Annotated in this window: 46 protein-coding genes (2 of these 46 running past the window's edge); 19 read left to right on the plus strand and 27 right to left on the minus strand. The window is 44.8% G+C overall.

What is annotated here, in order from left to right; genetic code table 11:
• Positions 1-464 carry the 5' portion of a hypothetical protein gene (locus AC1DFM_RS12000; RefSeq protein ID WP_477076969.1) on the minus strand. The gene continues 40 nt to the left of window position 1, outside the view, so only the first 464 of its 504 coding nucleotides appear in the window; the start codon lies at positions 462-464; its stop codon lies off the left edge, out of view.
• Complete coding sequence (locus AC1DFM_RS12005; RefSeq protein ID WP_477076970.1) at positions 461-1048, minus strand: class I SAM-dependent methyltransferase; 588 nt, start codon at positions 1046-1048, stop codon at positions 461-463. Before AC1DFM_RS12005 ends, AC1DFM_RS12000 begins: the two co-directional genes overlap by 4 nt.
• Before the next feature lie 172 nt (positions 1049-1220).
• On the opposite strand from AC1DFM_RS12005, the gene AC1DFM_RS12010 reads away from it, so the two are divergent.
• Entirely contained in the window at positions 1221-2084 is an 864-nt protein-coding gene (locus AC1DFM_RS12010) for an AadS family aminoglycoside 6-adenylyltransferase (protein ID WP_477076971.1), read from the plus strand.
• 12 nt (positions 2085-2096) lie between these two features.
• Here the strand turns inward: AC1DFM_RS12010 and AC1DFM_RS12015 are convergent, their stop codons facing one another.
• The 10 genes from AC1DFM_RS12015 to AC1DFM_RS12060 form a co-directional block, all read right to left on the minus strand.
• Positions 2097-3095: a DUF3667 domain-containing protein gene (locus AC1DFM_RS12015; RefSeq protein ID WP_477076972.1), complete on the minus strand. Its 999-nt coding sequence runs from the start codon at positions 3093-3095 to the stop codon at positions 2097-2099.
• 290 nt (positions 3096-3385) lie between these two features.
• Entirely contained in the window at positions 3386-6511 is a 3126-nt protein-coding gene (locus AC1DFM_RS12020; protein ID WP_477076973.1) for a glycosyl hydrolase, read from the minus strand.
• A gap of 5 nt (positions 6512-6516) precedes the next feature.
• Positions 6517-8430 carry a family 20 glycosylhydrolase gene (locus AC1DFM_RS12025; protein WP_477076974.1) on the minus strand — a complete coding sequence of 638 codons (1914 nt, stop codon included), beginning with the start codon at positions 8428-8430 and terminating at the stop codon, positions 6517-6519.
• A complete protein-coding gene (locus AC1DFM_RS12030; RefSeq protein WP_477076975.1) occupies positions 8430-9476 on the minus strand; it encodes a DUF6528 family protein in 1047 nt (348 codons plus the stop codon). Before AC1DFM_RS12030 ends, AC1DFM_RS12025 begins: the two co-directional genes overlap by 1 nt.
• Positions 9477-9480: 4 nt before the next feature.
• Positions 9481-10602 carry a hypothetical protein gene (locus tag AC1DFM_RS12035; RefSeq protein WP_477076976.1) on the minus strand — a complete coding sequence of 374 codons (1122 nt, stop codon included), beginning with the start codon at positions 10600-10602 and terminating at the stop codon, positions 9481-9483.
• A gap of 15 nt (positions 10603-10617) precedes the next feature.
• Complete coding sequence (locus AC1DFM_RS12040; protein ID WP_477076977.1) at positions 10618-12174, minus strand: RagB/SusD family nutrient uptake outer membrane protein; 1557 nt, start codon at positions 12172-12174, stop codon at positions 10618-10620.
• Between the two features lie 11 nt (positions 12175-12185).
• Complete coding sequence (locus AC1DFM_RS12045; RefSeq protein ID WP_477076978.1) at positions 12186-15545, minus strand: TonB-dependent receptor; 3360 nt, start codon at positions 15543-15545, stop codon at positions 12186-12188.
• A gap of 216 nt (positions 15546-15761) precedes the next feature.
• The gene (locus AC1DFM_RS12050; protein WP_477076979.1) at positions 15762-16919 is read right to left on the minus strand and encodes a FecR family protein; all 1158 of its coding nucleotides are present in this window, start codon (positions 16917-16919) and stop codon (positions 15762-15764) included.
• Between the two features lie 88 nt (positions 16920-17007).
• Entirely contained in the window at positions 17008-17541 is a 534-nt protein-coding gene (locus AC1DFM_RS12055) for an RNA polymerase sigma-70 factor (protein ID WP_477076980.1), read from the minus strand.
• 133 nt (positions 17542-17674) lie between these two features.
• The gene (locus AC1DFM_RS12060; protein ID WP_477076981.1) at positions 17675-18217 is read right to left on the minus strand and encodes an RNA polymerase sigma-70 factor; all 543 of its coding nucleotides are present in this window, start codon (positions 18215-18217) and stop codon (positions 17675-17677) included.
• A 664-nt stretch (positions 18218-18881) separates the two neighbouring features.
• Between AC1DFM_RS12060 and AC1DFM_RS12065 the strand changes: the two genes are divergently transcribed.
• Positions 18882-19130, plus strand: a complete 249-nt coding sequence (locus AC1DFM_RS12065) for a hypothetical protein (RefSeq protein ID WP_477076982.1) — start codon at positions 18882-18884, stop codon at positions 19128-19130.
• Positions 19100-21259 (plus strand): TonB-dependent siderophore receptor, encoded by a 2160-nt coding sequence (locus tag AC1DFM_RS12070; protein WP_477076983.1) that lies wholly within the window; start codon positions 19100-19102, stop codon positions 21257-21259. The genes AC1DFM_RS12065 and AC1DFM_RS12070 overlap by 31 nt, the downstream gene beginning before the upstream one ends.
• A gap of 285 nt (positions 21260-21544) precedes the next feature.
• Here AC1DFM_RS12070 and AC1DFM_RS12075 read toward each other — a convergent pair whose 3' ends face one another.
• The 10 genes from AC1DFM_RS12075 to AC1DFM_RS12120 all read right to left on the minus strand — a co-directional run bounded on the left by AC1DFM_RS12075 (position 21545) and on the right by AC1DFM_RS12120 (position 31327).
• On the minus strand, positions 21545-21814 hold the full coding sequence (locus tag AC1DFM_RS12075; protein ID WP_477076984.1) for a hypothetical protein: 270 nt from the start codon (positions 21812-21814) through the stop codon (positions 21545-21547).
• A gap of 106 nt (positions 21815-21920) precedes the next feature.
• Positions 21921-23225 carry an HlyD family secretion protein gene (locus AC1DFM_RS12080; protein WP_477076985.1) on the minus strand — a complete coding sequence of 435 codons (1305 nt, stop codon included), beginning with the start codon at positions 23223-23225 and terminating at the stop codon, positions 21921-21923.
• On the minus strand, positions 23215-25410 hold the full coding sequence (locus AC1DFM_RS12085; RefSeq protein ID WP_477076986.1) for a peptidase domain-containing ABC transporter: 2196 nt from the start codon (positions 25408-25410) through the stop codon (positions 23215-23217). The genes AC1DFM_RS12080 and AC1DFM_RS12085 overlap by 11 nt, the downstream gene beginning before the upstream one ends.
• 1 nt (position 25411) lies before the next feature.
• Entirely contained in the window at positions 25412-26482 is a 1071-nt protein-coding gene (gene gwsS, locus AC1DFM_RS12090; RefSeq protein WP_477076987.1) for a grasp-with-spasm system SPASM domain peptide maturase, read from the minus strand.
• Positions 26483-26484: 2 nt separating this feature from the next.
• A complete protein-coding gene (locus tag AC1DFM_RS12095; RefSeq protein WP_477076988.1) occupies positions 26485-26664 on the minus strand; it encodes a hypothetical protein in 180 nt (59 codons plus the stop codon).
• A complete protein-coding gene (gene gwsG, locus AC1DFM_RS12100; protein ID WP_477076989.1) occupies positions 26642-27616 on the minus strand; it encodes a grasp-with-spasm system ATP-grasp peptide maturase in 975 nt (324 codons plus the stop codon). The genes AC1DFM_RS12095 and gwsG overlap by 23 nt, the downstream gene beginning before the upstream one ends.
• Positions 27617-28047: 431 nt before the next feature.
• The gene (locus tag AC1DFM_RS12105) at positions 28048-28221 is read right to left on the minus strand and encodes a hypothetical protein (protein WP_477076990.1); all 174 of its coding nucleotides are present in this window, start codon (positions 28219-28221) and stop codon (positions 28048-28050) included.
• Positions 28222-28262: 41 nt separating this feature from the next.
• Positions 28263-28445 (minus strand): hypothetical protein, encoded by a 183-nt coding sequence (locus AC1DFM_RS12110; RefSeq protein WP_477076991.1) that lies wholly within the window; start codon positions 28443-28445, stop codon positions 28263-28265.
• A 218-nt stretch (positions 28446-28663) separates the two neighbouring features.
• A complete protein-coding gene (locus tag AC1DFM_RS12115) occupies positions 28664-29401 on the minus strand; it encodes a LytR/AlgR family response regulator transcription factor (protein WP_477076992.1) in 738 nt (245 codons plus the stop codon).
• A 12-nt stretch (positions 29402-29413) separates the two neighbouring features.
• Positions 29414-31327, minus strand: a complete 1914-nt coding sequence (locus tag AC1DFM_RS12120) for a histidine kinase (RefSeq protein WP_477076993.1) — start codon at positions 31325-31327, stop codon at positions 29414-29416.
• Between the two features lie 323 nt (positions 31328-31650).
• Between AC1DFM_RS12120 and AC1DFM_RS12125 the strand changes: the two genes are divergently transcribed.
• From AC1DFM_RS12125 to AC1DFM_RS12165, 9 genes are all read left to right on the plus strand, one after another.
• Positions 31651-34170, plus strand: coding sequence for a DUF5686 and carboxypeptidase-like regulatory domain-containing protein (locus AC1DFM_RS12125; RefSeq protein ID WP_477076994.1), 2520 nt, complete (start codon positions 31651-31653; stop codon positions 34168-34170).
• 546 nt (positions 34171-34716) lie between these two features.
• A complete protein-coding gene (locus tag AC1DFM_RS12130; protein WP_477076995.1) occupies positions 34717-37092 on the plus strand; it encodes a TonB-dependent receptor in 2376 nt (791 codons plus the stop codon).
• 3 nt (positions 37093-37095) lie between these two features.
• Positions 37096-38004, plus strand: a complete 909-nt coding sequence (locus AC1DFM_RS12135; RefSeq protein WP_477076996.1) for a DUF4249 domain-containing protein — start codon at positions 37096-37098, stop codon at positions 38002-38004.
• A 588-nt stretch (positions 38005-38592) separates the two neighbouring features.
• Positions 38593-41862 (plus strand): SusC/RagA family TonB-linked outer membrane protein, encoded by a 3270-nt coding sequence (locus tag AC1DFM_RS12140; RefSeq protein WP_477076997.1) that lies wholly within the window; start codon positions 38593-38595, stop codon positions 41860-41862.
• An 11-nt stretch (positions 41863-41873) separates the two neighbouring features.
• Positions 41874-43811 carry a RagB/SusD family nutrient uptake outer membrane protein gene (locus tag AC1DFM_RS12145; protein ID WP_477076998.1) on the plus strand — a complete coding sequence of 646 codons (1938 nt, stop codon included), beginning with the start codon at positions 41874-41876 and terminating at the stop codon, positions 43809-43811.
• 29 nt (positions 43812-43840) lie between these two features.
• Positions 43841-45070 carry a DUF5000 domain-containing lipoprotein gene (locus tag AC1DFM_RS12150; RefSeq protein ID WP_477076999.1) on the plus strand — a complete coding sequence of 410 codons (1230 nt, stop codon included), beginning with the start codon at positions 43841-43843 and terminating at the stop codon, positions 45068-45070.
• A 12-nt stretch (positions 45071-45082) separates the two neighbouring features.
• Entirely contained in the window at positions 45083-45775 is a 693-nt protein-coding gene (locus AC1DFM_RS12155; RefSeq protein WP_477077000.1) for a DUF4998 domain-containing protein, read from the plus strand.
• Between the two features lie 167 nt (positions 45776-45942).
• Entirely contained in the window at positions 45943-46332 is a 390-nt protein-coding gene (locus AC1DFM_RS12160) for a hypothetical protein (RefSeq protein ID WP_477077001.1), read from the plus strand.
• Positions 46333-46379: 47 nt separating this feature from the next.
• On the plus strand, positions 46380-46778 hold the full coding sequence (locus AC1DFM_RS12165; RefSeq protein ID WP_477077002.1) for a DUF6896 domain-containing protein: 399 nt from the start codon (positions 46380-46382) through the stop codon (positions 46776-46778).
• A gap of 60 nt (positions 46779-46838) precedes the next feature.
• Here the strand turns inward: AC1DFM_RS12165 and AC1DFM_RS12170 are convergent, their stop codons facing one another.
• Complete coding sequence (locus tag AC1DFM_RS12170) at positions 46839-47270, minus strand: VOC family protein (RefSeq protein ID WP_477077003.1); 432 nt, start codon at positions 47268-47270, stop codon at positions 46839-46841.
• Between the two features lie 118 nt (positions 47271-47388).
• Here AC1DFM_RS12170 and AC1DFM_RS12175 point away from each other — a divergent pair, with 118 nt between their 5' ends.
• On the plus strand, positions 47389-48366 hold the full coding sequence (locus AC1DFM_RS12175) for a GlxA family transcriptional regulator (protein ID WP_477077004.1): 978 nt from the start codon (positions 47389-47391) through the stop codon (positions 48364-48366).
• Positions 48367-48440: 74 nt separating this feature from the next.
• On the opposite strand, the gene AC1DFM_RS12180 is transcribed toward AC1DFM_RS12175, so the two are convergent.
• Positions 48441-48653 carry a heavy-metal-associated domain-containing protein gene (locus tag AC1DFM_RS12180; protein ID WP_477077005.1) on the minus strand — a complete coding sequence of 71 codons (213 nt, stop codon included), beginning with the start codon at positions 48651-48653 and terminating at the stop codon, positions 48441-48443.
• 210 nt (positions 48654-48863) lie between these two features.
• On the opposite strand from AC1DFM_RS12180, the gene AC1DFM_RS12185 reads away from it, so the two are divergent.
• Together AC1DFM_RS12185 and AC1DFM_RS12190 are read left to right on the plus strand one after the other, a co-directional pair.
• Complete coding sequence (locus AC1DFM_RS12185; protein WP_477077006.1) at positions 48864-50159, plus strand: DUF3108 domain-containing protein; 1296 nt, start codon at positions 48864-48866, stop codon at positions 50157-50159.
• Between the two features lie 33 nt (positions 50160-50192).
• Entirely contained in the window at positions 50193-50858 is a 666-nt protein-coding gene (locus AC1DFM_RS12190; protein ID WP_477077007.1) for a hypothetical protein, read from the plus strand.
• A 59-nt stretch (positions 50859-50917) separates the two neighbouring features.
• On the opposite strand, the gene AC1DFM_RS12195 is transcribed toward AC1DFM_RS12190, so the two are convergent.
• From AC1DFM_RS12195 to AC1DFM_RS12205, 3 genes are all read right to left on the minus strand, one after another.
• Positions 50918-51967 (minus strand): 2Fe-2S iron-sulfur cluster-binding protein, encoded by a 1050-nt coding sequence (locus tag AC1DFM_RS12195; protein WP_477077008.1) that lies wholly within the window; start codon positions 51965-51967, stop codon positions 50918-50920.
• A 15-nt stretch (positions 51968-51982) separates the two neighbouring features.
• Positions 51983-52573, minus strand: coding sequence for a helix-turn-helix domain-containing protein (locus AC1DFM_RS12200; RefSeq protein ID WP_477077009.1), 591 nt, complete (start codon positions 52571-52573; stop codon positions 51983-51985).
• A gap of 200 nt (positions 52574-52773) precedes the next feature.
• Complete coding sequence (locus AC1DFM_RS12205) at positions 52774-53238, minus strand: hypothetical protein (RefSeq protein ID WP_477077010.1); 465 nt, start codon at positions 53236-53238, stop codon at positions 52774-52776.
• A gap of 183 nt (positions 53239-53421) precedes the next feature.
• Here AC1DFM_RS12205 and AC1DFM_RS12210 point away from each other — a divergent pair, with 183 nt between their 5' ends.
• The 4 genes from AC1DFM_RS12210 to AC1DFM_RS12225 all read left to right on the plus strand — a co-directional run.
• Entirely contained in the window at positions 53422-54144 is a 723-nt protein-coding gene (locus AC1DFM_RS12210) for an AAA family ATPase (protein ID WP_477077011.1), read from the plus strand.
• Positions 54141-54881, plus strand: a complete 741-nt coding sequence (locus AC1DFM_RS12215; RefSeq protein WP_477077012.1) for a YggS family pyridoxal phosphate-dependent enzyme — start codon at positions 54141-54143, stop codon at positions 54879-54881. The genes AC1DFM_RS12210 and AC1DFM_RS12215 overlap by 4 nt, the downstream gene beginning before the upstream one ends.
• Before the next feature lie 28 nt (positions 54882-54909).
• On the plus strand, positions 54910-55356 hold the full coding sequence (locus AC1DFM_RS12220) for a GNAT family N-acetyltransferase (protein WP_477077013.1): 447 nt from the start codon (positions 54910-54912) through the stop codon (positions 55354-55356).
• Positions 55357-56073: 717 nt separating this feature from the next.
• Positions 56074-57671, plus strand: partial view of a SusC/RagA family TonB-linked outer membrane protein gene (locus tag AC1DFM_RS12225; RefSeq protein WP_477077014.1) — the 5' portion only. The gene runs 1465 nt beyond the window's last position; only the first 1598 of its 3063 coding nucleotides appear in the window; the start codon lies at positions 56074-56076; its stop codon lies beyond the right edge, outside the window.

Consider the following 57671-nt stretch of genomic DNA (forward strand, 5'->3'; position numbering starts at 1 on the left):
ATCATACAGCACACATTTTTGATATTCACCGACTTGAATAATGGCTCCGGAGCAGGCCCGCTTCGTGTATAAACGATTGCGAGCAGCCAGAAAAACGCGGCGGAGGCAATGTCCATCATATCAAATCTGCCATTTGCCAGGTGCAGCAACTGGAATATTTCCATGATCACTGCTACCAGTATGGGCGCTATGACGAGGCGCCATTTGCGTCCCCATATATTCAGGTAAAAGAAGCTGGAAGTGATGGTAATACAGCATATCCAAAGGCCCTCTGGCAGGGAGTAGATAATATAGCTATTCAGTGGCAGGAGGGAAGTAACCCTTGTTTTTGCCAGCAGATACCCTTCTCTGGTAAATAATTTAATGATCAGCTGGTTGACCACTGTTTTTTCTGTCCGGTAAAAGGTATAAATGAATAGACTAATCAGTAGCAATATGGCCAGTAGGTAGCGATGTTTTTTCAAGGTTTACGGAAGATAAATAGTTTGTAATAGGCGCCTGTTCCAAGTGCTGTTGTGCTGCAAAGTGTAAACTGCCGGAAGCCGCGTATCAGCTCCGCGTGAAAGAATGATTTCACATGCAGCAGCCGGCATACCGGTTGGAGTAGCCAGTCGATCAGCTTTAGCGGGTTATCAGGGGTAAAATGATTCAGGACAAACAGCTTCCCTGCTGGCTTTAATACCCGGTGTGCCTCGGCTAACAATTGATCGGGATTGGTAGTTACGGCCAGCACATGGGAAACAACCACATAGTCAAAGAAGGCATCCGGAAAAGCTAACTGCTCTCCGTTCATGAGTAGCAGCGTAGCGGGTGTACCAGCCAGTTTCGCCTTGTTAAGCATGGTGCTTGAAATATCGATACCTGTTATCTCATGCGACTTATAAAGGGATAAATGTGATCCATTGCCTACGCCGATTTCCAATAGTTTTCCGGCAGGCGCTTTGTTTACTTCTTCGATGAGAACCCGCTTTTGCCGTTTTAAAAAATGGTTGACAACAGGGTATAGGAAGTATAGGCGATTATAAAAATCAGCTATTGTCTGGCTCATTTCTATGTATTTAAAAGTACTTTGTATTTCAAAGTAAAAATAGGGAAATATTTGAATTTGCAAGAAAGAATTTCCAAATGGGATCTCTTTTATTTCCAACCCGTGGGCCCAACCTTACCATTAATGACATCATTTTTTTTTCTACATTCAGATTGCTTAAACAATTGCTTATATGAGAAACCGGGATAGGAAATTGCATGAAATCGTTGATTGGGCAACCAATAACCCCACTATTAGAACGGTATTACTGACCAGCTCCCTGACCAATCCCAATGCCCCACAAGATGACTTTAGCGACCTGGACATAGAATTGATCATGGAAGATTTACCCGCATTTCTGGAAGATGACAGCTGGCTGTCTACGTTCGGAAAGGTGATCGCGAAAGTGGTGGAGAATGAGGAAGCCTTTGATGGCCATAATGCGATGAGAATGGTACTGTATGATGATTATGTAAAAGTAGATTTCAAACTTTGCAGCAAAGCAGTATTTATAGCAGATGTGAATAGCGAAGAATTACCTGAAGATTGGGACGTTGGCTACAAAGTGCTGGTAGACAAAGATGGGCTGACGCATCACATGAAGCCCCCTACGTATCAGGCGGTGGTCATAAAAAAGCCAACGGAACAAAGATTCAATCAGCTATTTAACGACTTTTGGTGGGATATGACCTATGTGGCCAAATGCCTGGCCCGTGATAATATTTTCTATGCAAAATTCATGAGTGAGGATGTGATGAGAACAGATTATTTAGTGCCGATGATTGAATGGCACATCGCTGCAAAACATAACTGGAATATCACTACCAACAAACATGGGCGTCTCTTTAAAGAATATCTGCCGCCTGCGCTTTGGGAACGGGTAGCCGCTACCTTTTCAGGAAGTGATATCGCAGATAATTGGCGGGCACTATTGGCGTATGCAGATGTAGGCCACGACTTAGGTGTTGAATTAGCAGCCATTTTGGGCTATCAATATCCAGCGCAATTGGAAAAAGATATCAGAGCCTACCTGGCTTATGTGAGAAAGGATTTCTAAAATTTATCCTCTCTAAGAATAAATATAATATAGGCTTACCAATAAACCTGTTGCTATCAATGTCAACCACAGGAAAGTGATATAAGCGGTATATAATACAACTCCCTTGATGGTACTTTTCACAATAGACTGTCCATAATTTTTACGCAGTGCGATAATCAGGTAACACACCATGATACAGGCGAGGGTGCCATTGAACAATCTAAGATTACCTGCATGGATGGCAATGTAATCAAATAGGGGGAATGTTACCGCCATCAAAATGAAAGCAAAGACATGGATATGCAGTGTAAAAATCGCGTGATCAGCATAGAGCCATTGTTTATTCCGGAAGTATGCGAGTTTCAGGAACAGGGCAAAGAATGGCAGACAAAGGAGCATTATTTTGGGGAAATTATGATAATATCCGGCTTCAAAATTTCTTTCTTTTTCTTCATTGGAGCTGTAGTGTTTCAACGCTTTGGCTTCTGTTCTGACAAGTAATTTTATGAACGGAGAGAGTTGCAGTGAATCGGGAAGTTGGCGGTAAGCAGCGTCGAACTCTTCTACTGTTGTTGCTGCTGCTATCATCTTTAATATTTTGAGATTCCTGATAGCTCCCGGATCGTTTTGCCGGACGCCACCCTCGAGTTTCTTTTCCAGTTTCTTTAGCCCATCAAAGGTACCTAGCCGGGCTCCCTTGATGCTGTCTTCAGTAGCATGCGTTGCAGCACCGCTGCTGTGATGCGAAATGCCCGCAAAGTAAAAGTACGAGAGGAAGAATATAAACGAAGTAAAGAAATACAGTTTAATAGGATTCACATAACGTACCCTTCTGCCTTCGCGGTATTCACGGGAAAGAAAGCCTGGTTTGGTGAAAAGATATTTTATTGTGAGCAGAAATTGGGAATCGTAATGGAAAATATCTGCTACAAAATGTTTTACCAGATGGCCAAACGTTTCGTGAGGAACTGTATTTTCTTGTCCGCATTTGTCACAGAATCTGTTGGGTACATAGTTTCCGCAGTTCAAACAATTTTTTTGGCGGCGTAAGGGTTGTGTTTTCAAGGTAACGCAGGTTAAGGGGGCTAAAGATAGCGGATTTTTTTACTGAAAAATGGAAAATTGTCGGCTATCACTAATAATTAATATATGCGGGAAAAGCAATCCGGTTGCCTCCGACTGGATCTTTGCTTTTTTCAGCTGACTTATTTTCGGAACGGTGATGGCAGAAGTGGCGGAAAGTGTGGGGCAGCAGTCATAAGATAACTTTAACGGATATACGGAAAAAGCGCCTGCAGATGCAGGCGCCGTCATCATCATCACCGTTGGACTATGATCCTGTAGTCGTTATAGAGGCCATAGTCATATAGATCGTAATCGCTACCGGGTGGTTGTACCTTTATATTATACCACTTTCCGGGATCTACCAGGCCGGGAACCGGCTTATTGTAGAATGGTCCTAACACATTTTTTAAACTCCCCGTTATCTTTACGGCAATTGTATTCTTTCCTTTCTTCACCCATTTACTAATGTCAAGCCTGTTAGGCTCACCAATGATAGTACCTGCCAATACACCATTCACTTCTACCGCCGCTACGGTACCTTTCCAGCTATCCAGTTCCACCGCATAGCTTTGCCCGGGGTTCGTAACATCAAAGGTTTTACTATATGAAATTTGCTGGCCATACAGTGGCAAACCCTGTTTGTTCCAGGCGCCCAGCTGCAGCGGCTGAGGAGCTACCACATTCCATCCCTGTTGTGCTGCTTCCAGGTTGAAGTTTCCAAGAATGTATATCGGTTCTATTTCCGCAAATACACTCATGGGAGAAACGGTTACTTCAATTTTGTTGTCGCCGGTTTTGAGGTGATCGCCTATTTTAAACACGCCATTGGAGCGGTCCAGCCACCATTCGCCGGGTTCGTTTTTGACGGTAACACCGTTGATTTTTACATCTTGCCAAAGGCCCGGTTGCTCTATGACCGCTTTGAATTGACGGGTATCCATCTCTGCTTTAATGTTGAAATGATACACGGCCGTGTAGCCGGTACCGATAGAAAACGTATCCCTGCTCACAATGGCATTCTTATATTGCGTACGGTTATTCCATGGATTGCCTACGCCATCGGTAAATCCGAAATGTTTGAAGGCCGTATTGGAAGCAATCCCTACGTGCAGATGGGTATAGTTGGAATCCGGCCGATGAAGATGCAGATCACAAAAGTCGATAGTGAGGGTATTCTCAACAGGTCTGTTCACTACCGTAGGGGAAGTATTGACTGTAACCCAATCTTTGGCTGCATTTATTTCTTTATAGCCCGTCATTTTCTTATCTGCCACAAACAGCATCAGGCTACCTGCTGGCGGTACATTAAATTCAAATGTTACTGCTGCATTTTGTGGCGTATGGGCATAGCGGGAGATCTTCCCATCTCCCAAATCAAGGACCAGTACATCCTTACCAGACATGGTAATTTTACCAACAGAGGAATTGGTCATACTGGCGTTGGTGAGTAATAGCAACTCTCCATTTGCCAGTTTACGGCGCTGGTGATATATGTTGCCACCAATGCTATCGCCCACTATGGGTGCGATGCTAAAGTCATCATGATGAAACTGCTGTATTAGCGCCTGCCGGCTTATGCTGCTGACTTTCGGCAATTGAAGGGCTGTGAGTTCCGGGTTAATCATGCCATCTACTAATTGCAGCTGTTCAAAACAAGCGACTTGTCCTCCTGCTGCAATGAACTTTTTCAACAGATGGAAAGTAGGGCCATCAATGCTTTCCATACCCGGGGGAATAACCACTATTTCATAACCCCGTTGCCCAATCACAAACTGCTTTCCTTTAATACTACCATGATCTTTAATGATATTTTCAGAGCCCAGATCGTATTCCAGGTGGGAACGCTGCATCAGCGTTACGAAGTCGTTGAAACTTTTGGTGATATCGAAGAAGCGTTTATTTTCGGCATCCCGGGCGTAGTACATCCAGGCGGAGGTAGTTGGCTCCAGCACCAGTATATGATTATATTGCTGTCCTCTCGACATCAGGTACTGCATGCGCGAAAAGTAGTGATTCATAGCACTGTAGTAGTTCCACCATGGTTCATGATAAGAAAAGCTCGGCGGGTAATCATATTTTCGTGCACCCCTCAACGTCATGAAAGAGAGATGCTGATTCATGAAATTCACCCCCAGCACATATTGCCAGTCCGCGAGACGTTTCATGTCCTTGAAGGTAAGCTCCCAGCCGCCGCCGCCATAGGTTTCAGAGAGTGTACGGGTTTTACCCAATTGATTCGCTACACTGCTCAGTTCTTTCACCGCGCGTATGTTGCCAAATTGCACGGGTTTATCTTCGTTATATTGATTAAACAGCATATCAATGCCGGGCATTTGATGCCAGGCGTACATGGCCATATTATCAGGTCCATGATAGGGACTAGGCCAACCATGTTCCCAATAGTGCCCGGTCCAGGTCAGGCGTTTGGCGTTCATGTAAGTGGATACCGGTTTGGACCAGCGATCAATAAACAACTGCAATAGCACCTGATAATAATTGTGGCGTACGTGTTTCCAGTCGCCCGTTTCCCGGAAGAGTGCCGGCAGGTGCAGGCGTAAATCGTAGCCCCAGGTTTTGTAGAAGGTATCGAACAAATCCGGCGTCCAGCGTACGCAGTCCTTTCCTTCATTGATGATAGTAGGTTCATCGGAGAAAACACCTTTGATGGTTTGGCCAAATTCGTTGCCTACTATTTTTTCGTAGCCTTTGTAAGTAACGTCAATGAATTTTTCGGTCACTCCTTTCGCCATGAGGTCTACATAAGATACCCCAATAGGACCCGCTACAGAGCCGCGGTTGGAGCGTTGGTAGTTTACTTTCTTAAAGAAGCGGTAGTTACCGGTTTTATCTTTTTCATCTGCCAGATGAGTGGTGATGTCCTGGTACTTTCCATTTTCTTCTTTCAGAAAAAGAAAGTAGAGAGAAAGATTATCCGGCAGTTTATTGGCAGCTTCCATGTAAAGCATCTGGCCCTGGTTGTAGGCTTCCGGCATTTCATCGGCGAGAAGCCCTCCCGCAAATCCGGTAGGGTAGGAGTTTTCGTCGTAGATCCAGATGTTAAGACCTGCTTTCTTTCCCTGTTCCATAGCGTATTTGAACAGATCGTACCAGTCTTTGGATAAATACTCCGTAATCAATCCGGGGCGGGGATGAATGATGACGCCACCGAAATCATTTTTACGGTAATCATTCAGCATGGAATCGATGTCCCGTTTATTTACTTTGGAGTTCCAGACCCAAAAAGGTACGGTACCGAAGTCTTTGTCAGGGGTTTTAAAGTGGGTGACAATGTCTTCAAACCGTTGCGGCTGTTGTGCCTGTAGGCGGCCGGTAGCCAGTAAAGCTGCAAATAATATAGTATGATAGATCTTTTTCTGCATGGCTGTTATTGGTTTTTAGGTTGACTGCTATTGTCCAGCAGCGTGCGTGTGATGATGCTTCTGTGGCCTGCAGGGGTAACAACAATCGTCTTCAATGGAATGCTTTTTCCTTTTGGAACAACGATGGTAATGGGTCCCGTATATTCGTGATCGTAGTCGCCGGGTGGTCTGTTGTTCAGCGTGTAAAATATTTTCGCTCCCGGTACCGGAGGTCGTGCTATTTCAAATCGGAATGCATCGGTTACTATCGTTGAATCCACGGGATGGAACACGGTTGGCACGCGGTAATTCATGCCGTTGCGATCAAACGTTGCCAAATGCGCAGGCAATGCACTATTGGCGAAGCGGGTGTAATTCTTTTGTGAGATATTTGTCCAGCCGCCCTCTGCCAGGGCCAACATGCGGGGCAGGATCATATATTGCAGCTTGGAAATATCCTTGATGTTTTCTGTCCAGATACAACCTTCTATACCCAGCACATGTTGGAGGTCGGCGGTAGACAGGGAAGGATAGGCAGGGTTGTAGTCATAGGCTTTCCATACCGGCGCATCGCCGCCATGGCTGGAAGGTTCCTGGTCGGAGGTACTTTGTGCATAGTCGAAATACAGCCCGTTGCCACCCGGCGCCAGCACAACGTCCATGCCTTTTTTAGTTTGTATAATAGCGCCTTTTTCACCGAAGCGATTCATCACCGCTACATTTTCATTCAGATCGCCTTCCATGATTTCATCCCAGCCGATGAGTTTTTTATTTTTAGAAAGAATGATTTTATTCAGCCGGGATATAAAGTAGCGCTGCAATTCATGTGCATTGTTTATCTGGTGTTCCCGCATAAATTGTTGTATGCTGGAATCCTTTTCCCAGAAGCCTTTGAAGCATTCATCGCCACCGATATGGATATAGGGATAGGGAAATAGGGCAGCTACTTCACCGAATACTTTATCGAGGAATTCGTATGTTTTTTCATTGATGGGATTAAGAGAGTTATCGATATACATCTCGTAGCTACCATCGGCAAACCATTTGGAGAAAGAGCTGCCGGGGTTTACAGCAATGCTTTTATCGCGGGTCACGCACAGCTCTGGATAAGCAGCAATGGCGGCCATGGAATGTCCGGGTACATCTATCTCCGGAAGAATTTCGATGTGGCGTTCGGCTGCATAACGGATGATGTCGCGTACCTGTTCCTGGGTGTAGAAGCCGCCGTCGGTGGCCTTTTCACCGGGTTGTGGTGGCAGGGTATTGCCGCTGAATTCTATGCGGGGTACACGCCAGGCACCAATCTGCGTGAGTTCTGGGTAGCTTTTAATTTCCAGCCGCCAACCCTGATCATCTGTCAGATGCCAGTGGAAACGGTTGAGTTTATAATATGCCATCAGATCCAGCAATTGTTTGATCTGCGGTACAGTAAAGAAGTGACGGGAAACATCCAGCATCAGGCCTCTGTAACCGAAGCGAGGTGCGTCTTCGATGGTCATACACGGAATGGCAGTATTGCTATTGGTGGTGATCAGTTGCAGCAGTGTTTGCATACCATAGAAAATACCTGCCTGCTTGCCGGTGAGTTGAATGCGCGTGGGTGTTATCTGGAGGCGGTACCCTTCGGCAGGTAAATTTTCAGCCCCGGTAGTTGTGATGACAAGTTCCTGTTGACCGTTGTTGGCTGCAGTGCCGGTAATAATCCGGGTATTGATTTTTTGCGTACGCAGTTGATCACGGAAATAAGCAATCACAGGTGGTGCGGAGCCATCGGTACGGATTACGGTATTGGTATTAAAAACAAAGTGACCGGTATCCATTTTTATCAACTGTGGCATAGGGATCAGTGCAGGCAGCGAGTTTTGCGCTACACAACGACCGGCATTGATGCCTGAAAATGCCCAGCAGAGCATGGCTATTATTTTTTTACTAAAGTACATTACTGGTAATTGTCGTAAACGATTTTCACTTTATAGAAACAGGCGCCATTCACTAGCCTGGAGCCTTGTAGTTGTCCGCTGGAAGTATAAAAATCCACTGTGCTGATAGACCAGTTGTTCAGTGAGCAATAAGCGGTAGGGCGTGGATTTTTATTTGCATCGGGTCTAACAAGTACGATTTGTCCACTGGGTTGATTGCCGATTCCTTTTACAAAAGTTAAGTTATTTGTAGGGGAAACGGAAAAGCTTTTGGTGGTTTTATTGAAAACATATTCTCCGCCATTGCTGGTCACCCAGAGCAGGTTGGTGTTGTTATGGTAGATGCTGATTTCATGGCCCCAGGGTGTTGGCAGTATAGCGCGGTATTGTTTCAGTTCCGTCAGTTCCGGTTGGGCATCAGTGCCGGTAATAGCAAGGGCAGTCAGGATGTGCGCATTGTTGGTCATATCCTGACCAGTTACCCAAAGGCAGTTAAGTCCTGGGTCCCAGAGCACGGCATGAGCGGCGCCGAGCGTAAACTCCGTATAGTTGTTAGCGTTAGCACCCTGCGAGGTGGGGTATACCCTGATCCAGTTGCCATCTGATGCGGCTACCGCCAGGTTGCCGTTGGGCAATAGTTCGGCGGAGTGCAGGTTGCCAGAAATTACCTTCGACCATACCCGCTGTCCGGAGGGGTAAGCAATGATGGCGGCAAAGCTGTTGTCGCTGATGGCGGCGAAGGTATTGTTTTGCCAGATGCTCATCTTTCTGACTTTAAAATCAGTGCCACCGCCAAATTTATTGATCTCATCGGTGGTAAAGCCGAGCGTGGTGGTGGGCGACCAGCGCCATTTTTTTGCTTCGGCAGTATTCCAGTCAATGACAGAGGGATCGTATATTTCTATTTGCTTCGTGGCGTCGTTGGTGAGTGCCAGCAAGTTACCCGGGTAGGGTTCGGGAACGGTTGCCGGTGGCGGGTTGGTACCAGGCCCTGGAGCGTTATTAGCTCCAGGGTTTTTGGTACAGGCGGTAAGCACTACTAACAAACCAATAATGATTTTCTTCATGGTATCAATAATAGTTAGGATCGAATGTTTTGCCTTTATAGATAGCGGAGCCGGGTACGGTGCGTGAGCCGGTAGCGGCGCCGGTGGTGGCATTGTAGAAATTCACGGTGGTGGTGCACCAGTTGTTCAGGGTACAACCACTGTTGGGAATGGTTTCCACCAGCGTATTCTGACCAGGTTGGCTGCTGATGCCTTTTACAAATGTTTGTTGTGCCGCACCGGGTAGATCCACGAATGTGCCTGTGGAAATTTTGAAAGTATGCGTACCTCCATTGGTGCTGAGTAGCAACTGATCCGGGTTGTTTACATCTGCGGATAAATCATGTCCCCAGGCCTTCGGTAATTTCGGATATACGGCGAGGGTATCCAGTTTAGGATTGGTAATAGTACCACCTGAGCCTGGCGCGTTGTAAGCATATTTTACCAGCTTATTGCCCAGTGCCCACAGCACCTGGTGGGTTTGATCCCACAGCAGGGCATGTGCGGCGGGTAATGAGTATTGTGTGTAAACGCCGTGATTGGGAGCCGGTTGGGAGGACGAATAGATACGTATAAACCCTACTGCCGGTGGTGTAGTTTTACCGGCGCTGGCTACCACACAGTTGCCATCCGGCAGAATTTCCATGGCATGTAGGGCCGTGGTGTCGTTAAAGCCCATCACCCATAGCTTTTGTCCGCGTGTACCCGTACCCGTATATCTTGCAATGGTAGCAAGCCGGTAAGAGGTAGCGGTGATTACCTGCGCAGTATTGGCAAATACGGTATTGTTACGCACTTTGATATCCGTAGGATCACCCCATAGCGGGATTTCGCTGGTGGCGTTGTACGACAAGGCCGTAGTAGGCTGCCAGGTCCACTTGGGGGTGGTCCAGGAGGCATCTGCCGGATCATACACTTCTATGTTTTTATTAGCCTGATTGGTAATCGCCACCCAGCAGCAGGTAGCTGCCAGTGTGGAGGATGTTTTTTCAGCTGTCTCGGTTTTCACTGCTTTCTTTTCCTTTACCTGTACCTGGGCAGCTTCCCGTGTACATGAAACTATAATGGTGGTCAATGCCAGTACTGTCCCGCAGACATAGGCTGACCGTGAGGACGCCGGGCGTCCCTTCAACATAAGCTTCTTCATGATAGAAAGTTTTAGTTAGTATCCTGGGTTTTGCGTGAGTTTATCGTTCAGCAATATTTCTGCGTTGGGAATAGGAAACAGCAACCGGTCCTGCGTTACATTATAGCTACCGGGTAGCAGATAACTATACTGGGCTTTTTGCTTCACGCCAAATGCAGTCATCACCGTAATTGCTTTTCCGGTACGCACCAGATCCAGCCAGCGCTTATTTTCGAAAGCCAGTTCCACTCTTCTTTCCTGCAGAATGGCGGTTTGTAAGGTGGCTTTGTCGGTGCTGCTGATGTTGTGGGTAGCATCGCCAAAGGCCCTTGCTCTCACTGTGTTCAGGTAAGGCAATGCCTCACCTGATTTGCCTTGTTCATTCAAACTCTCCGCCAGCAGCAACAGTACTTCTGAATAGCGGTATACCGGCCAGTCGTCGTTGGTTTGGTTGCCGATGGTGTGCGTATGCAGAAACTTCTTCGGAAACGGGCGTCCTACTTTGCCTGCAGGTGGCGTGTAGTTCAAGGCTGATTTAACAGCGGTGGCAGTGAAGTCGTCGCTGGCGTTGAAGCTACCTTCTGCAATCGCGATGGAGGCATCGAGGCGAAGGTCACCGCTTTCGTAGGCATTGATCAGGTCCTGTGTAGGCGTATTGTAGCCACCCACCGTGGTTACGTTGTTATAGTTCACACCGGTCACGATGGTGGTATTGGTCATGCGTGGGATGAAATTGTAGACAGAGGCTTCTGTCATTGCCTGCGGTACAGCAAGACTGGTGTTGGTCTGTATCTCAAAGATAGATTCTCTTCCATTTTTATTATTCAGTTCAAAAGCATCACTGTACTTTGGGAACAGAGAATAACCCATGGTGGTGACCTGTTTCAGCGTACTTTCAGCGAGGTCATATTTTTTTAGGGTAAGATAAACATCGCCGAGCAGTGTCAATGCAGCGCCCTTTGTAGCGCGGCCGGTTTGCGGAAATGTCGTTGCGGCTAATTTAGCAATAGCATCAGTAGCATCTGCAATGATCAGGTCATAAACTTCCTGCGCGGTAGCGCGGGGAACGTAAGTTTCTTCCCGGGTAAGTGGAGCGCGTTTGTAGATAGGCACACCACCGTAGAAACGCACCAGATCAAAGTAGGCGAGTGCCCGGATAAATTTTACCTGTCCCAGTATGGTGTTGCGGTTGGCTTCCGCCAGCTTGATATCATCAATATGATCAATCACGATATTGGCAGCAGAGATAGCACCAAAGGCAGCATTCCATTTGGGAGGCGTTTGGTTATTGTATTTATCATCCAGAAAGTCGGCGATGTTATTACGATTGGTAGTAGCTACCGCCTGGTCGGATGATTTATAATCATAGTGGGTATTATCTGAACGCATTTCTCCCATGGACCAGGCACTCTTATTGTTATAGAGGCCACGCAATTGGGCATAGGCGCCATTCACCGCCAGGTCGTAGTCATTCTGCGTTTTGAAATAGCTGTTCAGACTGATTCTGTTCCGATCTGTTTCATCCAGGAATTTTTTGCAGGAAATCTGGACCAGACTAAATATCACTAGTATTAAGGAGATGATTTTTTTCATGTTGCTGATTTTTAAAGACCAAGGTTCAAGCCGAACGTAAATGTTCTTTGCAGCGGATAGGCGCCCAGGTCCTGTCCTTGTTGTGTCACAAATGCAAGCCCGGCACTCACTTCCGGATTACCGGGATAGCTGGTGAAGATGTATACGTTTTGTGCAGAGCCGTATAATCTCAGACTTTTAATGACGGGTGTTCTGAATTTCCGCAGCGTATAGCCGAGGGTGATATTGTTGATGGTTAGATGTGACGCGTCGTGCACGAACAATGAATTATCGGTACGATAAGCAGCCGTAGTACCTGCCAGGGTGCGTGCTACGCGGCCGTTACCAGGATCTGATTCAGAGCGCCAGCGTTGCAATAATTCCGGAGGACCATTGAACACCCCATCCAGGTTGTAAGTACTTTCCTGCATACCGTTTTTCAATTTGTTACCATAGGTACCAGACATGGTGATGCTCATATCAAAGTTTTGGTATTGGAAGCTGTTGGTTAAGCCAAAGATGAAGGTCGGGTTAGGATCTCCGAGTACGGTCTGATCTTCCGGGAAAGTAATTTTACCATCGCCGTTGAGATCTTTGAAACGTACGGTACCAGCCTGTGAGGTAGTAGTGGTGCCTGTTCCGTAGTACTTAGGGCCGGCATCTGCTTCCGCCTGATTTTTGAAAATGCCGTCGAACACATAGCCGTAGAACTGACCAATAGGTTTGCCTACCAGTGTACGGAAGTCGGTGAATTCTGACAGCGTAATGGTAGGGTCGGCAGCAAATGGAATATTATTCAGGCCGATGCGTTTCACCAGGTTTCTGTTGAATGCGATGTTGAAATCCGTGCTCCACTTGAATTTTCCAATCAGGTTTTTACTGCTGACGGTGATCTCATGGCCCCATTGGCGGATATCACCGAGGTTGTCCTGTACTTTCGTAAAGCCGGAAGATTGTGGCACAGGAAGCTCGAACAGCAGGCCTTCCGTCATTTTATCATAGTAGTCGTAGCTCACATTCAGGCGGCCATTCAGTAATCCAATATCGATACCGGCATCAAACTGGCGGTTACGTTCCCAGGCCAGGTTGGCGTTGCCGAGGGTACTCTGTACTTTACCCGGAGCGAGGCCACCGGAGAACGTGTAGTTGGAATTGTCGATACGCGCTACGGACATATAATTGCCATTCAGTTCATTATTACCAGTCAAACCATAACTAGCTCTTAGTTTAAGAAAACTCAATGCTTTGATGTCTTTCAGAAATGGTTCATCACTGGCTATCCAGCTGCCGCCTATCGAAGGGAAAGTTCCCCATTTATTATTGGCGCCGAAGCGGGAAGATCCATCCCGTCTGATAGAAGCCTGCAACAGGTAGCGATCTTTAAAGCTATAATTAATTCTTCCCAGCAGGGATACCATTGACCATGCATTGAAGCTGGACGTATTGGTAGTAAAACGGGTAGCGGCACTCAGGTACTTAACATTATTATCCGGAAAATCGCGGCCTACCATGTCGCTGGCAAATCCGGTAGAACGCTGAAGGGTGAAGCCTGCGAGTGCTCCCAATGAATGGTTACCAAAACGTTGATTGTAGTTTAAGGTATTTTCATTCAGCCATACGTAGTCTGTGTTAGTCAACGACTCACCTAAAGCGGAGTTGTTTCCAGGCGGAGGGTTTTCCATCGGCAGCGCATTGAATCCACCCATAGAAGTAGAAGGGATAAAGCGCTGGCGATTCATGGTACCAATATCTGTGCTACCGGAAGTACGGAAAGTGAGGTTGTCCGTTAGTTTTACTTCTGCAAAAACATTGGCCAATACACGGAAGCGGTTGGCATCGTCTGTTACTTCCATCAGCTGACGTAACGGGTTCGCCCATACGAATTGGTTGGTGAAGCCTGAAATGCCCAGCGCCAGCGAACCATCCGGATTGTAAGGAGAGCCCATCGTGGGAATCATGGAAGCTGATGCAAAAATGGCCCGCTGTCCGTCTACGTTAAAGCCGGTGCCTTGTCTGTTGTTGTGTTCCAGCTGAAGGGAAGGCGCTACGCCAAAGCCGAATTTCACGCGTTTGCCGGGTGTGAAATCACCGTTGGCGCGGAGTGAGAAACGCTTGTAACCCGTGTTTACCAAAATCCCCTGCTGATCAAAGTAGCCAGCCACTATGCTGTAGGCTGCCTTCTCAGTGCCGGTGTTCACCGCAATGCTGTAGTTCTGTACCGGAGCGGTTCTGGTCAATGCGCTAAACCAGTCGGTGCCTTCCCCGTATTGATCCGGGTTTTGATATACTGCTGGAATACCGCCGGTATAGCCTTCGTACTTGATTTTATCTTCATAAAATCCCTTCATGTAAGTAGCCAGCTGTTGGGCGTTCATCACAGGCGGAATCAGTTCCCGCATGAGGGAAGCCCCGCCATAGTAGGAGTTGAAATTGACTTGTGTGAGGCCGGCTTTACCGCGTTTGGTGGTGATGAGGATCACCCCGTTGGCAGCGCGGGAGCCATACAACGCTGTAGAAGCCGCATCTTTCAGGATGGTAAACGTTTCTATTTCATCCGGGTTGATGTTGTTGATGTTGTCAGGATTGCCGGGCATAGGCTGACCATCTACCACTACCAGCGGTCGTACGCTGGAAGTAAAGGAGGCGGCGCCACGGATGCGCAGGTCCATACCCTGACCAGGGCGTCCGGTAGTTTGTGCTACTTGTGCGCCGGGGAGTTTACCTTGCAGTCGCTCCGCAAAGGTACCAGTAGGCTGATCTTTCATTTCACCCGCTTTCAGTGTTCCAACGGCGCCTACTACATCGCGGGCGCTTTGTTTACCATAGGCAATCACTACTTCGCCCAGCTGAGAGGAGGTTGGCTCCAATTGTACATTGATGATAGTTTGCCCATTGATGGCTACTTCTTTGGTAGTATAACCGATGTATCTGAATTCCAGCACGCCGCCGGCATCGGGAACATTCAGGGAGTAGGAACCATCTGCCAGCGTAGCGGTACCTATTGTTGACTTTTTGAGTTGTACGGCCACACCAGGCAAAGGATTTTTATTGGCGTCTGTTACCCGTCCTTTAATCGTTACCGCCACTACTGTTGGTGAAGGTGTGCGGGTGATGACGATGGTATTCTGACGAATAGTATAGGTAAATGGCTGGTTGGCGAAACTCTTTGTGAGTACTTCGGCGATGGTGGCATCGCTTACCTGTAAGGTAACAGGTTGTGCATCCTTCAGGATGTCTACATTCCAGAGTACGTTGTACCCGGTTTGTTTTCTGATCTGGCGAAATACATCTTTAAGTGTGATCTGTTTTGCTGATAATGTCATCTTCTGCGCATAGCCGGTGGCCTGCACTTCCAATAGCGCTGCGATCATTAACACAACGGTTAGTTTCATAACCAACAGGATTTTTTTACGCGTAGCGCCAGCATACCCCTGGCCTACGACAGGTATGTAAAATTTCATTACATTTGGATGTTTGAGTTTAAGAATCGATAACTGTGACTACAAAAGCATTAGAGATTTGTCCTTTACAGGGTAGACTCAAATTTTTGGCCGGGGGTGCTGGAACACTCCCGGTTATTTTTTTGGACCCTGTTTGTGCAGATTTTTTTATGGCATAACGGTGATCCTCCTTCCTTCTAGTTTAAAGTGTACGGCGCCGGTTAATTCCAGCATATTTAATACTTCAGATACGTTTTTAGACCGTGACAAACTACCGGCAATCGCTTTCTTTGAAATGTCGCCCTGGTAGTGTATTTCCACATCATACCAGCGACTGATCTGCCGCATGATGTTTTCTACTTTTTCATTATCGAATAAGAAGTAACCATTCTTCCAGGCAATCGCTTCTTCCGTATCGCCGTCGGTTGCATTCATTTTGCCGGTGGCCTTTTGCAGTATGGCTGCTTTGCCCGGTGTGAGTGTTACACCTGTTCCCAGATAATTCACTTTCACGGCGCCTTCCAGGAGGGTAACTACATGGCGTTGTTCCTCCGGATAGGCGTTGATGTTGAAGTGCGTGCCGAGTACCCGTACATTCATGTCGGTATTGGTACCGGAATTAATCGCTACATAAAAGGGCCGGTTAGGGTCCTGAGCCACCTCAAAATAAGCTTCACCAGAGAGCGTGACCTTTCTTTCATTGCCGGCGAAGGTGGCGGGGAAACGCAGGGATGATCCGGCGTTCAGCCATACACGGGTGCCGTCTTGCAGCGTAAGCTGGTATTGGCCGCCATAAGGGGTGGTGAGGGTGTTGTATACGATAGCCGTGCTGCTACTGGCTGTGCTGTTGTACTGTACGTGACCGCTATCTGTTTTATTGATCGCGGCATCGCCCTGATCGGTGATGATACCATCCTTCGCGTCTTCCAGTATTACTTTGTCGCCGTTGCTGAGTGTGAGCACTGCTTTGTTGCTGCCAGGACGCACGTCCTGTGCCAGTTGTGCAGGGTTATTGTGTGTTGTCTTTTTCAGGAGCGGATAGGTGAAATAGCCTGTCAGCCCCAATAGCAGCAATATGGATGCCGCCGCGGAAATATAGATCCAGCGGCGCTTGGCGGCCGGCTTTGCGGTGGGTGTGCTGATCTGTTGCTGCAAGTGCGTGAGCATGCGCAAACGCACCTGTTCTTCTTCATCAGCATTATCTGACAGCCATTCGATATCAGCTTCGTTGTGATCCTGGTACCAGGCCATCAGCCGGGCTTCTTCGTCCGGCGTAATGGTCCCTTCCAGGTATTTTTCAATGAGGTGAATGATGTTGTTTTTCAACGGATGTATTTTATCGTTACAGTGATATGTTCCCTAAGTATTTACTTACCCTTAGTGGTAACAAAAATTTTTTTTAGCGTGGCAGCGGTCACAATTTCAACCGTAGTTCTTTCAACGCTTTGGTGAGGTGTGCTTCTGCTGTTTTCTGGGAAATGCCTATTCTGCTGGCTATTTCCCGGATGGTGAGCCCATCGGTTCTGCTTAATTTAAATACCAGCCGGCATTTTTCGGGCAGTGTTTCCACGATACCATTGATTTGCTGCTGCAGGAACCGGGTATGAATTTTTTCTTCTTCCCAGTCGGCCACCTGTGGATCAGCTGCCTGCACGGCAATTTCGGTGCGGCGTTTCTGGCGTACATACTGTTTAAAAACAGCCAGGCGTACTGCTGTAGCCAGGTAGGCACTGATATTGTCGATGTACAGCTCTTTCCGTCTGTTCCATAGGCTGATGAATACCTCCTGCACAATTTCTTCTGCTACTGTCTTATTCCGGCTGTGTGCATAGGCAACAGCCAGCAGCGGCTGCCAGTAGCGTTCATAGATATCAGCAAAAGCTTCCCTGTTGTCCTCCCGGAGAGACAAGAGTAACACTGCATCAGTTATTTGCCGCTGCTGTTTCATATTACAGGTAAATATGCCGGGTATTGTTACGGAGAGCTGCAATACCCTTCATAACATGGATCTTATGTTTACAGGAATATGTACCATAAGGGGAGGGGATACCCTTAGTGCGCGGAAATATTTTTGAAAATTTTTAAGAGAACAGAAATTCGATGAAGGGAATGGCCCATAGATAAGGGCGATTGAGGTTGACCTTCAGTACCTTCAATGCTTTGGTGAGATGTGCTTCCGCCGTTTTTTCAGCGATGCCCATGCGCTGGGCTATTTCAGGAATGGAAAGCCCTTCTTCTCTGCTGAGTTTGAATACCAGCCGGCATTTTTCCGGCAATTCTTCTACAATGCCATTGATATGCTGTTGCATAAAGCGGGAGAAAATCTTTTCCTCATCCCAGGAGGCCACCAGCGGATCGGTGGTTGCTTCGATGATCTGGGTTCTGCGTTTCTGCCGGGCATATTGTTTAAAAACAGATAGCCGCACGGCCGTAGCAAGATAGGCGCCGATATTCTCTATATACAACTCCCCACGACGGTTCCATAAGCTGATGAAAACTTCCTGGACTATTTCTTCGGCGATATTTTTATCCCGGCTATGCAGATAGGCGACGGCCAGTAATTTTTTCCAGTAGCGGTGGTAGATTTCGGTAAAAGCTTCCCGGTTGTCCTCGCGTAAGGACATTAACAGTGTTGCATCGGAATATTGCTGGTACCGGTTCATACGAATGTAATCCGCTACAAGATTAGAAAAATTAATCGAGCAATTACATCAGGATATGAAAATATAATATAGATGAGTTATTGTAAGGAATTTTAATATAATAACCACCCGGTTTACCGGTGTCTTATCTGTCAACCTTTCATCCATCATTTCCCTTTTGCGCAAATATTTCTCCGCTTTACATAAACAAACACCACCATTGGTCGTAAGATTTTTGTGATGGACCATTTTATGTACTGTAGCATGTTTAGAAAACCATTGACTTATATTTTACTGATAGTTTGTTTTATGACGGAAAGTGTTTATGCGCAAATTAACCCGGCAACTTATACCTTACTGGGAATCATAGCGGATTCCACACTGTAGGGAATAAATATTACAACCAGGCGCTGAAAGTTACGCTGAACTGGGAGTTAGGATCACTATTTAAACCAGGCGCCGCAAAGAAGATCAGTAATGATGACGTAAGAGAACAATCAAAAGGGTAACGGCAGTAAGGGGGCGCCCCGGAATTTCCTGATTGAATAAACGTTTTTCCGGATTCGATTGGAAAAAGGAAACTTGTTCGCTGAATTTTGCAGAAAAGAATTATTCAATATCAAATCTGCAATCGCACAAGTTTACTATGAACAACCCATCTAATAAATACTTTGTAAGAAGTCTGTTTATTATCGCCGTCTTATTGTTATCTGTGAATATCGGCTATAGTCAGCAACATACCGGCAGTATCCACGGTACAGTACGTACAATGGATAATGTACCGGTACCTTTCGTGACCATTGCCGTTGTTGGTACCACAAAGGTACTATTTCGAATGAGCAGGGCAAATATGATCTTCCGGCATTGTCTCCCGGAACTTATACCCTGCAGGTAAAGTCTGTTGGCTTGCTGCAACAGAGCAGGAGTGTGACTATTACAGCCGGGCAGCAGCGTTCGGAAGACTTCCTCCTGGAAAAAGATATCCGGGCATTACAGGAAGTGAAGGTTACCATTGGGTACAACAAATTTGCCCGTAAAGAGGTAGAAGATGTTGCCCGGCTGCCCATTAAAAACCTGGAGAATCCGCAGGTATATAATGTAATTCCGAAAGAACTACTCCAGGACCAGGTCATCATCAGTTACAATGATGTATTAAAGAATGTAACAGGGGTAAGTCAGGCGCTTGTGAATGGCTCTAACTCGTTTAACCTGCGTGGCTTTATTACCATGAGCTATCTCCGCAATGGTTTACAGGATTATAAAATGAACAGCATAGAAGTGGCTAATATCGAGCGGATCGAAGTATTAAAAGGTCCATCTGCAACGCTCTTTGGCAGTAGCCTGGTTTCATTTGGAGGCCTGTTGAACCGGGTGTCCAAACAGCCACTGGAAACATTTAAAGGCGAAGTATCTTATATGGCCGGCGGCTTTGGATTGAACAGGGTGGCACTGGATATCAACACGCCTTTGAGCAGGGAGCGGGGACTTTATCTACGTACCAATGCCGCTTATCATAGTGAGGGAAGCTTCCAGGATGCCGGATTTACAAGAAGATTTTTCGTGGCTCCGTCTCTTTTGTATAAACCTAATCAACGATTATCCGTATTGATAGATGCAGAAGTATACACGCAGAAGGCCAACGACTTTAACCGGTTGTTCCCGGAAAACTCTTTTACAAAGACAACGCCCCGGGAGCTGGATGTTGACTGGACAAAATCGTATAGCGACAACAGCGTAATCGATCGTAAGCCTTCTGTAACCGTTTATGGAAATGTGGACTATAAGTTATCTGACATCTGGAAATCGCGTACGAGTATATCTTATACACATGCCACCCAGAAAGGACTATATAGCTGGAATGAGATCCAGGGAGATAGTGTTTCCCGTAATCCGGGCTACCAGAATAATGTGGTGAGTAATATCCAGGTGCAGCAAAATTTCAACGGAGATTTCCGGTTGGGTGGAATGCGTCATCGTATAGTGTTAGGTTTGGATTATTATCTCAGCAATATTCAGAATGATGCCGCAGCGATATACGGGTTCGATAAAGTAGCGATCAAAGGGAATGATCCCCATTACCACGATCTTACAAAAACAGCGCTGGACGCGGCACTTAAAGAAGTACCCATGAGCATGTCTTCTACCCGGCAGCAGACGTATAGTGCCTATGTTTCGGATGTGATCAATATTACCGGACATCTGTTGGCAATGCTCAGTGTGCGGGTAGACCATTTTTCCAATGATGGCACAAAAGACCTGGTGAAGGATACGATCCAGGGACAATACGCGCAAACCGTAGCTTCTCCTAAGCTGGGATTGGTTTACCAGGTGGTTGCTGAAAAAGTAGCTTTGTTCGCGAATTATATGAATGGTTTCAGTAATAATGCGCCTTACCGGCAGCCAGATGGGAGCGTTGCCAATTTCAAGGCAAGCCAGGCAAACCAGTGGGAAACCGGTGTAAAGCTGGATTTGTTGTCCGGAAAGTTGAATAGTACTATCAGCTATTATCATATTAAAGTAAGCGATATGATTCGAAATGATAATTCCCCGGGACGTAGTAATTACCAGGTGCAGGACGGTGGACAAATGAGCAAGGGCGTTGAAGTAGAAGTGATTGCCAATCCTTGTAAGGGCTTGAATTTTATTGCCGGATATGCTTACAATGATGTGTATACTATCAACACCAATCAAGATATGGATGGTTTGCGCCAATGGACCGGCCCCGGACAAACCGCTAATCTTTGGATTAATTATTATTGCTTAAAGGGGGCGCTCAAAGGCCTGGGCATGGGTATTGGTGGTAACTATAACGGTAAAGGCTATATTAGCCAATCCCGCCGGGATGGTATGTTTTACATGCCGGCATATACCGTGTTCAACACCGCCGTAAGCTACGAGCACTCATTTTATAAAGCGGCTGTAAAAATAGATAATCTTTCCAATGAGGTATATTGGGGTAGCTATGTCAGCCAGATGATGCCAAGGCGACTAAGCGCCAGTGTTACAGTGAAGTTTGGTAAGTAATTGTAAAAACAAGACGGAAAAGCAACGGGTGTTTCGTTTTGAAACACCCGTTGCTTTTTTATTTTTGTGGTATCCCAACGTCAACCTATGAAAGGCAAAATTTCATTATACGGCTTATGCGTAATGATACCGTAGAGAGAAAGCAGGAATAGAATGAATACCACCAATAAGGTAAGCGGCTTATATCTGAATTCCGTTCCTTTCTTTACCGTATACCGGTAATATAGTATGGTTGCGATCAGATATAGGCTTGTAAATGTCAGGATGATAAAATTTACTTCCATATTACATCTGTTCGCTCACCGCTTTTTTAATAATCATTTTACCGGAAATATACAGTCCGATGAGTACCACCAGAATACCAGTGCCAATTTGTGTTAAGTATTCCGCCACCCAGGCCACCAGAATAGCTACAATATGGATTTTCCCGTTGGCATCTGGTCGAAACATGTTGCCGTTAAAAATATAAACGGCGAAACATACGAAAACGAATAACCATACAGCGGCGTATACATAGTCCAGTGGCTTCTTACTAAAGGTGAATTTTTTGTTCATATAAAGGTAGGTTTATACCGCAATAGTAATAATAATTACTATGTCATTCCCGGCGAATTTAATATTCGCCGGGAATGAATCAATATTCGCCGGAAAATGTGTTCATCTAATATTGATATCCCAATAATTTCCGCATCTGATAAAATACGCGTTCAATCAATCTTAAGTCCTGTGTCACTATTTCCGCTGATCCCCTCAGTTCCCGATCGAACGGCAGTTGCTTATGGAAAGAAGTCTGTAATCCTTTTGGCAGCAGGATATACACGTAATAGTTACCATCTTTATCCGGTGCACTCGCCATATTTCTGACAGTTCCTTCCACCATACCATATTCCTGGAAAGGATAATTATCAAGCTTTACCAGCACCTTCTGGCCGGCTTTTATTTTGCCGGAGTTTACAGAAGGCACCTGCAAACGCCCCATCAGCATATCCCTTTCCTGGGGCATAATGGAAAACAGGACATCACCAGGTTTCACGAATTGGTTTTTACCAAGGAACTGCTGGAAGCTCACAGTGCCATCAATGGAAGACTGCAACAGATAGTTTTGTTCCCAGGCATTGAGGGATTTCCGCAATTGCTCAAAGAGTTGTCCTGCCTGCGCAGTGAAATTGATGTTGTCTTTTTGTGCGCTGATAGTCGCGCCACTGCGTATTTTGATGATACCACTGATACTTTCCTGCAATTGTGAAATGGTAATATTCAGGCTCTCTACATTTTGCTGCGCCTGTAATAGCTTCATCCTGGCCTGGTCCATTTCTGCGGCCGACACTACTTTTTCTTTAAATAATTCCTGGTACCGGTTAAATTCTTTTTGAGATAATTCCAGTTTAGCCAGCTCCAGCCGTTTTTGCTGTTGTAAGGTTTGTATCCTGCTTTTAGAAGTAGCCAGACTCTGCTCTGCGGCCACATAGTCAGGGGAATAGGGGCGGAGTTGTTCGTTGAGTTGTACATCTGTTAATGCTTTGGCGAAGGCGTTATAGTCGGCCTGAATTTCCCCGAGTTTAAAGCTGGCTGCTTCGTGAATGGGAAAATGTTCCAGGTGATTCCCTGTTATGGTATCAATGATGGCTCTCAGCCTGCGTACATCTTTGTAATCTGCGGTGGATTGCAGTACCATCAGTACCTGCTGTTTAGTTACAGCTTGCTGATCCCGTACAAAAATTTCTTCTACTTTGGAACTCACTCTTACCTCTGGTTTTTCCGGTGGGTTTTGGGAAGATATGATAACTGTGGATGGCACAAATACCGGGTACTTGATGAGATAACTCATTACAAGGATCAACAACAGGAGAATGAGTATAACGGTGTTGCCCCAACGTATCATCCAGTTCGGGGGCTGCGACATAATATCCTGCACTCCTTCGGAGCGAAGTTCTACTGTATCAAGGATGTCTTTTTTAGTTTCCAAGCTCCAACTGATTTTTAACTAACCGATAATATTCTTTTTTCAACGACACTAATTCTTCGTGGGTACCTTCTTCTACTACCTTTCCTTTATCCAGCACAATGATTTTATCTGCATGTTTTACGGTCGACAGGCGATGTGCAATCACAATGGCGGTTTTGCCTTTGAAAAACTGCTCCAGGTTTTGCATGATCACCTTCTCGTTATTGGCGTCCAGGGCGCTGGTGGCTTCATCAAACAGGATATATTCCGGCGATTTATACACTGCCCGGGCAATGAATAATCTTTGTTTCTGTCCACCGCTCACACCCAGTCCTTCATTACCGATCTGCGTATTATAGCTGAGTGGCAGCCCTTCTATAAACTCTTTGATATTGGCAATTTCCACGGCGCGGCGGAGTTTTTGTTTATCGATGGTATCTTCTCCCACAGCAATATTTCCGGCGATACTGTCGTTGAACACATATCCTTCCTGCATCACCACACCACAGTTTTCCCGCCAGTATCTTGGCGAAATATTTTTCAGCGGTACATTCCCGATTTTGATGTCTCCAGCTCCCGGCTCGTAAAATTTCATCAGCAGTTTCAGCAAAGTAGTTTTGCCGCTTCCGCTGGCGCCTACAATGGCCGTGGTTTTCTGGTAGGGGATACGGAGGCTCAGTTGTTCAAAAACAGGTGTGCTGGCGCCGGTATACCGAAAGGACAGGTTGCTGATTTCAATGTCCTGTTGGGGAATGTCTTTGACGGAGATATCCTGCAGGGGTTCTTCATCGTCCTTATCATGTATTTCACCTAGCCGTTCCATGGCTATCCGGGCATCCTGCATATGCCTGATAAAATCAATCAGCTGCAGTAGGGGACCATTCAGCTGACCGATGATGTATTGAACAGAAAGCATCATCCCGAGGGTCAGTTTACCGTCCAGCACCAGTTTGGCGGCGAGAAAGCTCACGAAGATATCTTTCATCTGGTTGATAAAATTGCCGCCTACTGATTGCCACTGTTCCAACGACAGAGAACGGATCTGGATTTTGAACAATCTTACCTGCATAAACTCCCATCCCCAGCGCTTTTGCTTCTCTGCGTTATGCATCTTAATTTCCTGCATCCCATTGATTAGCTCAATCACTTTGCTTTGTTCCTGTGTAGTCTGGGAAAATTTTTTGTAGTCCAGCTCCCGGCGCTTTTTCAGGAAAAAGGTAATCCAGGTAACTACCAGAATGGCGCCTGCCAGGAAAATGAAGAACAGCCGGTAGTCGTAAAAAAGCAGTACGATACTGAATATAACAAGATTGAAAAGCGAGAACAGGGTGCTCAGCGACGAGCTGGTCAGCAGTTGTTCAATCCGGTTATGGTCGCCAATACGCTGCATGATATCACCGGTCATCCGGGTATCAAAGAAGCTGATAGGCAGTTTCATCAGTTTGATGAAGAAGTCGGATACAATGGATATGTTGATGCGGGTAGAGAGATGTAATAATATCCAGCCTCTGATTACTTCAATCCCCATTCTGCCGGCAAATAGCATTACCTGCGCCAGCAAAATCAGGTAGATAAAATTTACATCATGATTCTGAATACCTACATCCACTACGCTCTGCGTCAGAAAGGGGAGAATCAGCGATAATACGCTACCGGCCAGCAATCCTATTGCCAGCTGGATCATCAGTCTTTTGTACCGGTATAAATATTTAGATAAAAATGAGAAGCTGTTCCTGACAGGCTTCTCACTAAATTCATTTTCATAAAAAGCAGGTGTTGGCTCCAGTGCTAATACAATGCCTTCTTCTTCCTGTTCCTCTTTACCAGCGCCCATCCAGCCGGCAACGAATTCCTGCTTGCTGTAGGTGAGCAGTCCAAAGGCTGGATCAGAAACGTATACGGTATTCCCTTTAATCTGATATACGACCACAAAATGCTGATGCCCCCAGTAGGCAATGCAGGGGAGTGGTACATCCTCAACTAAAGTATTAAAATCTATTTTTACAGCGATCGATTTCAAACCCAGTGCCTCCGCTGCATTGGAAAGTCCCATCAGGGAGCTGCCTTCTCTGGTGGTTTCCGCCAGGTCACGGATCGTGGGCAGATCTATCAGTTTGCCGTAATGCTTACTGATAATCTTGATGCAGGTAGGACCGCAATCCTTGCCATCAGGCTGTTTATAAAAAGGGAATGATTTTAATTTCATATTACTTTATCAATGATCTCAGGCCATAATGATCAATGGCCGCCTGTTTCAGAGGATTGTTTGTCCACTCCTCCCATTCGCTTGTATAAGGGTTGTAACCACATTTGAGTGGCTTGGAGTAGATATCTTCCGGTGTTTCAACGAAAGCCCTGCAATCCGTGCATACATGCCGGAATTCGCAATCTTTGCAGGTATTAATGTCGTCCTTCCGGATATTCCAATATTTTTTAAAGATAGGTTCCTCCAATACAGCCGATAGCGCCACTTCTTCCATATGTCCGAAGTGCGTTTGCATGGAAGGGCAATTCCGGATATATCCATTGTAGTCGATGGACAATTTCCTATTCAGGCAGGTATTGTGATGCTGGCTCTCCGTGAATAATTCCAGGTTTGACTGGAAATAGGCCGCGCTGATTTCACCGCAAGCCAGGCAGGAGTTAAGATGTTTGGAAAGAAAGATAACGGATACGGTATCATCGAAAATCTTCTCCAGTTTTTGTTCCGGCGCGTCGTGTATCCATATCGATCTCACCCGTGGGTATTCTTTCACCAGGGATTCCAGTGAGTGAAGACTGATACTGTCGTGGTACGACAGTACCAATCTTATTACTCTCAATGTTTTACCATTGAACGTTCCTAGTAGCGGAAGGAGATCGTTTACAGAAATAGGCTGATAAGATCTGATTTCCAGTGCCTGCACATTAAAATCAAATAAATCATCCATGAATTTGTTGGTATAATTCAATTGGTCATTGTACTCCAGGATAACATTGGTAATGGGTGTATAGCGATCCCACTGTAAGTCCATTGGTATGAGCTGTTCCAGTAAACGATCATCTATAAAACCCATATCTTTCTTCACCACAAAATGGATGTAACCCTCAATGGCTTCTTTATTGTCTTCTCCAAAATGGGCAATACAATCGGGTATGGAGTATTGTTGCAGGTACTGTAATACCTCAAAGGTATCATTCGGGATATGATAATATTTGTGCAGCTGCAAATCACAGAGTAACGACATATTCGCACCGTGCACCAACTGGCAGTTTGCAAACAGATTTAAAAATTTCATGGTCAAAATTTTGAAATAGGCTTGTAGAAGCTCTGTAAATCAAATGCGGGGGCATTAATTTTCTCCGCTTTCTCGTACTTAACAACGCGCTTACCATTTGAAGCATCCTCTGCATCCAGGTAATACAATGGCAGCGGTAATCTTTCCTTTTCTTTCAGCTTACTGGTGAATTTTTTCTTCATGTGCGTTCATCTTGCTTAATAATATGGCCATTTTCCTTTCCAGGTAATAGTTACAGGGGAAAGACACCATTCCAAACTGACCTTCCGGATTTACTTCCAAAAAGTAATAGTCTCCCTGACGGTCTACCATTAAATCAATGGAACCTGTTTTGAAATGGAGCGCCTGCATTACCTTACGGAGCTTTTCTTCCACAATGGCCGGTAGCTGGTAAGGCACGGTTCTGTTGGGTCGCTCATCATCGTAGTTCCGGAAATCGTCCTTTGTTTTTTTATTATTTTGGGAGAAGATGGCCATGCTGTAGAAACTCCCATCGAGGTAAAATGCCCGGACTTCATATTTTTTCTCTACCTTTTCCTGTACCATAGACGGGAAAAACTGATCAGGCATCCGTTTTAGATTAGATGCGTTAATTACTTCCGTCAGCATCTTGAACTTCGTACCGGATTCATCATCTACCAAAATGCATTCTCCCATTGGTTTCACAATCAACTCCGGATATCGTTCCAGTAGTGCTACCACAGCAGTTTTCGTAGTTACCACTTCTGTAAACGGAACTTGCAAACCGAATTCCTTCGCTAACATGGACACGTGGAGTTTGTTCTGACTGTTCTCTATGATCGGATCATTCAGCCATTTATGCCGGTCTATGGTGTGGAATAATAAGGAATGCAATCCATTAAACTCATCTATCAGGAACCTTCTAACGGTATAGCTGGTTGGAGCATGCTCTTTTTTAAGACTGTATTTTGATGGAAAACTATATAGCTTTCTCCTGTACCAGACCACACCAATGTTGTCATTTTGTGGAAGCGCGTTCAGGCTCGTAAACTCGAAGAAATCCTCTCCATTTATGCGTTGGAAAGGAACCTGGTAGTAGTTCAGCCACTGACACACATTATCCGTGGTGGTTTCGAGAAATGCCTGGCTTAAAATCAGAATTTTCTGGTTCATCAATAATTGTTTTTTACTACCTCACTGATTCGTCAAAATTTGGGACAACAATGGATGATATGATTAATGGATGATCATTGCTATTAAGGAGTTAAATGGATGATCAGGGTGCTAAGGAGTTGAATGGATGATCATAACACTAAGGAGTTAACAAAGGGAACTGTCCGCACTACGGGACAGCCCCTTGTTGTTTGTTCAGTACCAGCTGAAGGTTAACTGACGACTATCTCGCGTCCCCGCTGTGATCACAGAAGTATTGATCACCTCTTTGCGTAGGTGTGTGAGTGGTAGTTGGGTTTTCACTATCGGAAAACTCCATTTGCATTTGCATGAGACCACCCTTAACGCTTTCCAGGGATGAGATTTTCTTTTCGTCTAATTTTGTCAGTTTTTTCATTTTGCTTTAATTTAATTAGTTAACAAATAAATGATTAGTTGCCTGCGTCTTCTTTGGTATCGGTTACCCAATGTCTTCCATTCCAGGACGCGGAATTTGAAGTGGTTTTGTCTCCGTCAGAAAATTCCATCATCATCTGCATGAGACCACCTTTAACGTTTTCCAGGTTTTCTACCTTTTTTTCGTTTAATTTTTGCAGTTTTTTCATAGCTGTTTACGTTTAAATAAGTTAACAAATCAGGTGACTAATTAATTCTTTGGATCCTGTTTAACATCAGTTACCCAATGTTTTCCGTTCCAGGATGCTTCATTGTAGGTGGTTTTAGTTTGGTCGTCGTCCAGAGAGAATTCTGGTTGCAACATCATCAAACCACCTTTAACGTTTTCCAGGTTGGTCACCTTTTTTTCGTTCAATTTTTGTAGCTTTTTCATATATGCTTTTTTTAATGTGTGCTACATATCCGTACTGACCTTTAAGGTGCATGTTTCGGTATGCATTTTACGGGTCATCGTATATGGTTAAATTATTACAGGACTTATTCCCTGTTTGATGACTCAAAAGTAAGGTGGGAAAGGATCACGGGAATACGTGATCAATATTTGCGGGGAACAAATCATTATTTGCCGGAAAAGGGGAAATATCCGCGGAACTAGATGCGTTCCAGGAATTCAGCCACGGTATCTTTTTTACGGTCCGATACGGGGATCTTGGCGCCGGTGGTCATTTCCAGGTATCCATCTTTAAAATATTTACTTACAAAATGGGCATTGACGAGGAAAGACTGATGGCAACGGAGGAACATCTCTGTAGGTAAAACGGATTCATACTCTTTCAATACTTTGGATACGAGGATAGAGGTGCCGTCTTTCAGCCAAAACGTGGTATATCCCTTATCACTGCTGCAATACACGATATCTTCTATATTGATGACCTGTGTAAACGTAGTGCTTTTTAATGCAATGCGTTTAGGGCGGGCGCTGCGGTTGTAATGGGCAGCCGCAATTTCCAGTTGATATTGGTTGAATTTATGTTGCTCGGTTTTCTTAAAGCAGCGGTCCACGGTGTCCTTAAACTGTTCTGTATCCAATGGCTTCAGGAGGTATCCGCCTGCGCCGAGGTTAAGGGCGTCAATGGCATACTGATTATAGGCGGTAATGAAAATCACCTGCATGGCCGATATATCGATGCGGCTGAAAAGGGTAAAGCTGGTATCATCTTTCAACTGTATATCCGCCAGAATCAGCTCCGGCTTTAATAGCGGAATTTCTTTTTCTGCTTTGGCAATATCTGCGGAATACCCTACCAGCTGCAGATAGGGGAGTTCTGCTACTAATGCTATAATGTGTCTCTGAATATTTATTTCGTCTTCAAGTATATAAACAGTCATTGTGCTGCTATTTTAAGCGGTTATAAAGGGTATGTTGACAATTACTACAAAGCCATTGCCGTTTGGCTTGGCGTTGCAGGAGAACCCGGATAGCTGCCGTTCTTTATTAAAGAGCAAATCCAGTCGTTCCTGTATTATAATCTGCGATAATGATTTCTTTTCCTTGTGCTGGCTGATCGGGCCCTGATTTCCAACACCGTTATCATCTACCGTAATAACCAGTTGTTGTTGTTCCTGGCGGAATGTAATCAGCAGCATTCCTTTGTAGCCGATGGTTTTAAACCCGTGCTCAATGGCATTTTCCACAAAGGGTTGTATCAGCATAGGTGGAATTAATATATCGGAAATGTCCAAATCTCCTGCATCAATCCGGTAGTCAAACATGCCGGTAAAGCGCATCAGTTGTAGCCGGATGTAGTTGTCCAGCGCGCCAATTTCTTCTTCCACCAGAATAAAATCCTCCCGGTTCAGTTCCAGGATATTCCGCATCAGCCTTGAAAAAGACACGAGGTAAGCGTTGGCTTCCTGCTTTCTGTCGCTGCTGATTAATCCTTGCAGATTGGCCACTGCATTATAAATGAAATGGGGGTTCAATTGCATTTGCCGGGTCTTTTGCTCCAGCAGTAAGCGTTTATTATCGATCAGCAGTTTGTCATTTTTCTCCGAGAGCAGGCGTTGCCGGTAGATGTTGTAAATGAAAAATGCCGCGACTACCAATAAGGTACAGATAACGATGAATATCCAGCGTTGTTGGGAAATGATTTTTTGGTTTAAGGCGTTCGTTGTTTTCAACACCACAATGGCCTGATCCTTTTTCTCTGTCTGGTAGCGGGTATGCAGCTCTTCTATTTTGGAAGCCTCAATAGAATCATTATTTCTGGCATAAATCTCGAAGGAGTGGTGGAAGGTTGCAAGGGCACTCCTGTAATCTCCTTTTTTCCGGTAAGCTTCTGTCAAGCCTTCATAGGCAGTAAACAGATTGGCTGATTGCTCTTTTTCAGCTGCCCAGTCAATACCCTCATTATAGTAATAAATAGCAGAATCCAGTTGATTGTTTCTTACAAAACTGGTGGCGAGGTTATTGAAGACAACCGAATTCAGATGATCGTGGGCCTTCATATAATTGAAATATACCTTCTCACATTCAATGGACCTGGCCAATTCTCCAGTGCGGGAGTATATCTGGGCCTCATAGTCATAAGTCCGAACCAATGCCATACTATCTGCAATCTGGATGGCTAACAGGCGGGCGCTATCCAGGTAGCGCTGCATCCCGCTGAGATCGCCCAATCTGGCCGTCAGCATGAAGCGTATGTCAAAATATCGCTGCCGTATGATGGGATGTGCTTTAAAAGGATTGTTCTTATAATACAACCCGGTATAGGTAACGGATTTGCCAATATTCCCATTGGTGTAATAAGACCGGGCCATCAGGTCATACAGGCGATAAAGGAATATACTGTTACTCCGTTCTGCTTTTTTGATAGCCTCCAGGATCTGCTCTGCCCGTTCTGCTTTGGTAATATTGGCGGCTTCCGTGGTAAGATTCAGTACGGAAAAATCGGCTAAAGCTATCAGCTGGGAATCTCTGGGGGAAGGCTCCATCAGCTTATAATAATATACAGCGCTGTCAACTTCCTTCTTCAGTTCATACTGGTATCCCCTGAAATAGTAATAATAGGGATCTTCCTCCTTATTCTTTCTCTTCTCCAGTGCGGCCAGTATAATTTTAACGGTATCTATGAGGAAGGGCTTCCCAAGGGTGTCCTGGGCAAGAATCAATGGAAGGAAAGCAGTATCCTGCTCACTTGTAACAGTTCTTACTGATTTTCCTTCCGGTCCGGCCGGCTGCTTACAGGCTGTATACAGGCATAGCAGCGCTATGAAGGTAACAAAAGCAATACATGGTCGGTACACAATCTTCATACTAAATACAGACATGGTTGGTAATGGAAGTACAGTCACTTGATAACTATCACTATAGCAAGGGACAAATATAAAAATATTTTTCACATTCCTTTCAGTATCAGCCTTTTTTGAATCCGCTAATTGTGCTTTGGCGGCTGGTTTTGTTATGATACTGTATGATTATTTTTAATATTTAAATGATTTTTACGTTACTTCATGTAATGAAACCCGACCTGAAAAGATATTTGTTTGCCTGTTATTACTGTACCTGTATTTTTTAGGGATTAATGGGGGGAGATGATCAAAACCGCGTCTTAAATATATCTACAACTGTTTATCTGATGCTGCAAACCTTTATCTGTATTTGCAAGGGCTGGGTCGTGTTTTTTTGTTTGCTATTATTATCAGCTAAACAGACTTGGGCGCAACAAGCTGCTACTACCCCCACTCAGGGGAAGGTGGTGAATAAATTCACTGAGGAACCATTGCCATTTGCTACTGTTTACTGGAAAGCTGCCGGCTACGGTGTAATGACCGATAGCGCCGGATATTTTCAACTCGTGAGAAGTTCCCGGAAAAATGACACACTGGTGGTTCGTTATGTGGGATATGAGGTGAAATCCTTGCCATTGGCGGCTACGCTGGCATCGTCTTTAATGATACAACTGGAAGCGGCTGTAAAAATCGGCGTAGAGGTGAAAGCCAAAATGGACAAAGGCCTGGTATGGTGGCGGCAGATAGTGGCCCATAGAGACGCAAATTCTCCGGCACATTATCAGAGTTATTATGCGGAGCTCTATAATAAACTGGAGATAGATCTTTCCAATATCAACCGGCAACGCTGGGAGAAGTCGAGGCTCATGAAGCCCTATACTTTTGTTACCCAACAAATAGACACCATTTCAGAACAGCGTCCTTTCCTCCCGGTATTTCTCAGTGAATCCGTTTCTGATTATTATGCAGCCGGCACGCCTCCCAGTATCAGGGAAGAGATCCGGGCATTGAATAACAGTGGTATCAAGAATGAGTCTGTTATGCAGTACCTGGGCGGTATTAATCAGAAGATCAATAGTTATCAGAACTCCCTGATGGTCTTCGGTCGTGAGTTTATCAGTCCGATTGGCAGTACCGGTGATCGCTATTACCACTACAAAGGGTTGGACACGGTGTATCAGCATGGAGAAGCCTATTATCATCTCGCCTTTACACCGCGCCGGGAAGGGGAGAATCTGTTTGCGGGCGACTGCTGGATACAGGCTTCTACCTGGGCGATACAGAAAATCAGTCTCTCTGTGGCCGGTGCGGTAGACATCAACTTCGTAAAACGGCTGGACATTATCCAGGAATTTGCGCAAAATAAGGAGCAGGAATGGGTGGTGACAAAAGATCGTTTCATTGTAGAGCTGGCGCCACTGGGTAAAGACCGGACCACTTTTATTGGCCGTAAAACCACGTTGTACAATCATATTGTTACCAACCAGGATTTTATTACGGAGAAGGTGAATGCCAACCGCAGAAAAGAAGAAGTGGTGATTCCCGATAGTGCGCTAACGGCCGGTAAGCAATACCTGGAAGGCCATCGTCCGGAGACATTAACGCGCAATGAGCTACATGCTATAACGTTAGTGGATACACTAAAATCGATGCCGTCTTTCCGGCAATTGAGCAATACAGCTACCTTTCTTTTTGATGGGCATATTAAGCTCGGGAAAGTAGAGATTGGTCCGTGGTATAAATGGGTAAGCCGTAATCGTGTAGAAGGTCCGAGAGTACGGTTTGATTTGGGGACCACCGCGGAGTTCAGCCGCAACTGGCGTTTATATGGTTACCTCGCTTATGGCACGAAGGATGAATCGCTGAAGGGGAGTATGGCCGTGAATTATATCTCACCCGGTGAAAATGGCTGGCAGGTGATGGCATTTTACAAAGATGACCTGGATAATAACCAACGGGGTTTTAACGGAGAACAGGTATCGCTGGATAATATCTTTGGCCAGCTGGTCCGCCGTCGTGGCATACCGCAGAAGTTCATCCGGGAAGCAGATGCCAGCTTGTCGGTGATCAAACAGTTTCCGCAGGAGTTCTCGTTGCAGGGTACTATTGTTCGTAGTCGCTACACCACCTTTGATCCGCTGCCTCCGCATAAGTTATTCCTGTCGGAAGAAAAGGGGCAGGTGGTGAATACCGAGTTACAATTGAAATTACGTTTCGCGCCGGGAGAGAAGGAGTTACGCACCTTCCGCAAGTTAAAGCGTGTGCGTAGTAATTTACCGGTTTCTGAACTGGCCTATGCTTTTGCACCCACTGGCATGTTCGGTGGCAAATATCATTATCAAAAAGTTAGCTTCAGCGTGCGTCAGCAGTTTCAGTTGCCCGGCTGGGGACGGGTGAATTATATGGTGTATGGTGGCCGGATTTTCACGGAGCGTTTACCCTTTATGCTGTTGCAAATGCATCCGGGAAATGAAACGTATTACTACAATAAAGAAGCGTTCAGCCTGATGAGGAAGTATGAATTTTTTAGCGACCGCTATGCAGGCGTCAACATAGAACACAACTTCAACGGGAAGCTGTTGAACCTGTTGCCATTTATGCGCAGCACCGGCGTCCGCCAGTTTTGGAATGTGAAGTCAGTCATCGGAGATTTGTCTTACAACAGCCGGGTATATAACCACATGGAATTTGGAGGTTATGGTATGCGTTCTCTTAAAGGGAACGTATATACGGAAATAGGCACCGGCTTCGATAATATTTTCCGCTTCTTCCGGGTGGATGCTGTGTGGCGGATTTATCCGCAGCAAACTGCTTTATCGCATAGCAATAACTTTGGATTGTTTGGAAGTTTCCGGTTGCAATTTTAATAACAGCTAAACAACAGATTGGCAGAGGTTGTATCCAACGATGCAACCCTTTTTTTAGTATAATAATGAGGTAATTATTTTCTGATAAATCATAAAGGAGAATTAACGCCAACCTCCACCATTCTGGCGTAATTATTGTTGAATGCCGTAGCATTGAATATTGAGGAGCGCCATCATTACAAACCATATCAGCATCAATATTAAACCATATCAAATTTCATAAACCATATCAAATATCCATAACCAGGCGTGCCGGATTTTAAGTGTAGCAATAGTTACATCTATTGATGGTCCTATTTTCTATCGCCTTACACATTTGCATAAATGATCCATTGCAGGAAGCCTGCCATAGCGGCGTTGTGGCATTACTTGCAGATGAACACATCATTCCTTTGTATCGTTCATTCCCCAAATTGACACCAGATTAAAGTAATTGAAAAACCTTCAACCAGTTTACACTATGTAATTACAAAATGAATAGCGTGAAAAACCTACATGTGCTCCCTAAAAACGAGCTTTCTGTAAAACCAGCATAACTTTCTAAAAATGGTAGACAGACGAAAAACCATTCGCACCCGACAGTGGAACTTTCTATTTTTATTATTTGGGGGACTGAACGCATATGGGCAGTCAACTGTACTCAAAGTAAGCGTTACCAATCAGCAATATCAGGGCGTTAGCGCTAACATTGCAGCAGGCTCAGTAACAGCTGCTACTGATTCAACCGGCAAGGCATTGCTACGTCTTACACCCGGACAGTATCAGATCACCGTTAATGCTACCGGTTATTCCGCCAGTACGCAGGGGATCATGTTGCATGGTGATACGACGATAGCCGTGATATTGTCAAAGAGTACGCATCTGCTCAAACCCGTTACCATTGAGGCAGACCGGATATTGCAGCTTAGCCAGATGAGTTCACATCTGATGACTATTGATCAGATCAAAAAGATGCCCAGGCTACTGGGGGAAATAGATCCCCTAAAGTCTATCACCTTGCTGCCTGGTATCAAGAACGCCGGAGACGCCGGTGGCATCTATGTACGGGGTGGTGGTCCGGATGAGAACCTGGTATTGATGGATGGTATTACTGTGTATAACCCTACGCACCTGCTGGGCGCATTTAGTATCTTCAACGGCGACGCCGTTAAAAGCATCTCTGTTATTAAAGGCGGAATGCCCGCCGAATACGGCGGACGATTGAGTAGCGTTATTTCCGTTGCCTCCCGGGAGGGTAATAAAGACTCTCTTAAATTTAACGGGAGTATAGGCTTGATCTCTTCCCGTCTTACCGTAGAAGGCCCTATATCAAAAGGGAAATCGTCTTTTATTGTCAGCGCCCGCCGTACTTATATCGATCAGATTGCCCGGTGGGTAGCGCCGGAAACCATTAAACAGAATGGTTATTATTTCTATGATGTAAATGCGAAGCTGAATTTTGAGTTAAATAATGCCAATAGTATTTCGGTGAATTTCTATACCGGTAAAGACAAGTTCAATTACGATAAAGAACAATCGAATGACCGGCATCGTAATTTCAACGCTGATTGGGGAAACACACTGGCTGGTATTACCTGGAAGTCCCAGGTCAGCAAACGCATTCAGCAGGAATTATCGTTATCTCATAATTCCTTTGATCTTGGCAGCCGTATCACCTACAATACAGATGGGGTATTATTTTCCTCGGGTCTTTTGGACTATCAGGTCCGGAACGACTGGATGTATATTCCAACAGATCGTTTTAAGTTAAAGGCGGGCTGGCAGGGCACCTGGCATCAGTTCAAGCCGGGCGCGGGCAATACCAGTGCAGGGGAGCAGGAGTTTGTATCAAAAATCAATAAGCAATATGGCCGGGAGGCAGCCGCTTATCTCAGCGCAGACTGGGACATCAGCCGCCAGTTTAATATCCTGGCCGGCGTACGGGCCAGCTATTTTGATCAGATAGGTCCCAAGGACGTTGTGGTATATGGAAAAGATGGCGTCCCTACCGGTAAAACCATCAAATATGGCAAAGGTGCTGTGATTGCCAGGTATATGTATCCCGAACCACGCCTGGCCATGCGATACCTGTTTGATCAGGAAACAAGCGTCAAACTTTCGTATACCCGTACGGTGCAGTACCTGCATTTGGCCACCACCAGTGCCGCTACATTTCCGAGTGATCTATGGATTCCGGTTAGCCGCCTGATAAAACCAGGAATAGCAGATCAGGTGGCTGCAGGCTTTTATAAAAACCTCTCTAAAGGATATGAAATCAGTGCAGAAGCCTACTACAAAAAAATGAGCAACGAATTGGAGTTTATGCCAGGCGCTCAGTTGTTGCTCAATCAGAATATCGAAGGAGAGATGATCTTTGGTTCAGGAAAAGCGTATGGGCTGGAATTATTTTTAAAAAAGAAAACAGGACCATTCACGGGCTGGATCGGTTATACGCTTAGTCGCACCGAACGCACTTTCCCTGCATTGAACAACGGCAAGCCCTTTCCCTACAGGTATGACCGCACCCACGATCTCAATATAGCCGCCAATTATCAACTGTCGAAAAAGTGGTTATTCTCCGGCATATTTGTATACAGCACCGGTAATGCACTCACCATGCCGAATGGTCGCTTTGGTTATAATCTGGGATATAATTTCAGAAGTGATGTACCGGTATTTACCAATGTCGACCGCTATGGTAAGGTCAACGACTATCGTATGCCTGCCTATCATCGCCTCGACCTCTCCGTTACTTTTACACCAAATCCGGAAAGTACCCGGCGCTTTAAAAGTAATTGGATACTGAGTGTATATAACGTTTACAATCGTAATAATCCTTACTTCATTTATGTAGACGTTGACGAGAAAAAACAAACCATACAAGGCAAACAGGTGATATTGTTCCCCATTCTGCCAAGTCTTTCCTGGAATTTTAATTTCTGATGTATGAAAAAACCGAGTAACTATATCTTTGCTTTACTGATACTGCTGCTTTGCAATGCCTGCGAAAAAGACATCGATCTTCAGCTGGATAAAACACCTCCCATGCTGGTGGTAGAAGCATATATCAACAACAATCTCCGTTCTTACAACTATGTCATCATTGGGAAAACGGTCAACTTCACGGAATCACAGTTTGCCAATACGGCGGTGGAAAAAGCCACGGTGACCATCACAGAAGGGGACTTCCAAAAAGGGAAAGGTTATCAATGGAATACTGCCGCTAAAGTAACAATGAAGGAAGGTAAGATGCCTGCCATGCATTCGCTGTATATTCCCGGTGTATACTTTGATCCCAAACTGGTGACGGATTCCGCAAAAGCCCTGATAGGTAAGCCCGGAAAATCCTATCTGCTGGAAATCGTGTCAGAAGGCAAAACATATACGGCTATTACCACTTTACCCATACCGGTGCCGATTGATAGTCTTACCAATACAACTCCTTTTAAAGACGATTCCGGAAGGGTACGAGCCCGGCTTACGGTACATTACACTGACCCCGATACCCTTGGTAATGCGCAGATTTACTATTGGGCAAACCGTTATACCAAAAGTACCTTCGGATGGGGCGCCCTGGGTACAGACAGGTATTTACCCAATACAGACGAACTGGTAAACGGGCAGTCTATACATATCACGCATTCCGCGGTCATGCCGGTAGGAGATACCGCTACTTATTACCTGGTGAGTGTTGAACGTCCGGTGTATGATTTCTGGGATAGCTTTAATAAAGCCAGGGCCAATAGTGGACCGTTTTCAACGCCGGTAGTGTTGAAAAGTAACATAAAGGGAAGTAATGTGGTGGGATGTTTCAGTGGTTTTAGCGTAAGTAGTATGAGGCATGTGATAAAGTAGGAAGACGTTTTATCGTGTAAAGCAAAAAGGTGGCATTTGCCACCTTTTTGCTTTACAGCCGGTACCGTAATAGGTGAATAGTAAGGAGTAGATACTATATAGGTGCTGCAGTGATGATCTGTTTTGTTTGATTTTTTGTATGATAATCGCAGTTGCTAATATTATTTTCACCAAGACGTAAAAAGTATTTGTTTCTGATAATAATTGAATTAATTTGATAGTAATAAATATAGAATCCCAATTCTTAAGATCAATTCTGTTGTACCGAAGATTCAATCAAAATCATAGATAGTAAGTGAGCGTTTAATCCGTTATTTTCTTAAAATTTAATTTGTACTAAAAATTATTGACCCACGTGCGCGCGTATACAGTGAAATGTATTCCTGTAATAACTATGCGGTGTAATTAGCCAGGACTGCCTGGTATTCAGTATTTCCAGTGAATTAAATTGTCTGTTTCCTTATTAAGATGGAAGTCAGCAGGGGAGATTATGTTCGATCGGCATCCTTGTCGGACGTAGTATGTTGTTACTGCCATCATTTGTTTTTATCAATCAAAATTTATTCTTCATCTAAACAATTATTGTGTATGTTTAAAAAGCTACCATTGGGCTTTGCATTTCACGTTGTGTTCCTGTCTTTTAGTTTATTCTTTGTGCAAGCTTACTCACAAAGCAAATTTTCTGTTATTGGAACAGTAACTGATTCAGCAAAGAATCCTCTTCCCGGTGTAAGTGTCTGGGCATCTGGTACCAGGTCTAACGGTACGGCCACAGATGTTAACGGTAAATTTGTACTGGACGTCACTTCTGGTACCGTACTAATTTTCAAATTTGTTGGTTACAACGGAGATACCGTTGCAGTAACGGAGCAGAAAAAGATGATTACTGTGGTGCTGCGGCCATCCAAAACAGTGTTGAAAGACTTTGTGGTAACGGCTTTTGGAAAGAAGCAGATAAAGGAATCAGTAGTAGGCTCCGTTGTTACTATTAAGCCAGACAACCTGAGAACCGCAGGAAGTAACCTGACAAATGCGTTAGCCGGTCAGGTTGCCGGCATTATTGGGGGGCAGTCAAGCGGACAACCAGGCTTAGACAATTCCAACTTTTTCATCCGGGGTGTTACCACGTTTGGTTATCGCCAAAATCCGCTCATCCTGATTGATAACGTTGAATTGACAACAAATGATCTGGCGCGTTTGCAGGTGAATGATATTGCCAGTTTTTCTATTTTGAAAGATGCCAGTGCGACTGCATTATACGGCGCAAGAGGCGCCAATGGTGTTATTCTGGTGACTACCAAAGAAGGGAAAGTAGGAAAAACGAACCTTAATCTGATTCTGGAGAATGCTATTTCAAAACCCACACAAACCATAAAACTGGCAGATCCCATTACTTACATGAAAATGTATAATGAGGCCACCACTACCCGTGATCCGCTTCAGCCCATCATATTTGATGCCGATAAAATATACAATACAGAACAAACACTTAAACATGCTCCCGGCAGTAATCCTTATGTTTACCCGGCGGTGGACTGGCTTGATATGCTGTTCAAGAAGTCTACCAGCACCCAGAGAGCCAATCTTAATGTCAGCGGTGGAGGAGATATAGCACGCTTTATTGTATCAGGATCTTTTAGCAACGACAATGGCATGCTGAAGAAAAGTCCCGCAAATAATTTCAACAATAATGTTAATTATAAAAACTATCAGTTACGCTCCAATGTAAACGTAAATCTTACAAAAACGACGGAGATGGTAATAAGGCTATGGGGAAATTTCAATGACTATAATGGCCCCATGACGAATGACGCTTCCTTCTCTTCAGATCTCTACAGTGCCGCTATGCATACCAGTCCGGTGCTATTTCCTGCTTACTATCAACCGGATTCGGCAAACAGGTTGACACAGCATATTCTCTTTGGTAATTCCAGTCAGGCGGGGGCCAGTGCCAGCCAGATGGGAGTTGGGTATTCTAATCCTTATGCACAGATGCTGAGAGGATACAAAAGATTTTCAGAGTCCCGTATGTCGGCAACACTGGAGATACATCAGGACCTGGATTTTGTAGTGCCCGGATTGAAGCTACAAGGTTTTTTCAATACTAACAGGTACGCCTATTTCGATAATACCATGGCTTATAATCCTTTTTATTATACCATTCAGCCGCAGGACTACAACAAGGCGACTAATCAATATGCACTTACCTGGTTAAACTCCCTGCCAGGTGGTACTTTCCTGGGCAGTCTTGGTTCGGGCGACAACAGTGCGGCTACGGAGTATCTGCAATATTCACCAGGAAAGAAGGATGCCAATACCTTTCTACACTTTCAGGCGCAGCTGGAATATGCGAAGCAATTGCATGACCATAATATTTCTGCGTCATTAATTGGAGTCAGGCAACAGAAACTGATTGCCAACGGTGTTGATCCTGTTACACAAGTACCCAGTCTTCAATATTCATTACCCTACAGAAACCTTAACCTGGCAGGAAGAGTAGCCTACAACTATCTGACGCGGTACTTCGTTGAATTTAACTTTGGGTACAACGGGTCTGAACGTTTTTCCGAGAATCATCGCTTCGGCTTCTTCCCAACTATTGGCGCTTCCTGGATGGTGTCAAAGGAAAAATTCTGGAGTGGTGGTCTGGCCGACATTGTTAGCTCTCTTAAATTACGTGCGAGTTACGGGCTGAGTGGAAATGATGACATTGGCCAACAAAGGTTCTTCTATTTATCGGATGTAAACCTCAACGCGGGTAATGGCTCCTCTTTCGGACTGAATAACGGCTACAGCAGAAATGGAGTGAGTATCAGGAATTACGAGAACAGGAATGTTACCTGGGAAACAGCTAAAATTCTGAATACAGGCGTTGAACTCACGGTACTCAAGGATATTGATTTCATCGTGGAATACTGGAAACAAGACCGCCGCAATATCCTGATGAAGCGCAATATTCCATCGAGCATGGGACTGGAAGCGGACATCCTGACCAACAAAGGAACAGTGAATGTAAGCGGGCTTGATCTGACAGCCAACATTAACCATAATTTTTCAAAGGACCTCAGAGTGTTGATCATGTCTAACCTGACCTACTCAAAAGGTACTTATGGCGTGTACGAAGAGCCTCAATATGCGGAGGCCTGGAGGTATCGGTCAGGCACTGCGTTGAATCAACAGTTCGGCTATATTGCGGAAAGACTTTTTGTTGACGACAAAGAAGCCGCTGCTTCTCCAACGCAGCAATTTGGAGGTAACGCTGTTAAAGGAGGCGATATCAAATACAGAGACCTGAATGGAGATGGGCGCATCACTGTGGCGGACATGGCGCCGATCGGATATCCGACCGTTCCTCAAATCATGTATGGCTTTGGATTTTCTGTAAACTACAAAGGCATCGAATTTAACGCCCGCTTTCAGGGACAATCGAGAGTGTCCCTTTTTATAGACCCGAGATCCGTGAGTCCTTTTGTTATTCCACCAGCACCTCAGATTCAGGGACAATCACAAGTGTTAAAGGCGTTTGCTGACAATCACTGGTCGGAAGAAAACCAGAATCTTTATGCGCTCTATCCCCGCCTGGGTACCAGCTCACAGGCCATTGAGAATAACCTGCAGAGTAGTACCTGGTGGATGCGGGATGGTAGTTTCCTGAGATTGAAGACCGCAGAAATCGGATACGCGTTGCCTCCCTCGTTGTTAAAAAAGCTGGGCCTCCATTACTGCCGCATATATGTAAATGGCATCAACCTGTTCAATATTACCAGGTTTAATCTCTGGGACCCTGAGCTGGGTGGAAATGGATTCAACTATCCAATCCAGAAGGCATATAACATTGGTATTAACATCAACATATAAAAGCGAGAAAAATGAGCATCTTCCAAAAAAATATAACTACCAGCATATTTTCTGCTTTTCTGTTTTGTCTGATTTTGATGATAAACACCGGTTGCAAAAAGTACCTGGATGTAACACCTGAAAACGTAGGAACGATAGACTACGCCTTCCGAAACCGGAATGAAGCAGAAAATTACCTGTTTACCTGCTACAATACGCTGCAGAAAATGGGTGATGTGTTAAGTGATCCAGGTTTTACTACATCTGCCGAAATCGTTTATCCTAACGATTTATCGGAAAGACCCATTGCAGATGCGGGTTTTCAGTTAATCCGCGGAACAGTACAAAATATTTCTAACCCAATACTAAATTACTGGGATAACCCTAATCAGGGATATGGCCTTTTTCAGGCGATCAGGCGCTGTAATATTATGCTGGAGAATATTGATAAACCAATTGATCTCAGCCCCAGTGAAAAAGCGCGATGGATTGCAGAGGTAAAATTCCTGAAAGCATACTACTATTATTTCCTGGCGAGGATGTATGGCCCTGTTCCTATTTACAAGGTAAACCAATCCGTAACCGCACCTATTGAAGAGATCAGGGTGAAGAGAGATCCTGTTGATTCTGTATTTAATTATGCAGCGCAGCTGTTGGATGAGGCTGCGCCTGACCTGCCGGAACAGATTGGAAACATACAAAAGGAATTGGGAAGAATTACTAAAGTGATTGCTTTATCTGTAAAAGCGGAAATACTTGCCACCCAGGCAAGCCCATTGTACAATGGGAATGCCGACTATGCCGGATACAAAAACAAAGATGGGAAGCTGCTGTTTTCTGCTACAGCAGATCCGGCAAAGTGGAAGAAAGCGGCAGTAGCCTGTAAAGCAGCCATTGATGCGGCTGTTGCAGTGAACGTGAAATTGTATAGGTTCATACAACCTGCTAACCTACCTGTTGTCAGTGATTCCCTGAAAGGTGTATTAACGATTCAAAATGCCGTAACCGAAAAATGGGACTTTAATGCCGAAGTTATCTGGGCGCTGAACCCCACTTTCGGCTATCAGAGCTTCTGTATTCCCAGGCTCACTTCTAAAGCAGTGCAGAATTCAACAGCTGCCGCAGGTAGCTTTACGGTACCTCTTTTTACCACCGACTTGTTCTATACCGATAAGGGGATTCCTATTAATGAAGATAAAACATGGGACTATGGCCATCGTTTTGATCTGCAAACAGGTGATGAGGCCAATAAATATTATATCCACAAGGGATATACAACTATCAAAAATAATTTCAGCAGAGAACAAAGATATTATGCCAACATTGGTTTTGATGGAGGAGTATGGTTTGGTAATGGGGTGACTGATCAGAATAACGCCCTGTATATTGAAGCAAAAGGAGCGGACTCAAAAGCCGGACCTAAAGACAGGGTAAGGATTAATGTGCTGGCTATCTGGCCTAAAAAGCTGGTGAACTATCTGACCGTTTTCGATGATGGTGTACAGCAATCATCCTATCATTTACCTCGTACCCGTCTCGCTGATCTGTACCTGCTCTATGCGGAGTGCCTGAATGAAGCAGACGGACCAACACAGGAGGCATACAGCTATATAGATATGGTACGGCAACGTGCTGGCCTGAAAGGTGTACTGGAATCCTGGGCGCAGTATAGTAACCGCCCTTCAAAACCAGCTTCTAAAGAAGGCCTCCGCGAGATCATCCATCGTGAACGTCGGATAGAATTGTGCTTTGAAGGAAAGGCCGGCTGGGATCTCCGGAGATGGAAGGAAATGCTGACAGTGCTTTCAAATCCTATTCAGGGGTGGAGCATTTATCAAAAAACAGATGATAATTTTTATACCCTGCAAACTTTATTTATACCTGCAGTGACTACAAAAGATTATTTCTTCCCGCTGTCAGATGCCGCGTTGTCGAACAATCCTAATCTTGTTCAAACATTGTACTGGTAATAATTTAATGATATTAAAAAAGAACAGTTATGCGCGACAGATATATCTTTCATAAGCTTGCTTTATTAGTTGCTATTTTATGGGTTCACTTTTCCTGTAGTAAAGTAGTAGACTATAATCAGCCTGTTTCCAATGATAAGACAAAGCCAGGAGTGGTGACTAATATTAAAGTAATCAACTTTAAAGGCGGCTCTTATATTACGTATGATTTGCCCAAAGAAGGTAACGTATTATATGTCCAGGCCGATTATACCATTAATACGCAAACCGGGAAGAAAAGGCAAACTAAATCCAGTTACTATAGTGACACGATTACAGTAGAAGGTTTCGCGGAAAAGAAAGCATATGATGTGACCCTCACCACGGTTACCCGCTCCAATGTAGTGTCTGACGGGGTAACGGTGCCTGTTTTTCCTGATACGCCTGTTTACAAACTGGTAGCACGAACAATAAAGATGCAGGCTGATTTTGGAGGGGTGAATGTTCAAACTGCCAACCCGGATAAAAAAGCAGTGGGGGTTATTGTATTATACCAGCCAGTTGCGGCAGATAAATATTCGATCTATCAACAAAATTTCAGTGATTACGACCATGTCAATTTTTCCACCAGGGGATTTGACACGTTACCCAAAAAATTTGCCGTATACATTACAGATCAATGGGGGAATAATTCAGATACGGTTTATAAAACCATCAATCCTTTATTTGAGATGCAACTGGATAAAAGCAAGTTTTTTGCAAATGCCCTACCCAGTGATACAAAAATTGGTTTTGGATGGGTGCTACCCAATTTATGGGATGGCAGAACAGACGGCAATGGCTGGCATACTGTTCAGGAGAATGTTCCCTTGCCCATTGTATGCACTTTTGGGATCGGTGTATATGCAAAGCTAAGCCGGTTTATTCTTTATGGGCGAGCGGGATATGAATATGGACATGGAAATCCAAAGGTCTTTTCTTTGTGGGGATCTGATAAGATCGCCCCGGCAGATGCTGTTCTACCCGTATCTGCACCAGAAGGCGCCGTACAGGGAGATTGGGTAAACCTGGGCAACTATGTATGGCCCGGACCTCCTTCAGGCGCTCCTCCTACTGCGCCAACAGATGCCGATAAAGCATTCTTTAACAGGGGACTGGAATTGAATGTGCCTTTTAAAGCGCCTAAAATAAGGTTCCTGAGATTAGCCGTGTCAGAATCCTGGTCTGGGGCCACTTTTGCACATGCCATGGAAATAACATTATACGGAAATACAAACTAAATAACTTTACATATGAGACAAACTGCCATCTGGATACTGTTTATTTCCCTTATGTTTTTAAGCTGCGCTAAAGATGCCACCAAATACCGGGACCTGTTGGGCGGCAGCGAAATAACATACCCCGGACTTACCAATAATTTTAAGGCGTATCAGGGAAATTTGCGCCTAAAACTACAATGGAACCCAAGTCCCGATCCAGGGATTAAGCGTTACATTATTTACTGGAATAACGGTAATGATTCTATTCTACTAAAGAGCTCAGGTAATAACCCGGCTGATACTGTCAGTACCATTATATCGGGTCTTAATGAGGATATACAAAATTTTGTGTTATATACTATTGGAGAAAAAGGAGAACGATCAATAGGGCAGACACTTTCTGCGGTAAGGATTTATGGTCCGTTGTATATTTCCTCCCTTGTTAATCGTTCCCTTAATGCGGGGAAGGCTCCTGTAGCCATAAACAGCAATACTTACAAGCTGTTTTTTACGGTTGCAGATACTTTAAACATCAGTACCTCCCTTACATACCTGGATAGCCTGCAGCAAACCAGGATAGTAAACATAAGCGCAAAGACAGATTCTGTTATTTTGAATCTGGCCACAGCCGGTACAAAAGTAGCGGTGCGTTCATCTTATGTGCCCATCAGGAATGCGATTGATACTTTTGAGGTTACTTATAGTGATACGCTGACGCTTAAGTAGCGGATAGCAGATAATTTGAAAGGCTTGTAGGTTGTTTACCTACAAGCCTTTTTTTATATTGATGAATTATTTGTTTATTGCTGTCGGTAATGCTTTAAAAGTAAAAGACGGCCGCAGTGTCAGGTCGTTTTATTGGAATAATCAACATTCATAAAATCGATAAAACGATGGAAACAAAAACAGCGCTTATAAGTGGATTGATCAAGGAAGCATTTCTCCTGAGTAAGCTGCGTCATGATTTATTTGAATTTTTAAATTGGGATAAGTCGTTTGAAAGTGCAGATGGTTACCGTGTTCCCGTCTATAACGAGAGCACAACGCTAATAGACTACGTTACGATAAACGAAAACGATGAAATTAAGGTAGTGGTGTATAAATATGTGCATCACCATGAAGATGTTTATTATAGTGTTATTATTGGCATAGGTACATTTATCGAGCATGAAGTTCGGGACTTTTTTACAGTAAGCAAATGTTTAGGCACGCTGAAATATAATCACGATTTTAGCTGTTATGATATAGAATTTTCAATTAGCGATTTAAACAGGCAGCGTTGAGAGATAGATCTAAATTCACAAATAAAAGGAAGTAAATAAAGATGGTATTGGAAACGTTGATAGGTCAATATGTTGAGTTGTATGATAGTAGGATTCATATGATCATCCAGCTGTTTACTGATAAATTTGGGGAGGGGCATCATTTAGGAATGTTCTGGAACGGGTTGATTGATAAGACGGGCTATTTAGATGCCGATCATCAAATAGAATACTCTTTTCATGGAGGAGGGGTTAGTGTTTATTTTGCAGATGAGGAAGTCATCTCTTTTGATTTTGATGGGAATAACGGGTACTCTTTTGACGACTTTAAATTCTGTTTATTTATAGAAAGTACTAACGCCTTGAAGGAGTATAAATCTATCATAAAAGATATTTATAGTTTGAAGGTGCATGTGAAGAAACACAATGGACATTTTGTATTGACGAGAATAATCAGCGGTCACTGATAGAAAACAAAGGCACTGATAGATTCTATCAGCGCCTTTTTAGTCGTCATTATCAGGTGATTACTTCGCCGCCGGATAGGTATAATTGAGCATCCATTTGATGCCAAACCGGTCTTCACACATACCAAAATAAGCCCCCCAGAACGTTTTATTCACGGGCATTTCAACTTTTCCGCCAGTTGAAAGTGCTTTAAACAGGCTATCTACTTCCTCTTCCGTATCGGTGTGAATCACCAGGTGTATATTATTCCCTAACTGTACTTTCTGTTCCATAGACTCCAGGAAGTCTGTTCCCATCAGCACTGCGCCGTTTTTGGTGGTAAGTATAATATTCATGATTTTATCCCGCTCGTGAGGTGGCATATTTTCGCCACCGGGAGTATCTTTAAAGCGTGCAAAGGAAGTAAACTCTCCGCCGAAAATGGATTTGTAGAAATTCATGGCCTCCTCGGTATTGCCCTGGAAATTGAAATAAGTGGTAATTGCTTGCATGATAAAGGTGTTTTAAGCTGAAAGCAAAGGTAAAGACAGAAAGCAATCCCTATAAACGGTAAATACGGCAACTTATGATAGGTGTTTGCGTCATTTCTTTGGTTTACTTTTGATCATTATGATCCAGATATTCATTCTCACCGTAAGAAATGCAGGCGTGGCATCCATTGCAGACTGCCAGCAAGTTTTTACCATGGTGAACACCTTTCTGACGGAGCGGGGGAAAAAGCCCTTGTTTGATGTACGACTAGCCGGTATTACAACCGATGTAACCTACAATGGGGGCCATTTTAAAGTCGTCCCTGATGTGAGGCTGGAGGACATACAAACCGCGGATCTCATTATCATTCCTACACTGACAGGCGATATGAGTACCGCTGTGATGCTTAATACGCCTTATTCTCTGTGGGCTGCCGAACAATATAAAGAGGGGGTTGAAATTGCCTGTTTAAGCTCCGGCGTTTTTCTATTGGCCTTTTCCGGAGTCCTGAAAGGCCGGCAATGTACTACTCACTGGAATTATGCCAATGAATTAAAGTTCTATTACCCATCTATCGATGTGACAGATGAACGCATGATCACCGACCAGCATGGCCTCTATTCCTGCGGAGGAGGCAATGCCTACTGGAACCTGCTGCTACATCTGGTAGAGAAATATGCAGGCCGGGAAATAGCCATCTACGCAGCCAAATACTTCGTTATCGACCTCGACAAAAGTGTACAGTCTCCCTTCATCGTGTTCCATGGCCTCAAAGAACATCACGACGACAACATTAAGGCCGTGCAGTTATATATTGAAAGGCATTATAAAGAAAAGCTCACCGTAGATGATCTGGCGATAGCCTTCAATATGAGCCGGAGATCCTTTGAACGACGTTTCAAAAAAGCTACCCGGAATACCGTGGCAGAGTATATACAACGGGTTAAAATTGAAGGGGCAAAAAAACAACTGGAAGTTGGCAGAAAATCTATCCGGGAAGTAATGCTGAATGTGGGCTATACCGATACACAGAGCTTTAGGGACGTGTTCAGACGTAATACGGGTATGACTCCCGTGGAATACAAGAACAAGTATTCAAGGAAAATGCTGGACTGACCAGCAGTATAAAAGTAGGTTATACCAAAAATGGAACGGCTATACGAATTTTTATTTTCGTACAGCCGTTTCATTTATGCCACTGCTTCCGCCTTATACCCTGCCTTTTCGATAGCCTGTTGTATCTGAGCTTTTCCTGCCTTGTCTGTAGCTACTACCAATAATTTATCCGGGCTCTGCAGATCCACTTCCCAGTTATCGGCGCCTGCCAGTTCATTTAATACGGGGGTAACTGCGGCGATGCAACCTGAACATTTGATGTTTGTTTTGAATTGTACTGTTTCCATGATTATTTCTTTTTAAGATGATTTGCTGTTTGATGATGTAAAATTACAGCTACGGAGGTGCTTCTCCGTTATACTATAGAGCGGATGTTTTATATAATTATCCCATTTATGCTTATTTTTGCCCTCCATATCTCGGAAACCTTTGAAAAATCACACTAAAAGTGGTCGGGATAGTGTTTATATTATTGTTTGGTAAGAAATAAGGACTTCATGCAAATTTCATTAAAACCTGTATTACTGCTGCTATTGCCATTTGCCAGCTTTGCTCAGAAAACGGTATTACCCGGTCACCCGGACGTTAACACCGCTCGTTTAAAACCCGGAAAATCGTTATACACGATCTATTATGTAAAAGATAACAACTGGACAAAAAAGGGTAGTTATACCAACGAGATATCCGTCTCAGGAAACGAACTGACGTTGGTGGCGAACTATGTAGATGAGAAAGACCAATGGTTTAAGAAAAGAACGTCTGTAGCAGATGCTAAAACACTCAGCCCGGTCAGCTATAAATCGGAAAGCACCAAAGGCTCGCTGGCATTGAATTTTGGAACTACCATTACCGGTAAGGAACGGAAGTCAAAAGTGGATAAGGAGAAATCAATATCCATGAAATTTGCCGGAAAATTTGTTGATTTCAATGTGTCAGAAATTTTCTTCACCGCATTGCCACTGGATGTAGGTTATAAGGCCATCGTGCCGGAGTTTTATTATATGGATAGCCCGGATAGTGTTTTATCTAACTATATTATCAAAGATGTAAAAAGTTATGTGCAGCGTTCTCCTAAAACCGGCAATCACGACAGCTGGCTGGTGAGTGTACTGGAAGAAAGCTCCGGAGCTGTATACACCTACATCATAGATAAAAAAGACTATAGAATATGGCAAAGAGAAATGCCTGCAGGTGGTGGTACCACAGAGATTTGTGTCAATGAAGAATTAGATTACCAGCCTATAGCCAGCAAATTTGATAAAGCAGAGAATTTAAGAAAGATAGAAAACGGAAATAGTGTCATCATGGGTACGGCCTTAGCCAGGGATCACGGAAACAGCCGGGTGCAGGTAGTGAATATAAATAAAGCACAATTCGCGCCCAAAGGTACCACCGTGTACCTGTTGCCTAATTCTGATTATCTGGAAGAATGGAAAGCGGTAAATAAGAAAATACGGAAGCGTAACAAGGTGCAGGAAGTACCTATTGATGCTAACGTGGCCGCCTGTATTAAGAAAACAACCATTTATGATGACAAAGGCCACTTTGAATTCACGAACTTAATGCCTGGAGAATATATACTGTGGACCACTTTCGGATATACACACAAGTACTCCTATCAATATTATGCCGGGACTTCTAACCTGGTGCATCCAAGTGGAGCGGTGTTATCTTCCACGCCTATTTATAATTCAGCCAGTGGCGCATCCGGCGCGACAGCTGAAATAGAGGAGAAGATCACTATTCATAAGGATGGCGATAAAGTAACTGTTAGTTTGAAAGATGTACGCTGATTTGTGGTATCTTTTGCGGGAAATGAAAAAACTATGAAAGTAATCGCCATATCTTTTTTTTGTTTGGTCATGGGGATGATTGTCAATGGACAGTCGAAATCCGCTAATACAGGCATTCCCGGAGGCCAGGTAGTAGGACAGGCCACTGGTGATCTGGATAAGGATAGCGTGAACGAAACGGTCTACATCTATGATGTGGTATCTCCGAAAGACAAGTTAGCGGTAACGAGGATGTTGGCCGTATACAAGACTGTTATGGGTAAGCAGCAGTTGTGGTACAAAACACCGATTGATTCCATTGAGAACATCAATTTCCCGATGAACAGAGAGGTCAATAGCTTGTCTATACGCCGCAATTGTATAGTAATAGAGCAACAGCGTTTTGCCGGAGGACGTAACAGCGAAACGTCTACTCATATTTTCAGATTTCAGAATAATGGCTGGTACCTGATTGGTTCAACCGTAAATGCGATCACTAACTGTTATGGGGCTACTAAATATCAAATCAATTTCTCCACTGGTGATGTCCGGATCGATTTTGAGCCGGATGGAGGATGTGATGATGATCCGCAACCCTCAACAGCAAAGGCTTCTCACCAGTCTTTCAAATATGTGTTCAAAAGCCTTCCCCGCCTGGATACACTCAATATGGGAGAAAACAGCTTCATCGTTTCAGGAAAGCAGGAATGCTATTATTAAGTAAGTAGCAAGTTATAAATGTAACGGCCATACGAGGTTTATTCGTATGGCCATTTCATTTATCCTATTTCTACTGTAACGTCGGCGGTGAGGGGGAAGCTTTGACAAAGGAGAATCATGCCATCGTCGATATCGGAAGGCGCTAAGGCATAGTTATGGCGCATTTTTACTTTACCGGCGGTGAGTTTTGCGGTGCAAACGCCGCAGGTACCGCCTTTGCAGGAATAAGGAAGTGGTATCCGGTCCTCCAACGCCGCCTCCAGAATAGTTTTTCCCGGGTTTACATCTAACAGGTTGGATTGCTCATAAAAATGCAGCAGTACTTCCTGTGGGGCATCCGGTAATATTTCATCTGCCTTGATAGGTTCAGGAGAAAACCACTCCAGGAAGATATTTTCGGCCGGTACCTGCATGGCTTCCAGCATTTCCTGGTGCATTGTCATCAGCCCCGTAGGGCCGCAAATGAAGTAATGTACATCAGCATGTGGTTCGGCAATCTTTTGCTTGATCAGTTTGCGGGTCACCAGCTTATTCAATCGTCCCTTGACCAGGTTAGGAATATCAGCGTCGCCGTGTGCGGAAAGAGCGTGGTGTACCTGAATCCTTTCCGGGTGGTTGTCCTGCCAGGAGGCAATATCCTCCCTGAATATAATTTCTTCCGGTGTCCGGCTGGCGTAGATCAGTGTCACCAGGGTATCGGGAGACTGATCCACCACGGCTCTGGCAATGCTGTACAGTGGTGTGATACCGCTTCCGCCAGCCAGCAATACGATATGTTTGGCAAACCAGGTGGATGCTGCAGGCACGAAGGCGCCAAAGGGCCCTGTCACCTGCCATTCGTTTATTTCGCTGGCATGTGTCAGGATGTAATTGCTCATGATACCGCCTGGCACTGCTTTCACCGTGATGGTGGGCTGCTGATCTTTGCCCGGCACAGAGCTTAGGGAATACGACCGGGTAATAGCCTTATCGTTGATGACTAAAGTAAGATTGATAAATTGTCCGGGTTGGTATATAAAAGGCTGATCGCCCGTATCAAACCGGATGGTCACTGTGGAAGCGGTTTCCGGAATAATATGTGCCGTGCGCCAGATCTGTATGTCGTTCATGTAGGTGAATTGCTTTTAATGGGTATGCGGTGTGGATTGGTGAGAAAGGATTTCCTTCGATTTCCTGATGTCTTTAAAGTAAGAAGTATTGAGGCCGGTTTGATCTTTAAACTGCCGGGAAAGATGGGCGCCACTGCTGTAACCCAGCCGGAACGCTATGTCAGACAGCGTTTCATGAGTATATACCAGGAATTCTTTGACTTTCTCGGTACGGAACGCAATGATATATTTCTCCAGGGTAATGCCTTCCAGCTCAGAAAAGGTATTGCTGATCAAATCATAGTCTTTCCGCAAGCTGGTTGCCGATAGCTGCGAGAAACGGAAGCTCTCCGGGAAGTCGTAGGAACCGGAATACACTTTCTCCACCAGGGCTTTAATATCTCTCACCAATTTCGTTTTCTTATCTTCTAACAAGGTGAATCCCAGCGGTTGCAGCTTTTCCCCAACGGCCTGCAGGTCCGGCCCCGATAAGGCAGACACTGTGGTGAATTCCCCAAGAGTAACGCCAGTGACGGGTATTTGCAGCTCATGCAGGGCATCTTTGACCGTAAGGATGCATCTGTCGCATACCATTCCTTTGATGAATATCTTATAGCTACTTAGCATAATATCGGATTTGTGCCGTGGCAAAGCTCCGATATACATCCCATGGAGCGTTATACAATTCAGGAGAAAGTTTATATAATTTGGCCCGGGTGAAGGGGAAGGGATGGAAATCCTTTACGGATGGGCCTTTTATATATATTATATATTTATTTTATGTTTTAAAGCGGGTCGTTTTCACTAAGGGCAAATGCCCGTATTGCTCATTTTCTGAGTTCCTTTAGAAGGGATGCCGTATCGCCATACTGGATTAAGATCTCATATTGATATTTAATTTCTTCGGATATAGGTAGGGCTAATACCTCGGCTAATAGCCCGGTGCTATCTTCCTTTAGTGTTACTCCTTTCTTGTATAGTATGATGTAGTGCGCCGTCCAGCAATCTGTTACTTCCCTGCCGGTCTCTGATTTACAAATGCATACGAGGTTAGGTAACCCATCAGGGGAAGGGCCACAACAGCCTGTCATTCTGTTCCCATCAGGATGATAAGACAAGTGATGTTTGTCCGACGTACAGATATAGTAATCACCGTTTTCATCAATGCCATATTGCCCTGCTGACAACAGTAATTCGCCATCCATTTTTCCGATAAAATCCAGTGCTACCAGCTCCTCCAATAAACCAGAAACCCTGGCGCCACAGTTGTTACAAACAATAAAATGTTTCATGGAACTAAAATAGTTATTTAGTTTGGATGAGGGGTAGCATCATGTAAAGGAATTGCGCCTTTTTAGCTGGACTACCTATTTTATAAAAATGGGACCACCTGCATCATCCAGTGATCCCGTACATTTGTGGGGTGATAATGCTACCCGCATTATATGTTCATCAAAAAAAGGACTGTAGTCACTATGCACATTTACGATCTCATTATTGCAGATAAGGAAACAACGCAACTGGAGGATATTTTTCTGCCGGACGAAAAAAGAAAAGCGATTGAGCAACTGATCAAGGAACATTATTACGTACAGGAATTACAGCAGTACGGATTGCCGGTTAATAATAAGATCATGCTGCACGGCGCCTCTGGCTGTGGTAAAACCACCACTGCCAAAGCTATTGCCAATGCGCTGGGAAAGCCGCTGTTTATATTAAACCTCAGTAATATCATCTGTGCCCGCATTGGGGAAACATCTCAGAATATTAAAGCGGTATTCGATAAGGCGGCCCGCGAAAAAGCGGTATTGTTTCTAGATGAGTTTGACCAGATCGGCAAAGCCCGCGACGATGATCAGCAGGACGTAGGAGAGATGAGACGCCTCGTTAATACACTTATTCAGCTGATTGATTATTTCCCGGAAAAAGCCCTGCTGATCGGTGCTACCAACCATGTGCATATTATAGACCATGCCCTGCTCCGGCGTTTTCAACTCAACCTCTCATTTGAAATGCCGGCTGACGAAGTGCTAAATGATTACTACGATACCCTGTTAGCCCGTTTCCCGGAACATATGCGGCAGGTACAGCGTAAAATGAATGTCTCTTTTGCGGAAGCCAAAGATGATGTGCTCACACAAGTGAAAACTAACCTGATTGCTCACCTGGAGTCAACGACAAAAAATGTGAACCTATGAGTGAAGACATCCGGCAACATCTCCGGAAAATTAATAACAGCATAGCACAAGCCTGTAGCAACAGCGGAAGGAGCAGCAACAGCGTAAAACTGTTGTTAGCGACTAAAACGGTGCCGGCGGAGCGTATCAAAGTGGCACTGGAGGCAGGATATACGTTGATTGCAGAAAACAAAGTGCAGGAGCTGAAGGAAAAATATGATGCGTTGAAAGCAGTGCCACATGAAAATCATTTCATCGGTCACCTGCAAACCAACAAAATTAAAGACCTGCTGAAATATGAGGTGACCTGTATCCAGTCGATGGACCGCCTGGACCTGGCGGAAAAACTGCATCAGCGGCTGCTATTGGAGAACAAGCAGATGGATGTGTTGATACAGGTAAATACCTCCGGCGAAGAAAGCAAATTCGGCGTATCGCCGGAAGGCGCCATGGAACTGGTAGAGCGGGTGTCCCGCCTGGATACGCTGCATATAAAAGGGCTAATGACCATTGGGTTGCTGAGCGCTGAAACGGAAAAGGTGCGTGCCTGTTTTCATCTCCTGAAATCATTACAACAACAGATCAGCGCTGTAGCTATTCCCCGTGTAGCGATGGCGGAATTGTCTATGGGCATGAGCGGCGACCTGGAAACGGCCATAGAAGAAGGCGCTACTATAGTGCGGGTAGGCACCGCTATATTCGGCCAGCGGCCTACGCCCGATAGTTACTACTGGGATGAATCGACAAAGGTACAATGACGGGAACTCAAACACTAAATGATAAGCGATGGTACAAATTGTCAAAGCAGGAATCGAACATCTTGATGAATTCGCGGAATTATTCAACCATTACCGCATTTTTTACCGGCAGCCTTCAGATCTCGAAAAAGGGAAAAACTTTTTACAGGAAAGAATCAGTAAAGGGGAATCAGATACCTTTTTAGCGCTGGTAGATGGCAAAGCGGTAGGATTTGCCCAGCTCTACTCACTGTTTCATTACAAAAAGCTTGAGCGTCAGTGGTTATTGAGCGATTTGTTTGTTGACCCAAATTACAGAGGACAAGGTCTTTCCGTAATGATTATTGACCGCTGTAAAGCCTGGTGCGAGGAAACCAATGCCTGTGGCCTGTTACTGGAAACCGAAAAAACAAATACCATCGGTAATCAGCTGTATCCCAAAACAGGATTTGAAGTGGACCATGAACACAATTATTACAACTGGTGGAAGGCATAGCGGCCAGAAAATTTCCGGGGTATACCTTGTATCACCCCGGAAAATAGTTTTTTGTTAGCAAGTTCTGCGACTGCAAAGTAGCATACTGTGTACGGGATCACAAGGATTTTCTGTAGTTGGATCTGTAATCAGGTAACCCGCTCCGTTGCTGGTGGATAGCTTGCTCAATCGCGCAACAATTTTTTTGCTCAAAACAAGTTTCTGCAATTGCATTTTCTTTTTCATAGCTTTAAATTTGAGGTGGGCAGGCAAATGCCTGTACTATTAAAGTACGCCATAATTCACTGTCCCTGCATCCCGTAAAAAGGGGATTTTCAAATTTTTGAAGACCTCTATGGTAACTTATGGGACCTGCTGGAGCGACGCTAATCAAAGAAGTGCTCGTCAACCTCAAAGAAAGTCCTTTTACCTCATCCTATCCACCCACGTACATTTTTCCATCCTCTCCAATAGGTGCATGTTGTACCTGCGCTATATCCTTGCCATAAAGAAGTAGTACCCACAAAAAAGGGATTTACAGAGATGCCTTTTCCATAAAGTAATGTGGACGGGCTGATGTAGTAGTCCTGTAGTAGCCGGAAGTACTATAAAAACGGAGAATTACGCTATATGACGTAGTAATGAAGTGGTGGTTTCCTAACATTTTCCTAACAGCTATCCTACATTTGTTTTATCCACGATTCACTATTAAGGAACGACCAAAACTAAATTTTGCGTATGAAAAAAAAGTATACCTGTATTATTATCCCCCTTTTTCTTTCCATGATCATCCGGTTTACCGCCAGCGCTCAAAATAAAGTCGTGAAAGGTACGGTAACCGATGACAAGAACCTGCCTGTTATTGGCGCCTCGGTTGGGGTAAAGGGTACTGCAAATGGTACGATAACCAACGAGGTGGGTGGTTTTAGCCTGGCGGTATCGCCTGGTGCCGATTCACTGGCGGTATCCGCCATAGGATTTGCCAGGCGGGTAGTAGCCATCACTGGTAATGTGGTGAATGTACAACTGGAGCCTACCCGTACCGGACTGGATGAAGTAGTGGTAGTAGGGTATGGTACCCAAAAGAAAGCGGACCTGACCGCTCCCGTTACTACGGTGAATACCGACAATATGATGAAACGTACTACGGCTACCGCTATGGAAGCGCTACAGGGAAGTGTGCCTGGTGTGCAGGTGGTAACCAGCGGGGCACCGGGTAGTGTCCCCAACGTCCGTGTGAGGGGAGTAGGCTCCTTTAATAATGAGAACCCCCTGTATGTGGTGGATGGAATGTTCGTGACGGATATTAATTTCCTGAACCCCGGCGATATTGCGGATATGTCCGTGTTAAAGGATGCGTCTGCCGCCGCTATCTATGGTGTGCGCGCCGCCAATGGTGTGGTGCTGATTACCACCAGGAAAGGAAAACTTAACATGAAAACCCGGGTCACCTATACCGGGTATGTAGGTATGCAGAAGCCCACAAATGTATTGAAGATGGCTAACGGGAAACAGTATACGTCATTTTCACTGCAACGGGGATCTGTGGCAGATAGTGGTACCGCGTTGTTGTCATCCCAGAAATATGGTGGTACCGGTTATGATCCCACTACCAGCACCGACTGGTACGATGTGATCCTCAGAAAAAGTGCGCTGATCACCAATCATGGCATTGATGTTACGGGTGGAAGTGATAAAATCACTTATTCTATGGGGCTGAACTATACTTACCAGAATGGTATTCTGAATGCCCTGAATAATTTTAAACGCTATAACGGCCGGTTGCAACTGGAAGCGCATGCATTTAGCTGGCTGAAGGTGGGTATTACTGCTATCTTTAATAATTCCACTACTTTCAGTCCTGATAACTCCGCATTCCTGAATGCCTACACGGCTTCTCCTTTATTCCCGGCGTACGACAGTACCAACGTAAATGCTTACCCGGTAAAATTCGCAGCGCCATCTGTGATCGGCAGGTCGGATGATAAGAATCCCCTGGCTACTGCTTATTATCATTACGACCGGTCAAAAGGATTTCAGATTTTGCCAACCTTGTATGCCGAAGCAGGATTTTGGCAGAATAAAATCACTTTCCGGTCTCAGTTAAGCCAGATCTACGGATCGTTGCTGGAAACCAACTACAGTCCGGAACAGAACCTGGGCCCTGCTGCAGGCAAAACTGCTTCGCATCTGAAGTCTATCCAGGAACGGACGACCAATTACATCCTCGATAATTTGCTGACCTATAAAGACGGCAAAGGACGTCACCACTGGAGCTTACTCCTGGGACAATCTACCAGGGAAGAACGCTGGCGCCAAACGCGTGCAGAAGCTGA

This window comes from Chitinophaga sp. 05T412, assembly GCF_056396465.1.

Coding starts and splice junctions, on each gene's coding strand:
- AC1DFM_RS12035 (WP_477076976.1), bottom strand. CDS start 10,602: ATGAAGAAGCTTATGTTGAAGGGACGCCCGGCGTCCTCACGGTCAGCC.
- AC1DFM_RS12010 (WP_477076971.1), top strand. CDS start 1,221: ATGAGAAACCGGGATAGGAAATTGCATGAAATCGTTGATTGGGCAACC.
- AC1DFM_RS12040 (WP_477076977.1), bottom strand. CDS start 12,174: ATGAAAAAAATCATCTCCTTAATACTAGTGATATTTAGTCTGGTCCAG.
- AC1DFM_RS12045 (WP_477076978.1), bottom strand. CDS start 15,545: ATGAAACTAACCGTTGTGTTAATGATCGCAGCGCTATTGGAAGTGCAG.
- AC1DFM_RS12155 (WP_477077000.1), top strand. CDS start 45,083: ATGAGACAAACTGCCATCTGGATACTGTTTATTTCCCTTATGTTTTTA.
- AC1DFM_RS12185 (WP_477077006.1), top strand. CDS start 48,864: ATGCAAATTTCATTAAAACCTGTATTACTGCTGCTATTGCCATTTGCC.
- AC1DFM_RS12115 (WP_477076992.1), bottom strand. CDS start 29,401: ATGACTGTTTATATACTTGAAGACGAAATAAATATTCAGAGACACATT.
- AC1DFM_RS12220 (WP_477077013.1), top strand. CDS start 54,910: ATGGTACAAATTGTCAAAGCAGGAATCGAACATCTTGATGAATTCGCG.
- AC1DFM_RS12025 (WP_477076974.1), bottom strand. CDS start 8,430: ATGTACTTTAGTAAAAAAATAATAGCCATGCTCTGCTGGGCATTTTCA.
- AC1DFM_RS12175 (WP_477077004.1), top strand. CDS start 47,389: ATGATCCAGATATTCATTCTCACCGTAAGAAATGCAGGCGTGGCATCC.
- AC1DFM_RS12120 (WP_477076993.1), bottom strand. CDS start 31,327: ATGAAGATTGTGTACCGACCATGTATTGCTTTTGTTACCTTCATAGCG.
- AC1DFM_RS12005 (WP_477076970.1), bottom strand. CDS start 1,048: ATGAGCCAGACAATAGCTGATTTTTATAATCGCCTATACTTCCTATAC.
- AC1DFM_RS12195 (WP_477077008.1), bottom strand. CDS start 51,967: ATGAACGACATACAGATCTGGCGCACGGCACATATTATTCCGGAAACC.
- AC1DFM_RS12020 (WP_477076973.1), bottom strand. CDS start 6,511: ATGCAGAAAAAGATCTATCATACTATATTATTTGCAGCTTTACTGGCT.
- AC1DFM_RS12160 (WP_477077001.1), top strand. CDS start 45,943: ATGGAAACAAAAACAGCGCTTATAAGTGGATTGATCAAGGAAGCATTT.
- AC1DFM_RS12110 (WP_477076991.1), bottom strand. CDS start 28,445: ATGAAAAAGCTACAAAAATTGAACGAAAAAAAGGTGACCAACCTGGAA.
- AC1DFM_RS12210 (WP_477077011.1), top strand. CDS start 53,422: ATGCACATTTACGATCTCATTATTGCAGATAAGGAAACAACGCAACTG.
- AC1DFM_RS12085 (WP_477076986.1), bottom strand. CDS start 25,410: ATGAAATTAAAATCATTCCCTTTTTATAAACAGCCTGATGGCAAGGAT.
- AC1DFM_RS12145 (WP_477076998.1), top strand. CDS start 41,874: ATGAGCATCTTCCAAAAAAATATAACTACCAGCATATTTTCTGCTTTT.
- AC1DFM_RS12030 (WP_477076975.1), bottom strand. CDS start 9,476: ATGAAGAAAATCATTATTGGTTTGTTAGTAGTGCTTACCGCCTGTACC.
- AC1DFM_RS12205 (WP_477077010.1), bottom strand. CDS start 53,238: ATGAAACATTTTATTGTTTGTAACAACTGTGGCGCCAGGGTTTCTGGT.
- AC1DFM_RS12105 (WP_477076990.1), bottom strand. CDS start 28,221: ATGAAAAAACTGCAAAAATTAAACGAAAAAAAGGTAGAAAACCTGGAA.
- gwsS (WP_477076987.1), bottom strand. CDS start 26,482: ATGAAATTTTTAAATCTGTTTGCAAACTGCCAGTTGGTGCACGGTGCG.
- AC1DFM_RS12170 (WP_477077003.1), bottom strand. CDS start 47,270: ATGCAAGCAATTACCACTTATTTCAATTTCCAGGGCAATACCGAGGAG.
- AC1DFM_RS12190 (WP_477077007.1), top strand. CDS start 50,193: ATGAAAGTAATCGCCATATCTTTTTTTTGTTTGGTCATGGGGATGATT.
- AC1DFM_RS12200 (WP_477077009.1), bottom strand. CDS start 52,573: ATGCTAAGTAGCTATAAGATATTCATCAAAGGAATGGTATGCGACAGA.
- gwsG (WP_477076989.1), bottom strand. CDS start 27,616: ATGAACCAGAAAATTCTGATTTTAAGCCAGGCATTTCTCGAAACCACC.
- AC1DFM_RS12060 (WP_477076981.1), bottom strand. CDS start 18,217: ATGTCCTTACGCGAGGACAACCGGGAAGCTTTTACCGAAATCTACCAC.
- AC1DFM_RS12140 (WP_477076997.1), top strand. CDS start 38,593: ATGTTTAAAAAGCTACCATTGGGCTTTGCATTTCACGTTGTGTTCCTG.
- AC1DFM_RS12215 (WP_477077012.1), top strand. CDS start 54,141: ATGAGTGAAGACATCCGGCAACATCTCCGGAAAATTAATAACAGCATA.
- AC1DFM_RS12065 (WP_477076982.1), top strand. CDS start 18,882: ATGAACAACCCATCTAATAAATACTTTGTAAGAAGTCTGTTTATTATC.
- AC1DFM_RS12135 (WP_477076996.1), top strand. CDS start 37,096: ATGAAAAAACCGAGTAACTATATCTTTGCTTTACTGATACTGCTGCTT.
- AC1DFM_RS12095 (WP_477076988.1), bottom strand. CDS start 26,664: ATGAAGAAAAAATTCACCAGTAAGCTGAAAGAAAAGGAAAGATTACCG.
- AC1DFM_RS12150 (WP_477076999.1), top strand. CDS start 43,841: ATGCGCGACAGATATATCTTTCATAAGCTTGCTTTATTAGTTGCTATT.
- AC1DFM_RS12180 (WP_477077005.1), bottom strand. CDS start 48,653: ATGGAAACAGTACAATTCAAAACAAACATCAAATGTTCAGGTTGCATC.
- AC1DFM_RS12125 (WP_477076994.1), top strand. CDS start 31,651: ATGCTGCAAACCTTTATCTGTATTTGCAAGGGCTGGGTCGTGTTTTTT.
- AC1DFM_RS12075 (WP_477076984.1), bottom strand. CDS start 21,814: ATGAACAAAAAATTCACCTTTAGTAAGAAGCCACTGGACTATGTATAC.
- AC1DFM_RS12055 (WP_477076980.1), bottom strand. CDS start 17,541: ATGAAACAGCAGCGGCAAATAACTGATGCAGTGTTACTCTTGTCTCTC.
- AC1DFM_RS12130 (WP_477076995.1), top strand. CDS start 34,717: ATGGTAGACAGACGAAAAACCATTCGCACCCGACAGTGGAACTTTCTA.